Annotated in this window: 49 protein-coding genes, 1 tRNA gene and 1 pseudogene (1 of these 51 cut by a window edge); 24 read left to right on the forward strand and 27 right to left on the reverse strand. The window is 57.2% G+C overall.

From position 1 onward, the window contains the following. Nucleotides 1-505: 505 nt before the first annotated feature. Together HMPREF3039_RS11680 and HMPREF3039_RS11685 are read right to left on the reverse strand one after the other, a co-directional pair. Nucleotides 506-1,819 (reverse strand): sulfatase-like hydrolase/transferase, encoded by a 1,314-nt coding sequence (locus HMPREF3039_RS11680; RefSeq protein ID WP_231863927.1) that lies wholly within the window; start codon nt 1,817-1,819, stop codon nt 506-508. A 297-nt stretch (nt 1,820-2,116) separates the two neighbouring features. Continuing rightward, nucleotides 2,117-2,193, reverse strand: a tRNA-Met gene (locus HMPREF3039_RS11685). Between the two features lie 349 nt (nt 2,194-2,542). On the opposite strand from HMPREF3039_RS11685, the gene raiA reads away from it, so the two are divergent. Both raiA and HMPREF3039_RS14515 read left to right on the forward strand, forming a co-directional pair. Continuing rightward, entirely contained in the window at nt 2,543-3,136 is a 594-nt protein-coding gene (gene raiA / locus HMPREF3039_RS11690) for a ribosome hibernation-promoting factor, HPF/YfiA family (RefSeq protein WP_067572343.1), read from the forward strand. 212 nt (nt 3,137-3,348) lie between these two features. Continuing rightward, nucleotides 3,349-3,477 carry a hypothetical protein gene (locus HMPREF3039_RS14515; RefSeq protein WP_257227018.1) on the forward strand — a complete coding sequence of 43 codons (129 nt, stop codon included), beginning with the start codon at nt 3,349-3,351 and terminating at the stop codon, nt 3,475-3,477. A gap of 213 nt (nt 3,478-3,690) precedes the next feature. Here the strand turns inward: HMPREF3039_RS14515 and HMPREF3039_RS11700 are convergent, their stop codons facing one another. Further along, nucleotides 3,691-4,290, reverse strand: coding sequence for a hypothetical protein (locus HMPREF3039_RS11700; RefSeq protein WP_067572339.1), 600 nt, complete (start codon nt 4,288-4,290; stop codon nt 3,691-3,693). A gap of 239 nt (nt 4,291-4,529) precedes the next feature. Between HMPREF3039_RS11700 and HMPREF3039_RS11705 the strand changes: the two genes are divergently transcribed. The 4 genes from HMPREF3039_RS11705 (at nt 4,530) to HMPREF3039_RS11720 (ending at nt 9,031) form a co-directional block, all read left to right on the forward strand. Further along, the gene (locus HMPREF3039_RS11705; protein WP_067572337.1) at nt 4,530-6,140 is read left to right on the forward strand and encodes an ABC-F family ATP-binding cassette domain-containing protein; all 1,611 of its coding nucleotides are present in this window, start codon (nt 4,530-4,532) and stop codon (nt 6,138-6,140) included. Between the two features lie 58 nt (nt 6,141-6,198). After that, entirely contained in the window at nt 6,199-6,729 is a 531-nt protein-coding gene (locus tag HMPREF3039_RS11710; RefSeq protein WP_067572335.1) for a hypothetical protein, read from the forward strand. A 332-nt stretch (nt 6,730-7,061) separates the two neighbouring features. After that, nucleotides 7,062-7,808, forward strand: coding sequence for a 3-oxoacyl-[acyl-carrier-protein] reductase (gene fabG / locus HMPREF3039_RS11715; RefSeq protein WP_067572333.1), 747 nt, complete (start codon nt 7,062-7,064; stop codon nt 7,806-7,808). A 20-nt stretch (nt 7,809-7,828) separates the two neighbouring features. After that, nucleotides 7,829-9,031, forward strand: a complete 1,203-nt coding sequence (locus HMPREF3039_RS11720; protein ID WP_067572331.1) for a formylglycine-generating enzyme family protein — start codon at nt 7,829-7,831, stop codon at nt 9,029-9,031. A 108-nt stretch (nt 9,032-9,139) separates the two neighbouring features. Here HMPREF3039_RS11720 and HMPREF3039_RS11725 read toward each other — a convergent pair whose 3' ends face one another. Continuing rightward, nucleotides 9,140-9,325, reverse strand: a complete 186-nt coding sequence (locus tag HMPREF3039_RS11725) for a hypothetical protein (RefSeq protein ID WP_067572329.1) — start codon at nt 9,323-9,325, stop codon at nt 9,140-9,142. Between the two features lie 337 nt (nt 9,326-9,662). Between HMPREF3039_RS11725 and HMPREF3039_RS11730 the strand changes: the two genes are divergently transcribed. Together HMPREF3039_RS11730 and HMPREF3039_RS11735 are read left to right on the forward strand one after the other, a co-directional pair. Next, entirely contained in the window at nt 9,663-10,382 is a 720-nt protein-coding gene (locus tag HMPREF3039_RS11730) for a PEP-CTERM sorting domain-containing protein (protein WP_082770125.1), read from the forward strand. 409 nt (nt 10,383-10,791) lie between these two features. Further along, on the forward strand, nt 10,792-11,343 hold the full coding sequence (locus tag HMPREF3039_RS11735) for an N-acetylmuramoyl-L-alanine amidase (protein WP_067572325.1): 552 nt from the start codon (nt 10,792-10,794) through the stop codon (nt 11,341-11,343). A gap of 194 nt (nt 11,344-11,537) precedes the next feature. On the opposite strand, the gene HMPREF3039_RS11740 is transcribed toward HMPREF3039_RS11735, so the two are convergent. Beyond that, nucleotides 11,538-12,356 (reverse strand): TatD family hydrolase, encoded by an 819-nt coding sequence (locus HMPREF3039_RS11740; RefSeq protein ID WP_067572323.1) that lies wholly within the window; start codon nt 12,354-12,356, stop codon nt 11,538-11,540. A 5-nt stretch (nt 12,357-12,361) separates the two neighbouring features. Next, nucleotides 12,362-12,634 carry a hypothetical protein gene (locus HMPREF3039_RS11745; RefSeq protein WP_067572321.1) on the reverse strand — a complete coding sequence of 91 codons (273 nt, stop codon included), beginning with the start codon at nt 12,632-12,634 and terminating at the stop codon, nt 12,362-12,364. 200 nt (nt 12,635-12,834) lie between these two features. On the opposite strand from HMPREF3039_RS11745, the gene HMPREF3039_RS11750 reads away from it, so the two are divergent. From HMPREF3039_RS11750 to HMPREF3039_RS11760, 3 genes are read left to right on the forward strand one after another with little or no spacing between them, the layout of a single operon-like run. Then, nucleotides 12,835-13,536 carry a succinate dehydrogenase cytochrome b subunit gene (locus HMPREF3039_RS11750; RefSeq protein ID WP_067572319.1) on the forward strand — a complete coding sequence of 234 codons (702 nt, stop codon included), beginning with the start codon at nt 12,835-12,837 and terminating at the stop codon, nt 13,534-13,536. A 20-nt stretch (nt 13,537-13,556) separates the two neighbouring features. Next, nucleotides 13,557-15,515 (forward strand): fumarate reductase/succinate dehydrogenase flavoprotein subunit, encoded by a 1,959-nt coding sequence (locus tag HMPREF3039_RS11755; protein WP_067572317.1) that lies wholly within the window; start codon nt 13,557-13,559, stop codon nt 15,513-15,515. A 40-nt stretch (nt 15,516-15,555) separates the two neighbouring features. Next, on the forward strand, nt 15,556-16,323 hold the full coding sequence (locus tag HMPREF3039_RS11760) for a succinate dehydrogenase/fumarate reductase iron-sulfur subunit (protein ID WP_067572315.1): 768 nt from the start codon (nt 15,556-15,558) through the stop codon (nt 16,321-16,323). 347 nt (nt 16,324-16,670) lie between these two features. On the opposite strand, the gene dtd is transcribed toward HMPREF3039_RS11760, so the two are convergent. From dtd to HMPREF3039_RS11790, 6 genes are all read right to left on the reverse strand, one after another. After that, complete coding sequence (dtd, locus tag HMPREF3039_RS11765; protein WP_067572313.1) at nt 16,671-17,123, reverse strand: D-aminoacyl-tRNA deacylase; 453 nt, start codon at nt 17,121-17,123, stop codon at nt 16,671-16,673. After that, nucleotides 17,120-17,896: a LysM peptidoglycan-binding domain-containing protein gene (locus HMPREF3039_RS11770; protein WP_147549730.1), complete on the reverse strand. Its 777-nt coding sequence runs from the start codon at nt 17,894-17,896 to the stop codon at nt 17,120-17,122. The genes dtd and HMPREF3039_RS11770 overlap by 4 nt, the downstream gene beginning before the upstream one ends. Continuing rightward, entirely contained in the window at nt 17,853-18,395 is a 543-nt protein-coding gene (locus HMPREF3039_RS11775; protein WP_067572309.1) for a hypothetical protein, read from the reverse strand. The genes HMPREF3039_RS11770 and HMPREF3039_RS11775 overlap by 44 nt, the downstream gene beginning before the upstream one ends. Nucleotides 18,396-18,494: 99 nt before the next feature. Beyond that, entirely contained in the window at nt 18,495-18,737 is a 243-nt protein-coding gene (locus tag HMPREF3039_RS11780; RefSeq protein ID WP_012420022.1) for an acyl carrier protein, read from the reverse strand. A gap of 135 nt (nt 18,738-18,872) precedes the next feature. Continuing rightward, nucleotides 18,873-19,601, reverse strand: coding sequence for a type III pantothenate kinase (locus HMPREF3039_RS11785; RefSeq protein ID WP_067572307.1), 729 nt, complete (start codon nt 19,599-19,601; stop codon nt 18,873-18,875). 5 nt (nt 19,602-19,606) lie between these two features. Further along, nucleotides 19,607-20,707: an MGDG synthase family glycosyltransferase gene (locus HMPREF3039_RS11790; protein ID WP_167506752.1), complete on the reverse strand. Its 1,101-nt coding sequence runs from the start codon at nt 20,705-20,707 to the stop codon at nt 19,607-19,609. A 212-nt stretch (nt 20,708-20,919) separates the two neighbouring features. On the opposite strand from HMPREF3039_RS11790, the gene fmt reads away from it, so the two are divergent. Together fmt and HMPREF3039_RS11800 are read left to right on the forward strand one after the other, a co-directional pair. Then, nucleotides 20,920-21,864 (forward strand): methionyl-tRNA formyltransferase, encoded by a 945-nt coding sequence (gene fmt, locus HMPREF3039_RS11795; RefSeq protein WP_067572382.1) that lies wholly within the window; start codon nt 20,920-20,922, stop codon nt 21,862-21,864. Then, complete coding sequence (locus HMPREF3039_RS11800; protein ID WP_067572302.1) at nt 21,865-23,871, forward strand: ATP-dependent helicase; 2,007 nt, start codon at nt 21,865-21,867, stop codon at nt 23,869-23,871. It abuts the gene before it with no gap. A 49-nt stretch (nt 23,872-23,920) separates the two neighbouring features. On the opposite strand, the gene HMPREF3039_RS13915 is transcribed toward HMPREF3039_RS11800, so the two are convergent. The 4 genes and pseudogenes from HMPREF3039_RS13915 to HMPREF3039_RS11825 all read right to left on the reverse strand — a co-directional run bounded on the left by HMPREF3039_RS13915 (nt 23,921) and on the right by HMPREF3039_RS11825 (nt 30,148). Beyond that, on the reverse strand, nt 23,921-24,346 hold the full coding sequence (locus HMPREF3039_RS13915; RefSeq protein ID WP_147549727.1) for a hypothetical protein: 426 nt from the start codon (nt 24,344-24,346) through the stop codon (nt 23,921-23,923). A 719-nt stretch (nt 24,347-25,065) separates the two neighbouring features. Further along, nucleotides 25,066-27,121: pseudogene (locus HMPREF3039_RS14520) on the reverse strand (sodium/solute symporter). Between the two features lie 252 nt (nt 27,122-27,373). Next, nucleotides 27,374-28,552, reverse strand: a complete 1,179-nt coding sequence (gene galK, locus HMPREF3039_RS11820; protein ID WP_067572294.1) for a galactokinase — start codon at nt 28,550-28,552, stop codon at nt 27,374-27,376. A 219-nt stretch (nt 28,553-28,771) separates the two neighbouring features. Then, nucleotides 28,772-30,148 carry a sugar transferase gene (locus HMPREF3039_RS11825; RefSeq protein WP_082770122.1) on the reverse strand — a complete coding sequence of 459 codons (1,377 nt, stop codon included), beginning with the start codon at nt 30,146-30,148 and terminating at the stop codon, nt 28,772-28,774. A 398-nt stretch (nt 30,149-30,546) separates the two neighbouring features. On the opposite strand from HMPREF3039_RS11825, the gene HMPREF3039_RS13410 reads away from it, so the two are divergent. Then, nucleotides 30,547-31,197, forward strand: a complete 651-nt coding sequence (locus tag HMPREF3039_RS13410; protein ID WP_067572290.1) for an RNA-binding protein — start codon at nt 30,547-30,549, stop codon at nt 31,195-31,197. 127 nt (nt 31,198-31,324) lie between these two features. Here the strand turns inward: HMPREF3039_RS13410 and HMPREF3039_RS11835 are convergent, their stop codons facing one another. From HMPREF3039_RS11835 to HMPREF3039_RS11850, 4 genes are all read right to left on the reverse strand, one after another. Next, a complete protein-coding gene (locus tag HMPREF3039_RS11835) occupies nt 31,325-32,059 on the reverse strand; it encodes a L,D-transpeptidase family protein (protein WP_067952150.1) in 735 nt (244 codons plus the stop codon). Nucleotides 32,060-32,142: 83 nt separating this feature from the next. Continuing rightward, on the reverse strand, nt 32,143-33,993 hold the full coding sequence (locus HMPREF3039_RS11840) for a tetratricopeptide repeat protein (protein WP_167506750.1): 1,851 nt from the start codon (nt 33,991-33,993) through the stop codon (nt 32,143-32,145). A gap of 72 nt (nt 33,994-34,065) precedes the next feature. Then, a complete protein-coding gene (locus HMPREF3039_RS11845; protein WP_147549724.1) occupies nt 34,066-34,497 on the reverse strand; it encodes a hypothetical protein in 432 nt (143 codons plus the stop codon). 53 nt (nt 34,498-34,550) lie between these two features. Beyond that, entirely contained in the window at nt 34,551-36,374 is a 1,824-nt protein-coding gene (locus HMPREF3039_RS11850) for an ABC transporter ATP-binding protein/permease (RefSeq protein WP_067572283.1), read from the reverse strand. 359 nt (nt 36,375-36,733) lie between these two features. On the opposite strand from HMPREF3039_RS11850, the gene HMPREF3039_RS11855 reads away from it, so the two are divergent. After that, nucleotides 36,734-37,186, forward strand: a complete 453-nt coding sequence (locus tag HMPREF3039_RS11855) for a GNAT family N-acetyltransferase (RefSeq protein ID WP_067572380.1) — start codon at nt 36,734-36,736, stop codon at nt 37,184-37,186. A 30-nt stretch (nt 37,187-37,216) separates the two neighbouring features. Here HMPREF3039_RS11855 and HMPREF3039_RS11860 read toward each other — a convergent pair whose 3' ends face one another. The 3 genes from HMPREF3039_RS11860 to HMPREF3039_RS11870 form a co-directional block, all read right to left on the reverse strand. Continuing rightward, the gene (locus HMPREF3039_RS11860) at nt 37,217-37,471 is read right to left on the reverse strand and encodes a hypothetical protein (protein WP_067572282.1); all 255 of its coding nucleotides are present in this window, start codon (nt 37,469-37,471) and stop codon (nt 37,217-37,219) included. A gap of 180 nt (nt 37,472-37,651) precedes the next feature. Then, nucleotides 37,652-39,385: a 4Fe-4S binding protein gene (locus tag HMPREF3039_RS11865; RefSeq protein ID WP_167506749.1), complete on the reverse strand. Its 1,734-nt coding sequence runs from the start codon at nt 39,383-39,385 to the stop codon at nt 37,652-37,654. 99 nt (nt 39,386-39,484) lie between these two features. Next, nucleotides 39,485-40,399, reverse strand: a complete 915-nt coding sequence (locus HMPREF3039_RS11870; RefSeq protein ID WP_067572280.1) for a DUF362 domain-containing protein — start codon at nt 40,397-40,399, stop codon at nt 39,485-39,487. Nucleotides 40,400-40,564: 165 nt separating this feature from the next. Here HMPREF3039_RS11870 and HMPREF3039_RS11875 point away from each other — a divergent pair, with 165 nt between their 5' ends. Then, entirely contained in the window at nt 40,565-41,140 is a 576-nt protein-coding gene (locus HMPREF3039_RS11875) for a tRNA 5-(aminomethyl)-2-thiouridylate-methyltransferase MnmM (RefSeq protein ID WP_067572279.1), read from the forward strand. A 61-nt stretch (nt 41,141-41,201) separates the two neighbouring features. On the opposite strand, the gene HMPREF3039_RS11880 is transcribed toward HMPREF3039_RS11875, so the two are convergent. Continuing rightward, entirely contained in the window at nt 41,202-41,813 is a 612-nt protein-coding gene (locus tag HMPREF3039_RS11880; RefSeq protein ID WP_082770121.1) for a non-canonical purine NTP pyrophosphatase, read from the reverse strand. A gap of 27 nt (nt 41,814-41,840) precedes the next feature. Then, nucleotides 41,841-42,602 carry an exodeoxyribonuclease III gene (locus HMPREF3039_RS11885; protein ID WP_067572277.1) on the reverse strand — a complete coding sequence of 254 codons (762 nt, stop codon included), beginning with the start codon at nt 42,600-42,602 and terminating at the stop codon, nt 41,841-41,843. Nucleotides 42,603-42,856: 254 nt separating this feature from the next. On the opposite strand from HMPREF3039_RS11885, the gene nusA reads away from it, so the two are divergent. The 3 genes from nusA to rbfA all read left to right on the forward strand — a co-directional run bounded on the left by nusA (nt 42,857) and on the right by rbfA (nt 46,779). After that, on the forward strand, nt 42,857-44,152 hold the full coding sequence (gene nusA, locus HMPREF3039_RS11890) for a transcription termination factor NusA (RefSeq protein WP_067572275.1): 1,296 nt from the start codon (nt 42,857-42,859) through the stop codon (nt 44,150-44,152). 43 nt (nt 44,153-44,195) lie between these two features. Then, the gene (infB, locus tag HMPREF3039_RS11895) at nt 44,196-46,256 is read left to right on the forward strand and encodes a translation initiation factor IF-2 (RefSeq protein WP_067572273.1); all 2,061 of its coding nucleotides are present in this window, start codon (nt 44,196-44,198) and stop codon (nt 46,254-46,256) included. A 145-nt stretch (nt 46,257-46,401) separates the two neighbouring features. After that, nucleotides 46,402-46,779 (forward strand): 30S ribosome-binding factor RbfA, encoded by a 378-nt coding sequence (gene rbfA / locus HMPREF3039_RS11900; RefSeq protein ID WP_067572272.1) that lies wholly within the window; start codon nt 46,402-46,404, stop codon nt 46,777-46,779. A 451-nt stretch (nt 46,780-47,230) separates the two neighbouring features. On the opposite strand, the gene HMPREF3039_RS11905 is transcribed toward rbfA, so the two are convergent. Next, complete coding sequence (locus HMPREF3039_RS11905) at nt 47,231-51,487, reverse strand: sulfatase-like hydrolase/transferase (RefSeq protein WP_067572270.1); 4,257 nt, start codon at nt 51,485-51,487, stop codon at nt 47,231-47,233. 186 nt (nt 51,488-51,673) lie between these two features. Continuing rightward, complete coding sequence (locus tag HMPREF3039_RS11910; protein WP_167506748.1) at nt 51,674-52,441, reverse strand: PEP-CTERM sorting domain-containing protein; 768 nt, start codon at nt 52,439-52,441, stop codon at nt 51,674-51,676. A gap of 394 nt (nt 52,442-52,835) precedes the next feature. Between HMPREF3039_RS11910 and HMPREF3039_RS11915 the strand changes: the two genes are divergently transcribed. The 5 genes from HMPREF3039_RS11915 to nagA form a co-directional block, all read left to right on the forward strand. Further along, nucleotides 52,836-54,305, forward strand: a complete 1,470-nt coding sequence (locus tag HMPREF3039_RS11915) for a carbon starvation CstA family protein (RefSeq protein WP_067572266.1) — start codon at nt 52,836-52,838, stop codon at nt 54,303-54,305. Between the two features lie 278 nt (nt 54,306-54,583). Then, entirely contained in the window at nt 54,584-55,927 is a 1,344-nt protein-coding gene (locus tag HMPREF3039_RS11920; protein WP_067572264.1) for an MFS transporter, read from the forward strand. Between the two features lie 160 nt (nt 55,928-56,087). Then, nucleotides 56,088-56,681, forward strand: coding sequence for a peptidylprolyl isomerase (locus tag HMPREF3039_RS11925; RefSeq protein ID WP_082770127.1), 594 nt, complete (start codon nt 56,088-56,090; stop codon nt 56,679-56,681). 31 nt (nt 56,682-56,712) lie between these two features. Continuing rightward, nucleotides 56,713-57,003 (forward strand): hypothetical protein, encoded by a 291-nt coding sequence (locus tag HMPREF3039_RS11930; RefSeq protein WP_067572262.1) that lies wholly within the window; start codon nt 56,713-56,715, stop codon nt 57,001-57,003. 28 nt (nt 57,004-57,031) lie between these two features. Next, nucleotides 57,032-57,671, forward strand: partial view of an N-acetylglucosamine-6-phosphate deacetylase gene (gene nagA, locus HMPREF3039_RS11935; protein ID WP_067572258.1) — the 5' portion only. It continues 509 nt past the right edge of the window; the window shows 640 of its 1,149 coding nt (coding positions 1-640); the start codon lies at nt 57,032-57,034; its stop codon lies beyond the right edge, outside the window.

A 57,671-nucleotide genomic window follows, 5' to 3' on the forward strand; every position in this document is an offset into this window, starting at 1 on the left:
GACGCTAGCACGCGGACTTTTATCCTGGCAATGGACAAATTTGGATATGATACGACGGAGTTACATGCCACTTCTTTCCTCTGTTTCAATCATATGCAACGCAAGAACCGGGGAAAGGCAGCGTATCATGGAAGGAGCATGAAGAATTTCTTTTACAGGCCATCAGGAGCCTTCCCTGGAAGACTTTCCCTGATATACCGGGTATTTCCTCAATTACCCTGTTCAAGAAAAAAGACCTGCAAGATATCAACTTACAGGTCTTTTTAAAGGATTGCAGCAACAGGAATCCCAAACACGTATGGCGGTCTTTACCTCAAAAAAACCACTGCGTTCCCCGGCTGGAAGAAAGACAGCCATGCTTCAAGCCGGGGGATAGCCTTCCGGCAAAAGACCAGGCATCAAAACACTCGTCAACCCTGAGGATGCCGAAACACGCATCTACTCTGAAACAACCCGGCAGATATGACCTCTCCGGGAACCTCAGCGAATGTACGGAATCGAAAAATTACTTATTTGCACCGGGTTGGACGGCCGGGCGCGCATGGTCGTATTGCCGCATCAAACCGGAAGACCAGGAAATGGTATCCGGAAAGCGGGAAGCGGGTGTCGTCGTCAGATAAGTACCCAGTTTGCGGGCCAGAGGGGCCGCTTTTTCCATGTGCTGGGGATAAAGGTCGTTCATTTCCTGATAATCTTTCACGACATTATATAACTGGGGAGCCCGGTCGGGCACGAGCAGATATTTCTCATCTCCATCCAGTATGGCGGAAGTATAATCCGTGCACCAATAAAGCGTCCGCGGCACTTTGTTTTCCTTCGCGGCGAGCAGCGGCAGCATGTTCATACCATCCAGGTTTTCGGGAATGGATGCCCCGTTTTCCGCAAGCATCGTAGGAAGCACGTCAACGGCGGAAATGACCTGCTCACAAACGGAACCAGGGCTGATCCGGGAATCGGCAGGATAGCGGACAATCATGGGCACGCGAACGCCGCCTTCAAAATGCATGCGTTTTTCTCCTTTGAAAGGAGCATTGCAGGTGGGAATATTAGGTTCACCTCCGTTGTCGGACAAAAAGACAACGACTGTATTGCGTGCCAGCCCTGTCTCATCCAAAGCTGTCAAAATACGCCCCATGGCCCTGTCAAGGGCATGCACCATGGCGCAATAGGTCCGGCGGTTCTGGGACTTGATATGCTTGAAGCGTTCCAAATCCTCCGGCAACGCTTCCAAGGGGGCATGGGGGGCGTTGAACGAAGCATAGAGGAAGAAGGGCTTCCCCGCTTCCTTCTGTTTCCGTATGAAGCGGATACATTCGCGTGCGATATCGTCCGTCAGGTAGCTTACCTGCGTTTCCTCCGTATAATTGGATACAATCTTCGACGGGTTCAGCCCCTTTTTTTCCGGCCGATTGGGAAAATAATAGCGGGAACCTCCAAGGAACCCCCACCAGGCATCGAAACCGCGGTCGGTGGGCTGGTATCCCTCCGTATGTCCCAAGTGCCATTTGCCGATCACGGCGCTGTTGTAACCAAATTCGGCAAGATACTGGGGAAGACATTTTTCCGTCTGGGGCAGCCCGTAATGGGATTCCGGGAGATAGTCGATCTTTGAATTAGGATTCGTCGTGATGCCATATCTTTTGGGAAATCTTCCCGTCAGCAGCGCCATTCTCGATGGGGCGCACATCGGGGCGGCCACATAGGCCCGGGAACAGAATACACCCTGTTTAGCCAGAGTATCAATGTTGGGCGTAGGTATCTGGAGAGAACCCGTACACCCCAAATCACCGTAACCGAGATCATCCGCCAACAGTACCACGAGGTTGGGAGGCTGGGACTCTTTCCCTTTTTCCGCCCGAAGTCCCGGTGCGCAGACTGAAAAAAGAACGACAAGAAAAAGAGAGATTGAACCTTTCATATTCAGTTTATTCATCCGATGTATTTCAAAAGCAGGGGATATTCAACGAACTTTTTCAAATATACCTAATTATACCGGGATTTTCTTTCACGCAACAGCGACAATTTTTATTTCCCTTGAAAATATTCGAAGGGAGAAAACCAAGATTTTGGTCCAAATAAAACCCTGCAAGGTTTTGACTTGCAGGGTTTTTGAAATTGGTTACGGGAGCAGGATTTGAACCTGCGACCTTCAGGTTATGAGCCTGACGAGCTACCTGGCTGCTCCATCCCGCGATTTGGAGGGCATCCGTAGAGGAGTGCGGAATCTTTATAGTCTCTTTTTGCAGGATGTCAAGTATTTTTATATAAGATTTTTTAATATTTCCTGCCGCATGACAAAGGTCCGCAGCGCCTCCACATGCTTCCTTTTTTCGCTCCGTGCTAGGGCTCACCCGCGCCGCAGACTGGAAAACAACCGCTAGGCGCAAAGAACGGGCCTTGCAAACAGAAGGAGGAACAGATGGCTTCCGGCATCACGGGCGGAAAAAAAGAAAGGATTCCTCGACAAACATTGTCAAATCTGTATATCTTGAAAGGTGCGGACAGGGTTCCGCAATCAACATCAATAGAAAGAGGTACGACAATGCAAAAGGTAAACGTAAATACACCTATTACGATCACGGGGCGCCATGTGGAAGTAACCGACGCGATCCGGGAATTCGTAACGAAAAAGATTGAAGGGATCCGTCTGGATTTCCCGCGCATTATGGAGGTTAAAGTCTTACTTGATGTCCAACGCGACCGCATGATTTCCCAGGTTATCCTGTTCTGCTCGGACCACATCACCATTGACGCTTCCACGGAGGGAGCGGACATGTACGCCTGCATCGACGAAACGATCACCAAGATCATGCGCCGCATGCGGAAGCACAAAACACGCCTGATGAAGAAATTCCGCCCTCATCATCAGGAAACCATCCGCAAGCTGGATGAAACCGTGTATGACGATTCCGTACTCGATTACCCGGAAGATTCCAAGGAAGACCCGGAACCGATGCTGATCCACCGCGAAAGCTACAATCTTAAGAAACTCTACAAGGAAGAGGCCATTATGGAACTGGAGCTTTCCGACAAGCCTTTCGTGCTGTACCGCAACGCGCGGCGCGACGTTCTCCAGATCGTGTACAGAAGGCCGGACGGGGATTACTCCATTATTGAGCTCGGCACTACTTTATAGCGTGAAGCCGCCGGCCGGATACGGACGTTTTCCGTACCGTGCGGCACAGGGCGGGATTCCTTATGAGGGAGTCCTGCCCTTTTCTGTAATGCCGTGACATGGAACAAGAAAATCTCTTGATTTCTACTTGCCACCATTTACATTGGTCCCAGCAAACCTCCGTGGATGCGGAGGTTCCAGTAGTTAATAAACACTGTAATTTAATTCGAATTATGAAGAACATCGCTATCCTCGCCATCGCCGGCGCAGCTTGCCTGGTTGCTTCCTGCTCCCAGCAGCAGCAGCAACAGCAGCAGCCTGTGCAGACCACCACTACGGTCGTCCAGCCCATGAAGAAGTAAGTTTGCTGCAGGGCGCGCCCTGCTACTTAGCAAATTATCATTTAATCCGCACTCGGTGTACGCACTGAGTGCGTTTTTATTTTCCCGGAAGACGTTTTCCCCCATCTAAAAAGGGCCACCCTTCCGTCCATGGAATAAATTTGCCGCCGGCTGGAAAAACGGCAGCTTTCCGCGATTTCACCGCAGGTTGTCGGATATGCACGGACAATTCCGTCAATTTCCGGAAGCTGACCCGGCAGCAGCGGATTCAGGAGCCTCCTTCTGGGCCTGCATTCTCTGGAACATGTTGCGCTTGCGAGTCCAGCCGGGCCAGACGAGATGGTACTGCATGTCATAGGAATGGCCCTCCGGATACGCGGAGGAGACGTAAGGCTCCCGCCAGTCTTCCTCCCATTTGTCGCCTTCCCTGTCCTCCTGGGTCAGTACAACCAGGTAGCCGCAGTTTTTCCAGGCATCCAGCACCAGGGAATCCTTCAGCCCTTTTCCGGCCGCATTGATGTACACGCAACTGTGTTCGCGCCCCGTCCCGCGGTCCCGGATAGCCAGCCCTACGCGGAAATACTTGACCGGACGGCGGCGCAAATCCCGGTAAAGGTCCTGCTGAACTTCCCAGCAGAGGCCACGGTCCCTCAAATTGGAATTCACCAGAATATTGTTCAGCCAGCCGAACAGCACTACCTTGTTTTTCCGGGCGATGAAGGCTGACTGCGCTACCGCCGTATCAGCCAGCCATTTGGCTTCCTCCTGCGCTGCCGGACGGGAAGCCTGATTTTCCGGCAGCAAGGCCAGGAAGGATTCCTTAAGACGGGACATCTGATGCTGTGCATAAGGTTGTTGCACATAATCTTCATCAGGTGGAGTGCAGCAGGAACTCCAACCGCCCAAAAGTACGGCAGCAAGAAAAAGCCTGAATGTGTGCATGGCTGGCATAGCGCGGCAAGGCTATCAAACTGCGCGGGAAAATCCAGCAAAGCTTTTAAAATTCCCGGCAACAGCCTGGCCGCTCTTGCCTTCTTCTCGTCTGACCGGTAGAATGCGCCCCTTCTTCCACCATGCTGACCATTAAAAAACTTACGAAAGCCCACGCCGGACGCACCCTTTTCAGAGAAACGGAAATGACCATCAATTGGGGAGAAAGAGTCGCCCTGGTGGGACCCAATGGCGCAGGCAAATCCACCTTGTTCCGCATGATTCTCGGGGAAGATACGCCGGACGAAGGTTCTATCAGCCTGGACGAATATGCCATTGTGGGCTATCTGCCCCAGGAGGCCAGCGAACCGAAGGACGAGACCGTGCTGGAAATAGCAATGGGTATCACGCCTGAAATGGAACGGGCAATCCATGTCATCCGGATGAGCGAGAATGCCAATAAAACGGACACGCCGGAGTACGCGGAAGCAATTGACACGTTCAATGCCGCCAACGGCTACCAGCTGGAGCCCAAGGCCAAGAAGATTCTCAAGGGGCTTGCCTTCCGGGAAAGCGATTTTCACCGTCCCGCGCGGGAAATGTCCGGCGGGTGGATCATGCGCGCCTATCTGGCCAAACTGCTGGTTCTGGAGCCGGACCTCCTGATGCTGGACGAACCCACCAACCACCTGGACCTTCTTTCCCTGCTCTGGCTCCAGCGCTACCTGAAAAATTATCCCGGCGCCATCCTGATGATTTCCCACGACCGGGATTTCATGGACGAGCTGGTGGAAAGCGTGTACGACATCGACAACGAGGAATTGGTGGAGTACCGCGGCAATTACACGGATTTCCTGAAGCAAAGGGATGTCCGCTTTGAACAGCTCCAGGCCGCCTACCGCAACCAGCAGAAGGAAATTGCGCACATTCAGGAGTTCATTGACCGTTTCCGCTCCATCAACTCCAAGGCGGGTCAGGTGCAGAGCCGCATCAAGCAGCTGGAAAAAATGAAGGTCATCCAAAAGCCGGTAGCACGCAGAAAGGTGTTCAAGTTCAACTTCCCCCAGCCGCCGCGCAGTACGCAGAAAGTGATTGAGCTGGAAAAGGTGTGCCAGTCCTACGGCGACCACAAGGTCTATGAAAACCTGGATCTGCTGGTGGAAAGAGGAGAAAGGACCGTGCTGGTGGGCCCCAACGGTGCGGGCAAATCCACCCTGCTGAAAATTCTGGCCGGCATCATCCCCATAGACTCCGGCAAGCGCATTCCCGGCACCACAACGCGCATCGGATACTTTTCCCAGGCCCGCACGGAAAACCTGAATCCGGAGAATACCGTTCTGGAGGAAATCATGAAGTGCAATGCGGAAATCCGGGAGGAGGAAGCGCGTTCCATCCTGGGTTCCTTCCTGTTCCGCCGCCTGGATGTGGAGAAACGCGTCAGCGTGCTGTCCGGGGGAGAAAAATCGCGCCTCAGCTTGGTCAAATTCCTGGTGGACCCTCCCAACCTCCTGTTGATGGACGAACCGACCACCCACCTGGACCTCCTTTCCGTGGAGGCCCTCGTCCAGGCTCTGAAGCATTATGAAGGCACGCTGGTTTTCATCTCCCACGACGTGCACTTTATCCGCTCCCTGGCGGAAAAGACCCTGCACGTCAACCGGGGCACTATCACCACCTACGCAGGCGGGTACGATTATTACCTGGAGAAATCCGGGATTCTGGACGACGAGAAGGGCGGCATTACGGCGGAATAGTCCCCGTACGTCTTCTTTTCTCCTTGCTCCGGGTTCTTCCCTGCCTTACAAAGAGTAAATGAAGACTTTTTCCATTCCCGTCTTAAGTTTCGCCCTTCTGTCCGCCGCACCCCTGCTGGCTGATACCCCTGCCGCTCCCCAGGCTCCGCCGACATCCACCCCGGCTGCGACTGCAACAGGAAAGGAGTCCATTCCTTCGGTCGATTCCCTCGTTAATCAGTCTTTTTCCCTGCTGATCAACATACAGCAGACCCTGGCCGCAGCCCAGGACAAGGAAAGCGCAGACAAAGCCGCCAAAACCCTGGAAGGCATTCAGAAAGACATCAAGCATTTCCAGGATATCATGAACAAACTCAACGATGCGGAACAGGAAAAGGCATTCGAATTGTTGGAAAAGATGGAAGAACGGGGAAAAAGGCTGGAAGAAAGCTGCAAACAGGAAGGCAAGCGCCTGGTGAAAGCTGATTTTTACAACTCCACCGCCCTGAAAGATGTGATGAATAATTCGGACGAATTCAGCGAATTCATTGAGCAGGACGAAGAAGAGGGAGGGCCTGCCGCCGGAGGGGACGAGCAGGACGAGGAATAACACCCCGCATCTTCCGCGTTGCCCGGAAAACGGCCGTCCTCATCAAAAGGCCAGTCGCGGAAATACGGTTCAAGCGGACCCGTCCGCCTGGATAACATTGACCCCGGCAGCGCGGTTGACAGCCAAAAGTCCTGGCCAAGGGGCAGACTATCCGTTACACGATTAGGACGGATGGAAGGACCATCGTGTTTTGAATCTACGGCGGGATTAGGCAAGGGAGGCGAGCAAGGGACAGCATACCCTGAGAGAAACGGAAACACCGGGTTCAGCTTCTTATTCCGCTCCATTTCAAGCTTGCCGGATAGGCGGAAAACGGGTTTACTGAAGGCAGCATGCAACAATTAGCAGGTAAAACAGCAATCGTCACCGGCGCAGGCCGCGGCATCGGCAACGCCATTGCCCGGCGCTTCGCTTCGGAAGGAGCCACGGTCATCCTGATCAGCCGCAGTGCGTCCAGCTGCGGAGGAGCCGCGGAAGAAATCAACAAGGAATTCCCCGGTTCATGCACGGCCTATCCCTGTGACGTGGCGGATTACGACGCGGTTCAGGAAACCGCGGCGGCCATCCTGGCAAACTTTCCGCAGATCGACATTCTGGTGAACAACGCCGGAATTACGCGCGACACCCTGATGCTCCGCATGAAGGAGGAAGACTGGGATTCCGTCATGGCCACCAACCTGAAAAGCGCCTTCAACATGGTGAAGGCCTTCCAGCGCGTCCTGATGAAATCTCCTGCGGGCCGCATTATCAACATGAGTTCCGTCGTAGGCCTCACGGGTAACATGGGACAGGCCAACTACGCCGCCTCCAAGGCAGGCCTCATCGGCTTTACCAAGTCCCTTGCCCAGGAATTCGCCAGCCGTAAAGTGACGAGCAACGCCATTGCGCCCGGCTTCATCGCCACGGACATGACGGACGCCATCCCGGAAAAGATCAAGGAGGAAATGCTCAAGAAGATTCCTCTGGGTTCCCTTGGAGAGCCGAACGACATCGCCTCCCTTACCGCTTTCCTTGCCTCCGACGATGCCCGCTATATCACCGGACAGGTCATCACCTGCGACGGGGGCATGACGATGTAAGGACCGGATATCACTTTTCCATGCGCGGCATTTTTCTTGTTTCCTGCCTCCTCGGAGGAGGCGCCCTGCTGGCAGGGTGCCGGGATGACGGCGGCCCCAGGCCGGCCACGGAAGATGCCGCGCGCATTACCGGCGCGCGCCAGTGGGGAGAAAGCCGCTCCGCTCTGCAAAAACGGGAACTGGAACGCGCCGCGGGACCGGCCCTTCCCATCCCCGAGGACCTGCCTTCTCCGGAACTGGTGGGAACCACGCGCCAAATTCATCAACTGATTGAATCAACGGGAACGGCCGCCCGGTTTGAATCCTATACGGAGGCCGTGCCCGCGGCGGGAGCCTCCCTGCGCATGATTGCCATTCCGGGGGGCTCCTTCCTAATGGGAAGCCCGGAGGACGAACCCCACCGCAAGCCGGACGAGGGCCCGCAGCATGAAGTGAGCATTTCTCCTTTCTGGATCTCGGAAATGGAAATCCCTTGGGAGCTTTATACCGCCTTCATGGAAAACGGACGCCCGCGCGCCAAAGACGGCCAGTTGCTGGAAGAGCAGCCGGACGACGAGCTCTGGGATGCCGTTACGCAGCCCACGGCGCCCTATACCGCCATGAACCTGGGCATGGGCCACGGCTATGAACACGGCATGCCGGCCATTTCCATGTCCCATCACGCCGCCAGCAAATTCTGCGAATGGCTGAGCGCCCAGACGGGGCATTACTACCGTCTTCCCACGGAAGCGGAATGGGAATACGCCGCCCGCGCCGGAAATTCCGGCGCTTATTGCTACGGCAGCGGAGAAGACCGGCTGGACCGGTACGCATGGTATTGGGACAACTCCAACGACCGCTACCAGCGAACGGGAACCAGGGAACCAAATGCCTGGGGCCTGCGCGACATGCATGGAAACGTGGCGGAATGGGTTCTGGATTCCTACGTACCTGACGCTTATGGAAAAAGAGCCGGGAGTTCCGTGAAAGACCCGCTTGTCATCCGTCCCGGAACGCCCCACATCGTCCGGGGCGGTTCATGGGAGGATGATCCGGACCGCCTGCGGAGCGCCGCACGCCGCGCCAGCACACCCGCCTGGAACCGGCAGGACCCGCAGAACCCTAAAAGTATCTGGTACCTGACGGACGGCGGAATGATCGGCTTCCGCGTGGTACGCCCCCTGCACATTCCAGACGTGATCACCATGCACCGCCTCTGGAATTTTTCCAAAGGGGAACCATAGGCAACTCTTCGCCGTGCACCGCCGCTTCAATCGGCGAATGACTGCACATCCGGAGCGCGCCAATACATTCCTCCGACCCGGTTATGGAATAATGGCCCATCCGGTACCTTATCCTTGCCTGGCTTTCGGATCAACAATCCGGGGCTGAAAACAAAGAACGGATAATCCATCAATGGAGCGTTCATGCATGTTGCGGCAAGGCATCAGCAGCGCAACCGGATCTGGAAGATTCAAAGTTGCCGTGGCAGATTCCAAAGCCGTTTCCCACAGATTTCCGTAAAAAGGAATGACCATCTCTTGATTTTATCAAGAGCTCCGCCCCTTTAATATCAGCAGGTTGATCAATATTTTCTTCATACTGTTCCTGCTGTTCCAGATGAAATAACGCATTTGAAATTCACCCATGCGAATTTGGAATCCGGCCTGTTTTTCATGCAGACTGAAGAAATTATGAAATCTATGTAAAACAAGGGATGACAAGCCCTCTGAAAGAAAGAACCAGTTCTACAACAAGCCAATGAATGTTAATTTTTTATGTAAACATAATATTGACAGTTAATATTTTTGGTTGTTGGCGGATTCCAAAACCGTTATGTAGGCAGGAAACAAGCAACCCTTCTTAAAGCCAGCCATGAAGAAAACATTGTCCATTCTAATGCTTACGGCAGGTCTCAGCGTAGCCGCCTCCGCAGCCACTACTCTTCTGGATCAGTCGATCGTGGGATATTCCGATTTTGATTCCCGCATTGCCGATTTCGGCACCCAGCGGGACTCCGTCACAATCACCACAAGCGGCGACAACCTGCTCCTGTCCGGTCCCGACGTCAAATTCAGCACGCCCGTTTCCGGTTCCGGCACGCGCAACAACATGACCGTTTCCATGGTCCTGGATTTGTCAAAACTCAATACCCCTGAAAGCTACACCGCTCTGTTCAACGCCAAAGGGGGAAGTACGAGCTGGGGTGTGGGCCTCAATTCAAACCGCACCTTGCAGGGATTGTGGAACAATGGGGCCTATTCCGGCGGCCCTACGACGACAACCCTGGGTACGGAAGGCACGCTGACTATTTCCGTGGTTACCGGAGAAGACGGAACCCGCATTTATTTGGGGAACGAGTCCACCTATTATACTGCTGGCGCTCTGAAATTTGGCAATGTGGATATCACGCAACTCCTGATTAACGCGGGAATGGCGGACGCCATTGAACAGCTCTACGTGCATGATTCCGCGCTTTCACAAGAGCAGATAGGCCAGCTCATGGCTGAAATAGCAAGCGTTCCGGAACCCGCTACTGCTTCCCTGAGCCTGCTGGGACTGGCCGCTCTGATGATGCGCCGCCGCAGAGCATAGGCTTTCCATCCTTTTTAATCTTTCTTTCGGGACTGTTCCGCCAAATACGGAGCAGTCCTTTTTTCATCTCTAAAAACGTTCACGCAAGGCAGGCTATACTGAAGGGTATTCTTTTCCGGTACTGTTTGCATTCATGCACAGCTGCTCTTCTTCCGTTCCGCACATTTCCAAATGCCGCGGTACATTCCCAGGCGTCTCCTGAACCGGAAAAGCGGAATTTTCTTTTCATACCGTCCGCTTATTCCTGCGGTATCTTCAGCGGAAAAATTTCCTCATGAAGGGCTTCCGCTCCGGCGGCAATATCTTCAAAACGTGTTACGCACATTGATTTTCCGCCGTCTTTATCCTAGTTTGTCATTCATGGGTCCAAGGAGCCCGGTTCAATTAACAATCTTGACAACACATCGCCATGAAAATTGCCTTATCCATCGGCCACTCCCCAAAAGACGGAGGAGCGGAAACATATGATAAAAAATATTCCGAATATTCTTTCTGGAAGCATCATTTGCCCCTGCTGCAGGAGGAACTCCAGCAAATGGGACACCAGGCGCCCATTGTCAACCGTTCCGATGCTGGAGGCACCACTCCGGGACATGCGGCCGCGGCCTGCAACAGCACCGGAGCGGACCTGGCCATTGAATTCCATTTCAACAGCGCGGATTCTCCCGCCGCCACCGGCACGGAGACCCTGTATTGGGAAAGTTCTCCCAAGGGAAAACTGGCAGCCGCGCTGGTAAACGATGCCATGGTGAAAGTTCTGGAACTGAAAAACCGAGGATTGAAACCGGTCAACAGGCACAGCGCACGTGCCGTTTCCTACTTCGCCAAAACCAGAATGCCCGCCGTTCTGGTGGAACCGGCCTTTGCCGCTTCCAACCCGCAGGATAATGAACGGCTCCAAAACCGCGTCCGCGAATTTTGTGTGGAAGTGGCCCGTGCCATCAACGAGTGGAAGCCTTGACCGGCATCCTTCTTTTCCTGCGCTAACGGAAAGTCTTAGAGTTTTCCGGACCCGGCAGGAAGAACCGCCGGGCATTACAGTAATCCTCCTGACGGCCCATTTCCACCGCTTTCCTCCCGTTTTCAGGAACGGGTAAATGCCGCTATTCCCCCTGCTCTGTTCCCAGGCAGGGACAGGGGGAACGGAGATTTTCCCTAACCAAGCCGGGCGGACACCTTCCGGAACTTGGGAGATTGGCCCATGAACGCCTCCGGATTGGACAAAAGAAGGCGATCCACTTCCGGCCGGGAAAAACCGCGCCCGTAAAGTTCGCAGGCCAGGGCAGTCAGCGCCAGAGGATCGGAATTTCCCCAGTCCGCCGCTGAATTGGCCCAGACCCGGTCCGTTCCGTACGTTTCCAGAATATCCGCCGCACGTTTGGGATTGAGCTTGCTGGTCGGGTACAGGGTCAGGCCTGCCCAGTAACCGGCATCCTTTACCAGCGGGAACGTGTGTTCCTCGCAATGATCAATCAATACCCGGCCCGGCTCCAGTTCCGGACGATTTTTCAGGGCATCCAGAATCATGTTGGTCCCCTTGAGCTTGTCTTCCAGATGGGGAGTGTGAATCAGGACAAGCTGGTTGAGGCGGATGGCCAGGTCCAGATGCTCTTCAAAAATGGCCAGTTCCCGTGACGTGTTCCTGTTCAGTCCGATTTCCCCGACGCCCAAAACATTGGGCCGGTCAATGAACTCGGGAATAAGTTTCATCACTTCCCGCGCAAAGACTACGTCCTGCGCTTCCTTCGGGTTGATGCACAGCCAGGTATAATGATCCAGGCCGAATTTGGCGGCCCTGGCCGGTTCGCATTCCGTAAGCTGGACGAAGTAATCCCGGAACCCGTCCACGGAAGAACGGTCATACCCGGCCCAGAAGGCGGGTTCCCCCACGGCCAGGCATCCGGCCTGGGCCATGGCGCGGTATTCGTCCGTGGTGCGGCACACCATGTGAATATGTGGTTCAATGAAAGCCATGACGGTTATTTGTTCGGGTTCGGTGCTCCGCAGGCGGCCTTGGAGGCGGCGGTTTCAGCTATGGCGGCATCCCGGCAGGAAAGCGCTTCCAACACGGCGCGGGCTCGCCCGGGGCCGGGGACGGACAGCAGCGGGAGTACTTCCAGCAATGCCCGGTAGCGGAAATCGGCTTCTCCTTCTCCTCTGTCCACACGGTCTAGAAATGCGGCTACATCCAGCACACCCGCACGCGCCGCGGCAAAGTCCGCGTCCAGAACCTCTTTTTTGCTCCTTTTCATGCAGTGACGATACGCCCGTGCGGAAAGCCCAGTCAAGCCGGAATGGGTAACAAATTTATAACTATTCCAAACTAGTGATTTACAAGGGGTTCCCGCGCCTTTGCGAAAATCCAAAAAGCGCCGGGAATTCAAGAAGAGGCTTGCCATCCGAACCTGAATCCGTCATCCTGTGGAGACGCATTTATTTCATTAGAGCGCCTATGAATGCACTAGTAAAAACCATATGTACATTCGTGACATCCTCCATCGGCCGCAAAATCATTGTGGCTCTGACGGGGTTATGTTTAGTCTTGTTCCTTGCGGGACACCTGGCAGGCAACCTCCTCATCTTCGGAGGGCCTGAGTGGATCAACACATACGCCCACGGCCTGCACTCCATGCCGGAAGCCGCCCTGTGGGGCATCCGCCTGGGCCTTGCGGTGATCTTCATCATCCACATCTGGCTGACCATCCAACTGAAGCTGGAGAACAATGCGGCCCGCGAACCCTATGTGTTCAAGAACACGATCAAGGCGACGCTCTCCTCCCGCTACATGATCTACACCGGCCTGACCATCCTGGTGTTCCTGATTTACCATCTCTACCAGTACACCCTGCGCGTCGGCTATGATCCCGCACAATACGTCGCCTACATCTCCGACGGCAACGTGGAGACATTCGACGTTTACAGGATGATTGTCAACGGGTTCAGCAACGTATGGTGCTCTGCGTTCTACATCCTGGCCATCCTGATGCTCTTCAGCCACCTGCGCCACGGCGTGCAGTCCATCTTCCAGACGGTGGGCCTTGACTCCCGGAAAATCCGCCCCGTGTACAACTTCATCGCCATCGCTTACGGCGTGGTGATCTGCGCCGGCTTCATCTCCGTGCCGGTGTCGGTTCTTTTGGGTATCATCAAATAACCTCAACTCACTGCAAAGACATGATTAATTTTCCCGTAAGCGATTGGATGCCGGACGCCAATATCCCCTCCGGCCCTATTCAGGACAAATGGTCCAAGTACAAGCTTGAAGCCAAGCTGATCAACCCGAACAACAGGCGCAAGTACACCGTCCTGATCGTGGGTTCCGGCCTGGCCGGCGGTTCCGCCGCTGCGACGCTGGCTGAACTCGGCTACAACGTGAAGTGCTTCTGCTACCAGGACAGCCCCCGCCGCGCCCACTCCATCGCGGCCCAGGGCGGCATCAACGCAGCCAAGAACTACCAGAATGACGGCGACTCCGTGTACCGCCTCTTCTACGATACCGTGAAGGGCGGCGACTTTCGCGCCCGCGAAGCCAACGTGTACCGCCTGGCGGAGGTATCCTCCAACATCATTGACCAATGCGTCGCCCAGGGCGTTCCCTTCGGCCGCGAATACGGCGGCCTGCTGGACAACCGCTCCTTCGGCGGCGCCCAGCTCAAGCGCACTTTCTACTCCCGCGGCCAGACCGGCCAGCAGCTCCTGCTGGGCGCGTATCAGGCCATGGAAAAGGAAATCGCCAAGGGCCACATTGAAATGTTCACCCGCCATGAAATGATGGATCTCGTCATCGTGGACGGCGAAGCCAAGGGCATCGTCACCCGCGACCTGGTGACGGGGGAAATCAAGTCCTACGCCGGCGATACCGTGCTGCTCTGCACGGGCGGCTACGGCAACGTGTTCTTCCTGTCCACCAACGCCATGGGCTGCAACGTGACCGCCGCCTACAAGGCGTACAAGCGCGGCGCATTCTTTGCCAACCCCTGCTTCACGCAGATCCACCCCACCTGCATTCCGGTGAAGGGGGACTACCAGTCCAAGCTGACGCTGATGTCGGAATCCCTCCGCAACAGCGGCCGCATCTGGGTGCCCAAATCCCGCGAGACGGCGGAAAAGATCCGCAAGAAGGAAATCAAGCCCTCCGACGTTCCCGAAGAAGAACGCGATTACTATCTGGAACGCAAGTACCCCTCCTTCGGTAACCTTGCTCCGCGCGACATTTCCTCCCGCGCCGCCAAGGAGGCCTGCGACGACGGCCGCGGCGTGGCCATCACCGGCAAGGGCGTATTCCTGGACTTTGCTGACGAAATCAAGCGCATGGGCCGGGAATGGATCGACGGCCAGTACGGCAACCTCTTTGACATGTACGAGGAAATCACGGACGACGATCCCCATGAAACGCCCATGATGATCTACCCCGCCTCCCACTACACCATGGGCGGCCTCTGGGTGGACTACAACCTCATGTCCAACGTGAAGGGGCTGCACGTCCTCGGTGAAGCCAACTTCTCCGACCACGGCGCCAACCGCCTGGGCGCTTCCGCCCTGATGCAGGGCCTGTCCGACGGCTACTTCGTCATCCCTGCCACGCTGCCGACCTACCTGACGTCCACCAAGCCCGGCGCCGTCACTACGGCCGCTCCGGAATTCAAGGCCGCGGAAGACGCTGTGAAGGAACGCATCAACAAGCTGCTCAACGTCAAGGGCACCAAGACGGTGGACTCCTTCCACCGCGAACTGGGGCTGATCATGTGGGACGACTGCGGCATGGCCCGCACGGAAGAAAGCCTCATGCGCGCCATTGAACGCATCCCGCAGCTCCGGAAGGAATTCTGGGAAAACGTGCTCGTTACGGGCACGGCGGAAGGCATCAATGCGGAACTGGAAAAAGCCTGCCGCGTAGCGGACTTCCTGGAATTCGCCCAGCTCCTTTGCTACGACGCCCTGAACCGCCAGGAATCCTGCGGCGCCCATTTCCGCGTGGAATACCAGCTGCCGGACGGCGAAGCCAAGCGCAACGACGAAGAATACGCCTATGTGGCCGCCTGGGAATACGCCGGGGTGGACGAACTGCCGATTCTTCACAAGGAACCGCTGACCTTCGACAACGTGCACCTTGCCATCCGCAGCTACAAGTAAAAATAGCCACTACATTAACACTTAAAAGAAAGATTATCACATGGCTAAAACAATCAATCTCACCCTCAAGGTCTGGCGCCAGGAAAACAAGGATGCCAAGGGCCGCATTGAGACTTACGCCGCCAAGGACATCCCGGTGGACGCCTCCTTCCTGGAAATGCTGGACATCGTCAACGAAGGTCTGGTGAAGGAAGGCAAGGAGCCCATCCACTTTGACCACGACTGCCGGGAAGGCATCTGCGGCATGTGCTCCCTGACGATCAACGGCATCCCCCACGGGCCGGAACGCCAGGTGACCACCTGCCAGCTTCACATGCGCAAGTTCAAGGACGGCGATACCGTCTGGATCGAGCCCTTCCGTGCGAAGGCTTTCCCGATCCTGCGGGACCTGATGGTGGACCGTTCCGCCCTGGACCGCATCATTGCCGCCGGCGGCTACATCGACGTGCGCACTGGAGCGGCCCCGAATGCCAACAACATCGCCGTGGAAAAGGTGAAGGCGGAAGCCGCCTTCGACGCCGCCGCCTGCATCGGCTGCGGCGCCTGCGTGGCTTCCTGCAAGAACGCCTCCGCCATGCTGTTCACCTCCGCCAAGATTGCCCACCTCAACCTTCTGCCTCAGGGCCAGCCGGAACGCACCAAGCGCGTCCTGGCCATGATGAAGCAGATGGAAGCGGAAGGCTTCGGCAACTGCACGAACCAGTATGAATGTGAAGCGGCCTGCCCGAAGGGCGTGAGCGTGGACAACATTGCCCGCCTCAACCGCGACTTCATCCGCGCCAATGCCAAGGAAGGCCTCTGCTACTAACAGGACTTTCAGCAAAATCCCCATCAAGGGGCTGTTCTGCCAAAAGCGGAACAGCCCCTGTTTTTTTAATCCCTTTTGAAACACCGCCGTCTTTCAGCGATGACGGTTACTGAAAATAGTATTCAATCATCCCGCCCCACGGCATGCCGCCTTCACCGGAAAGGCAGGAAGTTCTTTCCCCGTCTTCCGCACGGACGGAGCCATGCAGAGGCAGCCGGGATATCCACCGCGTCTTTTCCCGCTTGTCTGCGGAACGGGAATCAAGCTCTCCCAGTCTTAACGGCTATCCGTCCCAAATGAACCGCGAGACTCCTCTCTGAACAATGCGCTCGCCAGGGAGGAAAAGCTTACTCCCTGTTCCGGGAATCCATGAAGATTGTCACGGGGCCGTCATTGACCAGGGAAATCTGCATGTCCGCACCGAATTCCCCGCTCTCCACCCGGCCTTCCAGTAGTGCGGCCAGTTCCTCCTTGAACCGTTCATAGAGGGGAACGGCATAATCGGGTCTCGCGGCGCGGATGAAGGAGGGCCTGTTCCCCTTTTTGGTGGAAGCGTGCAGCGTGAACTGGCTGACGACCAGGGCTCCTCCCCCGATGTCCTTCACAGAGAGGTTCATCTTTCCTTCTTCATCGGAAAAAATGCGCATGTCAGCCGCCTTTTTGGCCAGCCAGAGCGCGTCCTCTTCCGTATCCGCCTCCTCAATGCCTATCAAAATCATCAGCCCGCGGCCCGTGCGGCCCGCACAGACTCCCCCGATATGGACGGCGGCTTCCGTTACCCGCTGGACGACCAGCCTCATTGCTCCGTTCCCTTCTCCCTGATGATAGTTACCTTGGTGCCCGGCCTCGTCAGCATGGCCAGTTCGTTGCAGTCCTGCCGGTTCAGATAAAATCCGGGGGAACGGGGGGCTCCTTTTCCGGCTTCGATGACATATCCTCCGGCAGCCAGCAGAAGGGTCTTGTCCGCCGCGGGATAGTGCTTGTCGTAAATGGAAAAGGAAGCCTGTTCATCCTTGACGGTCGTCTCAAAATTCTTTCGCCCCGTGTCCTTCATGGCCACCATGGGATAGGCCTTCACAAAGTTTTCCCCGTCGTACAGGCAGACTTCCTTTTCAGGCACGTTGACCACCACATGAAAGTTGAGGGGACGGTATTTGAATACATCCCCGGGCTGAAGGGAAGGAACATCCATCAGGCCATTCAAATGCACCAGCATGGCCTGGGAACATCCCAGCTTTTTGACCATGCGTATCCAGGTATCTCCCCTTTTGACGATGTATTCCTTCACGTCCGGCCCATTGGGGTCCAGAACCTGGCGGATGCGCAGCGCCCCGATGAGATCCTTGGCCTCCCGGCCCACCACGCCGCCCTGATTCACCAGGGGCTGGAGCAGTTCCAGGGCTTGAGCCAGACTGCCGCGGTCCATCAGCCTGCGCGCTTCTTCAAGGGCTGCCGGACGGCGCGGCCAGAGGGAATAATTCTCCCCGTCGGCCAAAGCGGCCTGGGCGCAGAATACCGCCGCCAGAAGGCTACAGCAGGCCCTTGCGCTTGAAGTCGAAAATGTTGATCTCATGGGATTTTTGTATCATTTCCACGGTGAATTTCAAGAGAGAGACCTCCCATGCGTCATCCACCCCTTCCACAAGGGCCATGAACGTGTCCTCCCCGTTGCGCACCTGGTCCAGCAACCGGCCGCGAACGGATTCAAGCGGTTCATGCAGGATTTCCTCACGCACCTCCGACCGCTTGAACCGGAATCCATATTCCAGCAGGGTCAGGAAACCGGGACCATTTTTGGACAGCCAGTCAAAAAAGCGTTTGGCCTCCCCGGAAAAACCCTCCGTACTGACTTCATTGTAAATGGAGGGGCGTATGATCTTGGGCTTCTCCGCCTCCACCCAGCCGCTGCGCACGCGCACCACGTCAATCTCGTCCATCACTTCGGAGATCAGGAGGAAATTGAACCGGGTATCGCCGAACGTATCTATGCGGCGGTCCGGTTCATACACCACGCGGGTCATTTCCGCCGCGTAGCGAATGTCGTCACGGGAATAGGGGGGCAATTCACTCATGGCAGGAAGGCGGGAACCGGGCTTATCCCATGAAAAAGCGGCTCCCTTGCAGAATTACAGGGAAGCCGCTTTTTGTATAAAGGATTTCAGCAGTTCAACTTAGCCCTGAACTTTTTCGATGTAGGCAACGACGTCTGCCACGGACTGAAGTTTTTCCGCTTCTTCGTCAGGCACTTCGATGTCAAAGTTTTCTTCGAAAGCCATCACGAGTTCAACGGTATCCAGCGAATCAGCACCGAGATCCTCGATGAATTTCGCATCAGCAGTCACTTTATCGGATTCAACGCCAAGTTGGTCAACGATGATACTTCTTACTTTTTCTTCGATGCTGTTATCAGACATGATATTTATTGTTAAGGTTCATGGATACTACATGCGGCATGCACGTTTTGCAATACCTATTTATGAGTTTTTACGTGTCATCTATCATGCCACCCGGAGGAAAATCCCTTCTGAAGCAGGCTCTTGCACCACTTTTCAAAGATTAAGCCCGGCAACCATCCGCAGGCCGTTCAGCGTAATATCCGGGTCCACATGGTCGATGCGTGGCACTCCCCGGGCAATCAGGGCCGCATCTCCGCCGGTAGCCACCACCGTGGGACGCCTCCCCATTTCCTCTTCCAGCTTCGCCAGAATTTCCTTCACCATGCCGCGGTAGCCGTACACGGCGCCGGAATGCATGGCTTCCACCGTGCTTGTTCCGATGGCATGTTTCGGCTCATGGGGTTCGATGGCGGGCAGCAGGGCCGTATTGCGCGCCAGGTAATCCCCCATGCTGGCCAGCCCGGGGGCAATCGCTCCGCCCAAATAAGTACGCTCCGGGCCGATCACGTCAAACGTCACGGCCGTTCCGAAGTCAACCACAATGCACGGATAACCGTAATAGGCCACGGCCCCGGCGGCGTTCGCCAGCCTGTCCGCACCGATCTGGCGCGGGGAAGGATAGTCTATGCCCACGCCCAGCCGGGAATCGCAGGAAAGAAAATGGCTCGGCCTGGTGAGCCAGTTCCGCAGAACATCCGCCACGCGGGGCACCACGGAACACACGACGGCGGCATCATAGTGAAGTCCCTTGAGGACGTCGTCCAGCCGTTCCTCGCTCACTTCCCGGGTGGGAATCATGCGCCGCTCCTTCAGCAGGGCCTCCGGGGTGGAGAGGACGAATTTGGTGCGCGTATTGGAGTTGTCGATCAGCAGATAGGTCACGGGAATCAGTTAGTACGTTCCGCCGCCAGATTCAAGGCCAAATCCGCTATCTTTCCGCTTCCTCCGGTCATATCCGCCTTCAGCAGGTTTTCATGCAGGAGCCTCCATGGCGCTCCTCCGTCCGCCATCATGTTCTTCAGGGCTTCCGCCAACGCGGCGGCATCCTGCACATGGCCGCCGCCGCCCAGGGTCTCCAGCAGGCGGGCGTTTCCCTCTTCCTGTCCGGGCAGAAGAAAATTCACCAGCATGGGCCTCGCGGCGGCCAGCACCTCATGCACCGTAGCGCCTCCGGCCTTGCCGACCACCACATGGTTTACAGCCAGGTACGAGGGTATGCGGCGCGTCCAGCCGCGCACGGTCAGCCTTTTGCCGTATTTTGCGCGCAAATCGCGGATATGGGGATAAATCCTCCTGAATTTGCGGCCCAGGATGCAGGTCACATACACGGCGGGGTCGGCCTCCAGCATGGCCTCCAGCTCTTCACGGGCATGCCGGAAAGAACGCTGGGCAAAATAAAGAACGCGGAACGGTTCCCCCGGCTTCCAGCAAATGGAATGCTTCCGGACCGCCTCCAAACAGGGATTTACGGGAAAACCGGTCACGCGAATTTTTTCCGGATCAATTCCCTTTCCCGCCATGACGTCCCGCGTCCATGAATCCGTAACGGCAAAGAGAGGAGAATCCGCACACAGCCACGACTTGTTGATAACAAAGGAGTCCGTCACCACGGTGATATACGGCACGGCGCGTCCCGTACGCGCGGCGATGGAATCCAGCATGTAGGGATACACCATGTATGTGCAGACTACGGCGTCCGGCTTCCATTCCAGCAGCAGCCGTTCCAGCAGCCCTTCCACCGGGCCCAGGCCCTTGACCGGCTTTTCCGCCATGTTGCGCCGGTCGCTCACGTCGTACATCAGCTTCCAGAGGCCGGGCATGCGGGAAATGATCCAGAGATATCCCGCGCGGGTCATCCGGAACGTAGCGGGCATGGCCTCCGCGCACAAGTCAACGAGGCGCGTTTCCGCCCTGCCCCTCATCGCCTCTTCTACGCCGCGGGCGGCGGAATTGTGCCCCTCTCCATACCCTGCGGTGATGATCAACATGCGCGGCAGCCTTCCATGCTCCATGGGGAAACATATACCATATTCCTTCCAATCGGAAAGAACTTCTTTCCCCACGAACCGGGCCGCCGGGAGGCGGACGACGGAGCACCGCCGCGGCATAACGCAAAAAACCGGTTCCCCGCAGCGATATTCCCTCCCTGTCTCCCGATTTAACATTGACCTGCGCAGGCCGGCAAGGCAATCTCCCTGCCATGCGCATCGTCTTCATGGGTACGGGCGACATTGCCATTCCCGCCTTCCGCAGCCTGATCCGGCACACGGATCTGGTAGGGCTGGTCACGCAGCCCGACCGTCCGGTGGGCAGGCACCAGATTCTCACGGCCCCTCCCATCAAGAACATTGCCCGGGAAGCGGGCATCACCGTGTTCCAGCCGGCCTCCCTGAAGGCGCCGGAATCCCTGGTGGGCCTCAGGAGGCTGAATCCGGACCTGATCGTGGTCATGGCGTACGGGCAGATTTTAAGCCAGGAAGTGATCGACATGGCCCCCATGGGCTGCATCAACGCCCACGCCTCCCTGCTGCCGCGCCACCGCGGCGCGGCCTGCATCCAGTCCGCCATCAAATCGGGGGATTCCCATACGGGTGTAACGATCATGCACATCGTCAAAAAACTGGATGCCGGAGACATCATCGCCCAGATCAGCATGCCCCTGGACGGCACGGAGACCGGCGGCAGCCTGCACGACAAACTGGCGCAAATGACCCCGGACGTTCTTCTTCCCGTCATCCATTCCATTGAAAAGGGAACGGCCGCACGCGTACGGCAGCAGGAAATTCTGGCCACATACGCTCCCAAGCTTCTGCGGGCGGACGGCAAGATAGACTGGACCGTTCCCGCCGAGGAAATCGGACGGATGATCCGGGCCTACGATCCCTGGCCGGGCACCTTTACCAACTATTGGAACCGCAAGGGGCGCATCCGCAACATGAAAATCTTCCCCGGCTTCACCATCGTGCCGGAGGCTTCCGGCAAACCGGGCCAGGTGCTTTCCGCCGGGGAGCAGGGACTGCTGATCGCCTGCGGTGAAGGAGGCCTGCTGGTGACGGACGTTCAACTAGAAGGCAGCACGCGCATGAACATTGCACAGCTCATCGCGGGGCACCCGAATTTGAAAGACATCCATTTCGACGTGTAAATGGCCAAGTCATTTTCCATGGAAAGCCTGAACGCGGCCCAACGCCGGGCCGTTCAGACCCTTCAGGGGCCTGTCCTGATCCTGGCCGGAGCGGGAACGGGAAAAACGCGCACCGTCACCTGCCGCATTGCCCACATGGTGGACAAAGGCATCAGCCCGAAAAGCATCCTGGCCGTTACGTTCACGAACAAGGCCGCTCTGGAAATGAGGGAACGCGTAGGCCAGATGGTGGACCGTAAGGCGGCGCGCCAGATCATGGTCAGCACCTTTCACTCCCTGTGCGTGCGCATCCTGAGGGAGGACATAGGCCGTCTGGGCTACAAGACCAACTTCACCATTTACAGCGGGTCCGAACAGAGCGGCCTGATCCGCCGCCTCATCGTCCGCCACGGAGGCATTAAGGAAAAAATCGGGCCCAAGGATGTACTGTCCGCCATGAGCCGGATGAAAAACAACGGCCTCGGCATTGACTCCATTGAAGACAACCTGACAGCCAACATCGCCGCCTCCTACCAGCGGGAGCTTCAAGCCCAGAATTCCGTGGACTTTGACGACCTGCTGATTCTGGCGGACAAACTGCTGAAGGAACACCCGGATGTCCGGGCGGCCTGGCAGCAGCGCTTCCGGTACATCACCGTGGACGAGTTCCAGGACACCAACAGCCTGCAAATGAGCCTTCTCGGCCACCTGGTGGGCCCGGACCACAACGTCTGCGTAGTGGGGGACGACGACCAGTCCATTTACGGATGGCGCGGCGCCCAGATCAGCAATATCCTGGAATTCGAACGCTTTTTCCCAAACCCCTCCATCATCAAGCTGGAGGAAAACTACCGCTGCACCGCCCCCATCCTGGACACGGCCAACGCCCTGATACGGCACAACCTGGGCCGCAGGGACAAGACGCTGCGCGCCCACAAGGGCGGCGGAGACCCCGTACGCCTCATCTCCATGCCCGGCGATGCGGAAGAGGCGGAATTCATCATCACGGACATTGAAAACGTCCGCAGGCAGGAAGAACGCCCCTGGGAGGATTTCGCCATCCTGTTCCGGGCCAATACCCAGAGCCGCGTCATTGAACAAACCCTGCGGGAACACAAAATACCCTACCGCATGGTGGGAGCGCAGAGCTTTTTCGACCGCAAGGAGGTGAAGGACCTTATCTCCTACCTGGCGACGATTGAAAACCCGCAGGCGGACGAATACCTGCTGCGCATTCTCAACACCCCGCCCCGCGGCATCAGCGACCTGACGGCCCAGCTTGCCATCGACTGGAGCCGGGAACACGGCAACAGCGTCTGGGCCGCCCTGCAGGACGAGGAATTCCTGGAAACCCTGGCCACCCGCGCCCGCAACAGCATTCAGGAATTCAATGAGCTGATCACCAAATACATCGACATTTTCCAGGACAGGGAAACCAACTTCGGAGATGCCATGGAACAGCTCATTGAGGAAACGGGATTCAGCGACTACGTTACCCGGCTGTGCAAGACGGAGGCGGAAACACAGAAGCGCCTCGTTTCCATCGGAGACGTGAAGGCCTCCCTCCGCAATTTCTGGCAGCCGGAAAAAAGCCTGAGGGACTACCTGGCCCAGGTTACCCTGGACAAGGAGGACAATGACGACGATGTGGAAAACAAGCCGGGCGTCTGCCTGATTACCATGCACGCCGCCAAAGGACTGGAATTCCCCGTCGTTTACCTCGTAGGACTGGAGGAAGGAATCCTGCCGCACAAACGCTCGCTGGAAGACGGCAACTGCGACGAGGAACGGCGCCTGCTTTATGTGGGCATCACGCGTGCGCAGGAAAGGCTCATGCTGACCTACTGCGCCACGCGCCTGCGCTACGGAGACCGCATGCCCTGCCAGCGTTCCTCCTTCCTGAGCGAAATTCCCCCCCACCTGATGGAATATTCCAAATGGGAAGACCTGATGAATGCGGAAGCTACGGAAGAAGAATCGGAGAACTTCTTCGACTCCCTCCGCAGCATGCTTCTGGAAGATGAATAGGCATCCGGCACAGCCGGGATCCTTCCATGAATACAAAGGTTTCCTTTGATTAACGAACGCGCCGTCGCATCAGCAGGAGGAGCGCTCCCAGCAGGCACAGACCAGCCGTTGCGGGCTCAAGAACGGTTAGAACGGGAACATCGTTCATTACCGTTATGGAAGAGATGCCGCCATTGGCATCCAGTCCAAGCAATCCGTTGGAAAAATCCACATTGATGAAGGACTGGGACGCAGAATCCGTTTCCTGCTGCCAGGTCATCACGAAGGGATCTCCGGACAACACAATCTCCGGGCCGCCGCTGCCAAGATACGGCAGGTCCACAACCTGTCCGCCCCTATCCGGCAAACAGGCGTCTTGAATATGGAATCCTGTTCCCTCCACATTCACGGGATGGTCTGAATGCCATGTGGAGACGGGGGGCACACCGCTCCCGGTGAAGACAGGGGAAATGGTATCGAAACCGTTTTTCTGCAAACCTCCAGGGAAGACATCACCGGCATCAACCGGGCCTCCCAAATTCCATGCCTGATTTTCCTTCCCTCCCCGGACCGTCTTCCCGGAATCAAGAGAATAGCCATGAGCTTGCTTCCACAGGTTCAAACTTCCGGTATCGGTTTCCATTCCGGCAAGAAACAGGGGCATGCCGGAACGTCCGGCCCATCCGGAATCCCCGTCCGTCCATGTCCCCTGGATCGCTAAAGGAAAATTGTCCGTTATTTTCAGCGCTCGGGACATATGGCCGGAAACAAAGGTTGCCCCGGCTGTGCCGTTTGCCATGTTCCAATGGCCGGAATAGATATTCCCATTTTCTCCGGACGAGGTCATCGCTGTTTTGGCCCAGCCAAGGGAACAGCACAGAAGCGCAAGGCATGACATTACATAAAAACGCATTTTCATATTATCAAGGGACAGGGGCTGTTATTTACTGTTGCTTTCTCATTGGCAGGCAATGAAGTCTTTGACCAAAATCTCTCATGAAAATTAAGGAGACTGGCACAAAGTAGGCGGGACAATCTTACAAAACACCATACCCATCTATCTTTCAACAGGTTGAAAAAACAGAACCTTTGTCATCAGTTCCGCCATCATGTGATTTTCACTTCCGTTTATTCCAATGACGGAAGCATTCCGGGCACAAAAAAATCCCCCCGGCGCAACCGCCGGGAGGATGAAAGAAATTCCTGCGCCTTACATCACCAGAAGATGATGTACAGGGCAACCGTTGCGGCAACCACGAACCAGCCAAAAACCTTGGCTCGGGAAGAAGATTGCAGGGCTACCACTCCCCTGTCGGGCAGGACGATGGCCTGGCCCCCGCGGGCGGTATTCACGGCCGTAAAGATGAAGCCGATGATCACCACGGTAATGAAGCAAATGGCCATACGGTTCAGGAACGCCATTTCCGGCTGCCAGATCTTCAGGAAGCCGTACAGGGCGGCATTGATGACGATACCCAGCCAGCCGAAAATACGCGGACACTTGGGCACAAAGAAGCCGAAGAGGAACACGCACAGGGCGCCCGGACTCAGGAAGCCCTGGAATTCCTGAATGAAGTTGAAGATGCCGCCGAAGGCCGGGCTGTCCAGGAACGGGGCAATGCACAATGCAATCAGGGCGCACACCAGCAGGCCTATCTTGCCGACGGTGACAAGCTCCGTAGGTTTCGCATTCCGGCGCAGCTTGTTGTAAATATCCATCGTAAAGATGGTGGATGCGGAGTTCAGCATGGACGCCAGGGAAGACACCACTGCCCCGAAAAGGGCGGCCAGCACGAACCAGGTCCACCCCGTACCGGGCAGCAGCTTTCTGATCAGCGTGCCGAAAGCGGAGTCATAGTCAAACCCTACCAGCGTATCCGTCAGATAGTAGTTGTCCGTATCGTTCGCAGCAGGCTTGATGATCTTGTCATTGAGAGTGGCGATTTTCGCTACAAAGGGAGCGCGCTCCGCCAGCGTGGTCTGTTCATTGGCGGCATCCGCCTTGAGTTCGTCACAGGCCTGCTTCAGCTCGGCCACCACGTCTTCACCGGCCTTCATGACCGTGGCGTTGTGCAGGGCGTGGGCGCAGCCGGCCTCTACGTTTTCTACCAGGAAGCTGTCCGTGATCTTGTAAATGACGGGACGCCCCTTGACGGCGGCTGCATCCTGCGTCTTGCTGATTTCCTTCTCATACTTCACTTCCGCCTGTTCTCTCAAGTCATTGCGGTACAGGTTGTAGGCCAGGATGCCGGGTACCACCACCACGAACGGGATGATCAGTTTGAGGAAAGCGGCGAACACAATGCCCATCTGGCCTTCCGCCAGGGACTTGGAAGCGAGCGTACGCTGCATGATGTACTGGTTGAGGCCCCAGTAGAAGAAGTTGGGAATCCACAGGCCCAGGCAAAGGGCTGTCCACGGAATTTCCGCATCGTCCGCCGGACGGATCATGTGCAGCTTGCCGCCCACGGTATTCACACCACTGGTGGCATCCCCGGAGTTGAGCTCAAAGAAACGCGTCACCCCGTGCCAGAGGCTGTTGGAAGGGTCTCCCAGAGAAGCCACCGTAGCGCCGGAATTGGCGGCGGCGGACTGCACCAGGTGGTTCGGGTCGGCTCCGCTCAGGGCCATCAGGGCAAAATAGGCCACCACGCCGCCGCCTACAATCAGGGCGGCGCCCCAGAACAGGTCCGTCCAGGCGCAGGCCTTCAAACCGCCCACGAACACATACACGGTACTGCAGAACGCAATGATGATACAGCCGACGGTAATGTTGCCGAAGTCGATGCCCATGGCGGTGTATCCGGTAAAGAATACGGAAATCACCTTGGCCCCGGCATAAATGACGCCGGCGGTCGGCACGCCCACCAGAATAAGCAGCGTGGCAATCGCCATCAGGGAACGCGCCGCAGTATCATAGCGTTGTTCCAGGAATTCCGGAATGGTGTACACACCGCCTTTCAGCAATTTGGGAAGGAAGCAGAAAGCCACGATCACCAGCGTAATGGCGGCCAGCCATTCATACGGCAATCGCCATGCCCACCCAGTTGGCGGCCTTGCCGGACATACCCACGAACTGTTCCGTGGAAATGTTGGCGGCAATCAGAGAAAAGCCAACGAGCCACCAGGTCAGGCCGCGGCCGGCCAGGAAATAGTCGGAAGCACCCTTCGTCTTCTTCTCTTCCTCCGTCTCCTGCGGATCACGGCTCTTCCAGATACCCAGGGCAATGACGCCCACGACCACCACGCAGAACAGAATGACTTCCGGCATGGAAAGAGGTGCCGTCACCGGTTCCTTGGGTTCCTCAGCCTTTTGGGCGGCGTTTTCCACAGCCACGGGAGAGGCTGGCTGGATTTCAGCGGCTGGCTGCATTTCCGCAGCAGGCGTCAAAGCCGGAGCGGACAGCGTGGGCTGGGCGTCCGGAGCTGTTGCAGGAACGGCCTCCTCCTGGGCGGCGGCGCCCCACGTCATCAGGGCCACGGCCCCGAGTATGGTTGCTAGTTTTCTCATAATCAGTATGGATTAAGCTTGGTACAATACACGGGCACCTTCACCGGCGCTCGTCACGAGGTAGGTGGTTTCAATCCCTGTTTCCTGGCAATAGGCCTGGAGCAGTTCCTGCGCTACCTTGTCCACGTCTTCCGTCTTGACCAAGGCGACGATGCAACCGCCGAAGCCGCCGCCCGTCATGCGGGCGCCGTAAACGGAAGAAGCGGAAGGAATGCGGTCACAAAGGGAAACCAGAGTATCCACCTCCGCACAGGAAACTTCATAATCATCGCGCAGGGAGGCATGGCTGCCGCGCATGGCTACGCCGGCTTCATCCCAGTCGCCGCGGGCGAGGGCATCCGCAAAAACGGCCACCCGGGCGTTTTCACCGATGACGTGGCGGGCACGGCGGTAACGCACGTCGCCAAGCTGTTCCTTGAAGGATTCCAGCAATTCCAGGGAAGCTTCGCGCAGGGAAGGCACCCCCATGATGGCGGAGGCTTCCTCGCACTGCTTGCGGCGCTGGCCGTAGGCTCCGTCCGCCAGGGAATGCTTCACGGCACTGTCCAGAACCAGCACGGAAACGGAATCGTTATTCATCGGCACCAGCTCATATTCCAGAGTGGCGCAATCCAGCTTGAGGGCCATGCCCTTCTTGCCGTTGGCGGAAATGAACTGGTCCATAATGCCGCAGGGCACATTCACGAACTCGTGTTCCACGGCCTGCCCGATCAAGGCTACCTCCTTGGGATCAATCCTGACGCCGGCAAAGGCGGCCAGCGCGGTGCAGACGGCGACTTCCAGGGCGGCGCTGGAAGAAAGGCCGCCGCCGCGGGGCACGTTGCTGTCAATCAGCATGTCCACCGGGCCGATTTCTATGCCGCGCCGATGCAGATTGGCCAGCACGCCGCGCACGTAATTGGACCAGAACGGCTCGCCGGGAACCAGGGCGTCCTCCACGGCAATTTCATGTATCTGGTCTCCCAGAGAACCGCAGAAGCGATGTTTGCCGACAGGGGAAGGAGCTACTGCGACGACACAATGATTGTCCAGAGCCATGGGCATCACAAAACCATTATTATAATCCGTGTGCTCGCCAATGAGGTTCACACGTCCCGGTGCCGCTGCCACATGAGTTGGAGCCTGACCGAAATACTCGATGAAATACGGAGTCACCGTTTCTTTAGAGATTTCTCGCTGAACTAAATCCATAGTGGGCTGATTCTGCCCCAACGCCTCCCGCACCTCAAGGTTAAAGTCTCCGCCCGGCCTCAAATCACTTCATTTTTCACCAAACTTTTGAGGTTTTCTCGAAAAAGATCGGCCGATGCCATGACGGGCATGGGACAGACTGCGGAAAAATACACTTACAAACGCATGCCGGGCCTGTAAACAGGGCATTCCCGCACCCTCCCGGCGCCGGGGAAATCCTTATTTGGCCCCGCGGGCAAACAACACGGCGGGAACTGTTTTCAGCAGCAGTTTAACGTCCAGCCACAGGGACCAGTGGTCGATGTAATACATATCCAGCTCCACCAGTTTCTCAAATTCCTTGATGTTGCTGCGCCCCGCTATCTGCCAGTATCCGGTGACACCGGGCAGCACGCTCAGCCTGCGGCGGTGCGCATCACTGGTAAAAGCCTCCGTTTCATAAACGGGCAGCGGCCGGGGGCCTACCAGGCTCATTTCCCCTTTCAGCACATTGATGAGCTGGGGCAGTTCATCAATGCTGAATTTGCACAGAATGCGACCGAAAGGAAAGACGCGGGGGTCATTCTCCAGCTTGAAAATGGGACCGTCCATCTCATTGCCATGGCTGGCCTTCACTTCATCCAGCCTTTTCTCCGCATCCTGATACATGGTGCGGAATTTCCACATGCCGAATTCCCTTCCATACAGTCCGGAGCGCTTCTGGCGGTAGAAAACGGAACCGGGAGCGGACAGCTTGATGCCTGCGGCCGCAACCAGCCACAAGGGCGAAGTAATCACCAGCAGGGCAAGAGAACCGAACCAGTCCAGGGCTTTCTTGATCTGCCAGGACGTGGTGTAGGGAATGGGGGTGGACTTGTACACCAGCATCCTGACTTCGCCCATCACTCCAAAGTAAGTTTTGTGCACGGTTGGCATCCGCACCATCATGGAAGCATAAAAATCCACTCCCATCTTGCCGCAAAGATCCGTCAGGCACTCCGCCACGGAAGCATCCACTCCTTCCGGCAAAAACACGACTTTGCTGATGCAATTCCTGATCAGTATATCCCGCGTTGTGACGGAATCCACGGATTTGGGAGAAATCACCGTCAGGGCTCCCTGAATATCCACGCGGTCCCGTTTCATCTGCTTCAGGAATGTATCCACATGTTCCGGAGCGCCTACCAGAAGCATGGGGGCCTCTTCCTCCAGCTTCTTTTCCGACCGGAACCGGAAAATGCACAGCCACAGAACTCCCAGAAAAGTCAGCAGATATGCCAATATCTGAACGACAGGGTCTCCGGAAAAGGGGACGAGATACTTCCAGATGATGGAACTCAGCACCACAAAGCACGCATAGGCCAGCGCCAGCCGCCAAACGGTGCCGCTCAACGTCATGCAGCGGTAATACACGCCAAACTGGTCACAGCAGAAATACAGCAGCAGGGACATGGTCAGGGGAGCGAGCACCAGCGTACGGAGCCGCCAGGGTTCAGGCTGCACGCCCAACGAGCTCCAGGAAATAAACCCGACAACCATAAAAACGACAAACGCCAGAATGGTGACCGCCATTTTATTGATTCCGTAGGTTGTACGGTCTGCGTTTTGAATAAGCATCGAGAGTGAAGGAGCTAGTGAACCACATAGTTAATGATGCCAAAGTTTTTGTCAAGTTCCATCCGATTCCGGCCTGGCTTCCCGTCACCAGTCCGGGCTTCGCCAACGGGTTTCCGCCTCCTGAGAGCTGGAAAGCCCAAAATGACGGGATACCGGCTTGCAAGAAACGGTCTCCATGTGCATTGGTATACGCGTCAATCCGCCGGATTGACACCGCACACAGCCGGATCTCCCGTTATCAGACCATGCACGGACCGTTGATCGGGGCACGGGGCATCCGCACTTCTGGTTTTCCTTACGGAAACGGAACACCCCGGCGATTCGCCGGACGGAACCTATTGCATGGAGCATGAAAATCCGGCATGACACCAACATAATCATCAACTTAGCATATAAGTATGTCGCAACACCACACACAGGGAAGACAGGGCCAAGGCCCCCGTCGCCGCTATCACAAGGGCGGCCATTCCTATGGCAATGACCGCCGGGAATCCGGCGGATACCGTCCCAAATATAAAAAAGAAGCTCCTGCCAAGCTCTCCTTATGGCAGCGCTTCCTGGGCATCTTCGGCATCCGCCCGGCCAAGGGCAAGCCTGCCGTCAAAGACAAGAACCCCGCCAAAACGAACACCAGGGTGGCCCGCCCCAAGCAGGAGCGCGTCGCTACTCCCAAGCAGCCCGTCTCCAACCGCAGGCTGTACGTGGGCAACCTTTCCTACGAAGCTACGGAAAGCGACCTTGAAGACGTGTTCAAGGGCATTGGCGAAGTAACCTCCGTGGAAATCATCTACAATCCCCGCACCCACAAATCCAAGGGTTACGCCTTCGTGGAAATGAAGAGGCTGGAAGACGCCGTCCGTTCCGTGGACATTCTTCACAACCAGCCTTTCATGGGCAGAAACCTGCTGGTCAGCGGCGCTAACGAACGCCAGGAACAGTCCAGGCCGGCCCGCGAGCCCCGCGCTCCGCAGGAGGAACAGAACTCTGTGGAAGAGATGAAGGAAACTTCCACCCCCCTGATTCAGCCGGAAACCCAGCCTCAGGCATAAGACAAGTTTTTACAAACCAAGAGCCGGCTCTCCTCAGAGGGGGCCGGCTCTTTGCTTTCCTGCCGCTCACGCCGCTTCCAAAACTGTAAAGCTGCGGAGAGAACCCGCCGCACGAACGGAACCAGCTTCACGGCAGACCCCATGCCTTGCGCAGCCGCAGGTACTCCCTGGAAGGGAGCAGGACATACAGGGGATGCTTGGAAGGGTCCAGCCATGCGATCATGGCACGTAAATTCTCCTCGCTCATGGCGGTGCATCCGGCCGTGGGAGCCTGGCCGTCCCTCCTCCAGATATGGAAGAAAATGGAAGACCCTCCCCCTGCTACGGGGCGTCCCTGATCTCCGGCGGCGTTATGCCTGATGAACAGCTTCAGGCTGTGGGCGTAATCGTTCAGCTTCATCTGCTGCTTGAACTCCCAGGGCGTCACGGGATCATGCTTCAGCACGAAATGCTGGTTGTAAAGGGGGGAGGACGGGTCATCGACCCACATGTCGCGGGGCGTGATGCGGCGGTACGGCATGGAACGCTTCTTTTTGGGAACGGGCACGGTGCCGTACACCCCGCCCAATTCAAAAATTCCGGCGGGAGAACGCAAATCCCCCTCCTTCTTCACGGGACCTTCCGCGGGAGGGCTGCTAACTCCCCTGCCCCATACCAGTCCGGACTTCCCCAAGCGGGCCGGAAACGGCCCCTTCACCATCATCCACCCCTGGGGACCTTTCTCCAGAAGGCTCAATTTCACATGCGAACTGTTCCAGCCGTCGGACGTCCCCACAATTACCTGGCGGCAGTCTTCAGGCAGAGCCATGGCCACAGCGCAAAACGCCGCCAGCATGCACACGCACACATAGATACCCTTCATGCGCCGTAGCATACCGGGGAAACCCCGGAAGGGAAGCAAATACTCCGTCCTTCCCCGGCATCCGGCAGACGTGCACAAGCGGCCTACTTCAACGGAAGCACCTCGTCCAGCAGGGATTCTATTCCCTCCTTGGCAAACCGGGAATGCAGATAGAGCTTCTTGGCTTCCATGTACTTGCCGAGGGCGGAACCGACTTCCTTGGCATTCCGCGCATTTTCCGCATCGTCCAGCAGCTTGACCAGCCTGCTTGCCTTGGTCGTCAGGTCCAGATACTGGGAATTCAGCTCCTGGTCATTGACAAATAATTCCTGGTCGCGCAGGCGCAACTGCTGCAATTCCTCCCAGGCACCGTACACGTCCTGCATGGCCTCACGCTGGCGCGCCGCACCCAGGGCCCGCTCAATGACCGCCATTTTAGCCAGGTCATCCACAAACTGGGCCTGCAGTTCCGGGTCATCCTTCACCAGCACGGCAAACTCGTGCTGATTGTCGAAAATACGCCGATAGTTCTTGTTCTTGTGGAAACGCTTGAAATCCTCCAGGGCATGGGACTGCTGGCCTGCGGCCATCATGGCATTGCGCAGGGGGAGCAGGCGCGGATTCTTGGGCCAGATCTCAATGGCCTTCTTCAGGCATTCTTCCAGCTTGACGCGGTCCCCCTTGGCAAGGGCTTCCTGACCCTGGGCGATATAGGCGTCGCTGGCGAACACGGCGGCGCTGATGGCGGATTCCGCCCGGCCCGTGCTGAAATCCCGGGAAGTCTTCTTGAGTTCCTCCACCAGCGTGAGGGCTTCCTCGTAATCCTTGCCGTTCATCAGCTCAAACAGTTTCTCCACATCCCGCTTGAACGCATAGAGCTTCTGCTTTTTCTCGTACGGGAACGTACTGACGGGCGCCATGAATTCACCGATCAGGAGAGCTTCATTCAACCGCTCCAGGGCATCCACATAATGGTGGGAATCCACCAGATTGTTCACGGCCTTCATGTGGCGGTCCGAATCCCGCGCCAATTCCCGGGAAAGATTGTCCAGGACAGACACGGTAGGGGGTACGCCCAGCGTACCTCCGAACATCTTGGCGGCATCGGACCCCTTCTCCAGGCGCAATTTCGTATCGCCGTCATTGAACAGGCGGCTGTACACGCCGCAACCGATGGACACATGGTCAAAACGACGCTGGGCAAACAACTGAACGAGTGTGGACTGGAACACGATTTTGGCTTCCGTTACGGTAAGCACCTGCTCGGTTTCCAGTTTCAGCTTGCGGGCCTGCATCTCCACCACGCGCTTTTCCAAATACTTGTAGCGCGGATTGTCCCGCGCCGGATTGGAATCGGAATTCCCCTTCTTGCCCCCCTTCTGGTTGGAGGCGGAACCGGAGGACGTCGTCACACCGCTTTCCATCAGGCTCATTTTCTGGGTATTGGTACGGATTTCGCGTTCCATCGCGTCCATCATCTTTCCCTTGTTCTTCCCGTTGGTCTTGGCCTGCCATGCGGTATAGATGGCCTGGCACAGAGCGTCGGAAACACCGCCGTCCAGCGGATTGCTGGAAGCGGCGGTCAGCAGGTCCACCACCTGCCGCAGAACATTGTCCGCCGCCAGCCTTTCCTTGCGCATGGAAAGCACATCGTGAATCTTGTTGAAAATCTTCTGGTATTCACGGGCATCCTCCGTATTCTCCTCCGGCTGGCTCAGGTACTTGTTGAAGCGGGCCTCAATTTCCCGGAAGCTGCCCATGTTCAGGGTCTGCCCGTTGATAGTTACCGTGCCGTCCTGAGGATTCAGAAACGGCAGTTCGTTGCCGTACAGGGATTTGGCATCCCCCTGGCTGCCCGGCTGGTAGGCGTTGGGCTGAATGGAGCCGGATGGATTGGCCGGCTGTGGAGACGCAGGAGCGGGGGTTCCTCCCATTGCCGGAGGATTGTACATCATCTGCCCCATTACAGGAAACGTACAGGCCAAGGTCAAAAGAAAGCAGTATTTCATGGATCGAAAAAGCTCGGGTTATTTAGGCAGGATGGAGGTAGCCATACACACGCCGCGCACGTTCGGGCTGATATCCTCCACCCGGAATTCTATTCTGTATTGCTGGTCTCTGTTGATGTTCAGTCCATTTCTGGCTTCTGCGGAAACGCAGATGGGAATAATGTATTCCCGTCCGGACGCATCCTTGTACAAAAAGGAAATCAATTCCGACTCGCCGCGGGGAAAACGGTCAATCACGGTGCCGTCCAGCACGTAATTGTTGTTGGAAAGCTGGGAGGCGTTCATCGCCAGAATATCCAGCGGGATGTCGGATCCCGCCTGGGGCTTGTTGCTGGAGCGCGTCACGGCATAGCCGATGACAAGCGCCAGCACAAGAACCACCGCCCCGATGACCAGCATCGGAGCAGATGATGATGAACTCTTCTTTTTCGCTGCACGTCGTCTCGCCATAATCTCTTGTCGAGAAAATGTATAACGAACACGCAGCGATTGCACGCATTAAATTACAGTTCCCAGCGGGAACGGCGGATGCCGATGTAAGAGGCGGTGATGCCGCATGCAACGTGCACGCCGAGAACGATATAGCAGATCAGGGCCGGAGTCAGTCCCGTATCCAGCACATTCTTGACCGCGTTGTACACGTCCGGCTTCAGCGCGGAAATGCTTCCGGACCAGGACCAGTACGCGGAAATAAACGGCCGGATGAAGCTTTCCACCTGCTCCGGGAGAGCCAACACCGCCCCTGACAGGGGAAGCTGGAAGCCCACCAGGTAAATGCTCAGCAGGGAGGCCTGGTCCGCGCTCTTGGCCAGGGAGGAAATGCCCAGGCAGACAAACGTCATGGCGGCATTGGCCAGTATCAGGAAAAACAAATGCGTCAGGCTGCCGCCCCGGTCCCAGAAGAAATCCACAAAGGCGAACATCCACACGGACTGCACCAGCACCAGCACGCTCAAATACGCCAGCTTGCTCGCCAGATAGGAGGATGGCCGCATGCCCGCGTATTTCTCCTTCTCCATGATGGCCCGTTCCCCGGCTACCTCTCTTGCGGCGTTGTTGGACCCCATCAGCCCCAGCAGGATCACCTCAAACATGATGATGCCGGAAACGGCGGAACCGGTCTTCATGTTCAACTGCTGCGCCTCAATATCCTTCTGCAGCGTCTGCACGTCCTGCGTGGCGGAAAGCCCCACGATCTGCCCGGTTCCCTTGTCCGTGAACATGGCTACCAGTATGGGGAACAACAGCACCATCACCAGTTGAAGGACAAGCTGGGAGCGGTCGCGGAAGAAAATGCGCCACCGGCGCCCCAGCAGGCAGAAAAACTGAGTAAAGAACCCGGGCACTTCCGGAATGGCTTCCTCCCCGGCCTCAGATGCGGCGGCAGTTTCCTTTCCTGCGGAAGCGCGTTCAGAAGAAATCCCTTCCCCATCCGCCTCTCCGGCAGGAGTCGAGGTCCCTTCCTTCTGTTCGTCTGCGGGCCCGGCATTCGGGTCCGGCAACTCTCCGGAAAGCATCTTCTGCTCCCGTTCCTTTTCCAGCCGGGCGTAATAGGACTCCCGGTGCTTGGCCCAGGAACGGCACCAGGAAACCCCGTTCCGGTCCTGAAGCTTGGGGTAAATCTCCTCCAGTGCGGAAACGCCGAAGTAATGAAGGATCGTCTTGGGGGAACCGTGGTAGGCAACGCATCCCTGATGCATGACCAGGATGGAATCATACCTGTCCAGATGAGCCAGGCTGTGCGTGACGGAAATGACGATGCGCCCGTCGGAACGGGAAACCTCATGCAGAAGGTTCACGATATCGTGCTCGGACCGCGGGTCCAGGCCGGAGGTCACCTCGTCGCAAATCAGGAGCCGGGGATTGGACACCAGTTCCATGGCCAGCGCCAGGCGCCGCTTCTGTCCCCCGGAAAGAATCTTGACGTCTCTGTCTGCAATCCCCTCCATGCCCGTTACCTCCAGGGCGTTGTCAATGCTGTCGTCCAGATCGTCAAGGGACTCGAACTTGCAGCGGAGCTTCGCGGCGCTCTCCACATTTTCATCCACGCTCAACTGGTCATAGGCAATGCTGAACTGGGGGACGAACCCGATTTCCGTCGGTTCAAAATCCTCTTCCGCCAAATCATGCCCATTCCAGAAAAAACGGCCGTCCGTCTCCGCAATCATGCCCGCGATGGCCTTCAACAACGTGGTCTTTCCGCAGCCGGACGGCCCCACGACCGCCATGAAATGCCCCTTGGGCACATTAAAGCTCACATTGTCCAGCAATTTCAAAGGACCGTCCTGGGTCTCTATCTCGTACGTAATGCCGTCCGCCTGCAACATAATGCATCTACCTTATCCCATCAGTCTCCACATCATCAAGGAAAATCGGGGCTCTTCCCCCTCATCTTGAATCCATACGCAAACTTGTTATTTTGAAAAGGTTCCGCCCCGGACGACGAAACTCCTAACTATCCTCATGTTGTGGATTGGCGGCTTCTGCGCCGGAAGGCATCCTCCCTGCACTCCTTCCCTGCCCTGCAGGGCTGCTTGTGATTCCTGCAATGTCCTCTTTTTCACGGTTCCCCAGGGCACCGGGACTCCGGAAAAAGAGTTTCATGACCACCTCCAGATTGAATTGGAAGAAAAAGACCGGACCTTTTTTCCTCGCTTCCCCGCCCTGGCGGAGGCATCATGGCCTTATGATCAGCCGGGCGGTAAAAGACGATCTTCCGGAAATCCTGGACCTCCAGCTCCGGGCCTTTGGAGAAGTTGCGCAGCGCCTGAACGCCGCCAGTCTGCCTCCCCTGGAACAGACCATCGAACAACTGCTGGAAGAAGAGCAGAATTCCGTATTTTTCAAATATACGGAAAACGGGCATATCATCGGTTCGGTCAGAGGAAGCCTGGATGCCTCCGGCACCTGCCATGTGGGCAGGCTGATTGTGGACCCGTACTGCCGGAACCGGGGCATCGGACGACAGCTCATGCAGGCGCTGGAAGAATACTTCCGGGGAAAAGCTTCCCGGTACCTCCTGTTCACGTCGGAGGAAACTCCGGAAACCCTGCACTTGTACGGCAAACTGGGTTACGAAAAGCTGTACACGCGGAATACCGGAAGCACCGTCATGGCGTTTCTGGAAAAGAAGGTTTGAAAAAACGGCCCCCGCAGGAAGAGGAATACTTCATTCCAACATTTTCCCTACGGCCAGCCGGATCAAGTACCCGGCCAGAAAAATCCCCGCCGCCACCCAAAAGGAAAACCATTCCAGCAATACCCCGCATGCCAGGAATATCAGCGCACACCACAGCAAAAACGTGTTGATCACACGCATCAGGCTCCATTCCTCCGGGTAGAAGGGAGAAATAAGGAAAACCTTCATCAGGATGTCCTCCAAAAACCCCATCATGTGCCGCAAGATGAATTCCAAAACACTCATGGACTTTAATATTAATAATTAATCACACGGTCCATTTTACACCCCTCTCCGCAAAAGCACAAGCAGGGACACGGCACGGGGACATCATGCCTTTCATCCTCTCCTGCCGGATAGGAGAACAAACCACGAAAAACAACGGATAAATGAACAAGGCCCAAGTGCCGCCCTGCGGCAACCGCATCAGAACGGGAAATCCGTATCGCCCACCGGGTCCACGGCTTTTTCCTCAAATTTCTTTACGGCCTTCTGCTGGGGATTCACGGCCCGCACCACGATGGCTCTCGGCGGCACCGCTTCACGCTTCTTGAATTCGCACTTTTCCTCGCACAAATTGCAGGGGCCTACCCGTACGCGTTCCTCCGGCTTTTCTGTCGTAACGGGGCAGGCGTGTTCACACGCCCCGCACCCGATGCACAGGGAGGGGTCCAGCTTCGGCAGGCGGTGTTCCTGGCCGTCGCGCCCGATGTAGGGCACCGTGTAAAGCGCCTTGGTAGGACAATGTTCCGTACAGGCGCCGCAGTCCATGTCCTCCCTCCTGACCAGGCAGCGGCACACGTAAAACTGGGCCACGGCAATGCGCGTGGTGTCCTTCGTGATTTCCGTCGCACCCTTTTCCGCGGTAATGGGGAGCTTGCGGATAGCTCCGGTGGGGCACACTTCCGCGCAGCGGTGGCAGTCGTAAAGGCAGTACTTGGTGCTGAAATCCATCCGGGGCTTCATGAATCCCTTGATGCCCAACTGGAAATAGGAGGGCTGGAGCACGTGGGTGGGACAGCTGGCAATGCACATCTGGCAGCCGGTGCATACGTCTAGAAACCGTTCCAGGGAACCGGCTCCGGGCGGAAGAACGCACTGGGTGGGGTCCAGCCTCTGGGCGGCGTCCCCGCGGCATCCCGACAGGGCGGCACCGGCAAGCCCGACAGCGGTAGCCCCCAGGAATTCACGGCGGGAACTTTTCGCGACAACGGGAGAAGACGCTACCGCCGAAGGGCGGGAAGAAGCCTCTTTCCTTTCCTTTTTGGCAGGAATCAATCTCCGGGCCCTGGTGAACCAGCGGTAGCGGATTCCTCCCTCATCACAGGCGCGCACGCAATCGTAGCACGCCACGCAACGGGAGGCGTCTATCCAGTATTCCTTGAGATTCAGGCACTGCGCCTTGCAGGATTTGATGCACTTGCCGCATTTTTTGCAGGATGCGGGATCAAAACCCAGCCGGAAAAGGGAAACGCGGGAAAGGAGCCCCAGCAGAGCGCCCACGGGACACACCGTGTTGCAGTACAAGCGTCCCCTCCAGGCGCTCATGACAACCACCAGCCCGAGCATCCCGGCGGAAGCCAGCAAGGCGGGAAACGCGACGGGATAATAGTCCATGCGGACCAGGTCCGCGGAAGCGCTGTCCGCCGCGAGCAGGTTGTTGCCCCAGACGGCGGCAGGCCACGCAAGCACGTACATGATGCGCCCGAAAATGCTGTACGGGTCCAGCCAATTGAGCGTCAACCCGGCAAAACCGGTCACGCAACAGGCAACCAACACCGCCAGAATGATATACCGCACCCACGGCACGGGCCGGGAGAATTTCAAAAAAACTTTCGGTCTGATCCATCTGCGTATCCTGAACACAATGTCCTGCAAAATGCCCAAGGGACAGAGGAACGAGCAATAAACGCGGCCGAAAAGCAAGGTCAGGGCCAGCAGAATGGCCAGAGCCGCCACGGAAACACCCACCCAGTTCAACGTCCCCAGCACGGAAGGGACAAACTGCCACTGCGCCAGTACAAAGGAATCTTCCATCCCCTCCCCGCCTCCCGTCATATTCGGCACGTTCCACGCGGGAATGCCGCGCAGGAAAGCATAGGCAATCCCCACGAAGAAAATGACGGCCACAGTTACGCGGAGCCATTTCAACGGACTCACAAAAAAAGCTTTGATAATTGACATACCAATCTATGAAACACCGCCCGCAACGAAAAGTTGGCGTCCGCCCGCAATATTTGCGGACGGACGGAAAAAACATCAGGCCATGTTGATGCGGCGGATGTTGAGCTTGGTGAGGTCCGCCGTTCCCAGCCCCATTTCCTCTCCCAGCAATACATGGCGGATCTTGCCGGCCTTGTTCAGCAGGGCCGCGCCCGCAGAGTCAATCGCCACGATATCGCGGGAGGCAAGCAGAGTCTTGCGCTCCACCAGATCGTTCGTGTCCTTGCCTACGGGGCCGTTGCGCACCATGGGCATGTAGGCGTCCAGCACGCACAGGTCCGGCTTGCGGAAATACACGGCATCCGCAATGCACTGGTGCAAGTCGTTCTTATGCATGGCGCCGCGGTCCCATACGGTGCCCATTACGTTCTTCATGCAGGCGGTCATTTCAGATCCGCTGTGGTGCTTGAGCGGAGGGCAGGTGATATAAACATCCGCTTCCAGAACGGCCTTGTGCACCTTGGCTGAAGTGAATTTTTTAGCCTTCGGGTTTTCCGTCTGAACGTATTGCCCTTCATTGCCGCCGTCCACCATCACGCCTCCGGCTTTTTCCACGGCCTCTTTCACGCCGCTGCCTTCATACGCGCCATTATGGCAGCAGTGGTCAAAAACCTTCACTTCCTTCGCTCCGGCCTGCTTGCACAGTTCCACCAGCGTGGCGACGGTTTCCGGGTGGGTGTTGGACCCGAACTCCGGCGCCTTGTTCCAGCCGATGTTCGGCTTGATCACCACGGTCTGGCCCGGCTTCACGAATGCCTGCATGCCGCCGAGAGTTTCCACGGCCTTTTTAACCATTTCCGCGCGAGTCCCGTTGCGGACGGCAACAAGGTCGGGAATGCCGGAAGCCGTCTGGGGGGACGCCTCCTGGGCGAAGAGGGTTTCCATGTCCGTAATGGCCGCTAAAGCGCCCACGGCGGCGGTTCCCTTCAAAAATGTACGTCTGTCAGTCATATTGGTGCAAAGTCAAATGTTCATCTTTCCGGCAACGAAGCATTTCCGATGCCTTAGTGCCTACCTTATCATACGGAAAATGGAAAAACAACCTGTCAATCATTTTCCCTGCGGGAAATTCACAAACTAATTGTCATACACGCCGGGCTCCTATAAAACCCGGTCATGAAGTGTTCCCTGCTCAGCCGGCCCATGACCTGCGCGCACGACTGGATCAGCCGTCTCGTCCTGCCCGGAGACACGGTGGTGGACGCCACAGCGGGAAACGGGCACGATACTGCGTTTCTGGCACGCCTGGTCGGTCCGGGAGGGAAAGTGCACGCCTTCGACATTCAGGAAGAGGCGCTCCGCTCCGCCAGGGAACGCCTGAGAGAAGAAGGGCTGCTTACGGATGCTGTCTGTTTCCATCTGACCAGCCACTCGCGCCTCGCGGAACTGGTCCGCGGTCCGGTCAAAGCAATCATGTTCAACCTGGGCTACCTGCCCGGCGGCGACAGGAACCTCATCACCCGTACGGATTCCACTCTGGCGGCCCTGGAACAGGCCGTGAACCTGACAGCCCCCAACGGAATCCTCAGCGTCATGTGCTATCCGGGCCACGAGGGAGGAAACACGGAGGCCGCCGCCGTGGAACAACTCCTTTCCCGGCTTCCCCATCACTTGTGGAGAACAGGCAAATACCAGCTTCTGAACACTTCCACGCCCGCACCGTTCCAAATCTGCGCATTCAGGCTGGATTGACATCCCTCAGCCCTCCCGAAAGGCGAACGGAGACCGGGACATGTTCAAGAAACTGCTTTTCTCACGCCCGGCGCATCCACTCCACCACCTGCGCCAGCGCACGGCCCCGGTGGGACATGGAATTCTTCACCTCCATGGGGAGCTGGGCGAAACTCTGCCCATACCCTTCCGGCACAAACAGGGGATCATAACCGAATCCCCCTTCCCCGGTCAATTCCGTCAGCATGTGCCCTTCTACAGAGCCGGAAAATTCCGCCAGTACCGCGCCTTCGCGGGCCAAAACCATCACACAGCGGAAGCGCGCGGCAGGCTTGTCTCCCGGGCGCACTCCGGCCTTCCGCAATTCTTCCAGCATACGGCGGTTGTTCCGTTCGTGATTGCCCTCCTCTCCCCCGAAGGAAGAGGACCAGACGCCCGGACGGCCACCCAGAATATCCACCTCCAGCCCGGAATCGTCCGCCAGAACAATGCCGGGAATGCATTTGGAGGCGGAGACGGCCTTGAGCGTGGCGTTTTCCGTAAACGTAACGCCGGTTTCTTCCACGGGAGGAGCCTGGGGATAGTCGGAAAGGTCCCTTACCTCCCATTTCCCGGCCAGCATGGCACGGATTTCCCCGGTTTTATGGGCGTTGCGCGTGGCAACCACCAGCAATGGCAATTCCTGTTGCATCATGTTGAAATTCTCGTGTCGTGTTTTTTCTCAGCAGTCAATTTCCAGGCTTACGGGGCAATGGTCGGAACCCGTCACGTCCATATGGATGGCCGCGCTCTTCACCCTGGGAGCCAGAGAATCGGAAACGCAGAAATAATCAATGCGCCAGCCGATGTTCCGGGCACGCGCACCACCGCGGTACGACCACCAGCTGTACCAGGACGGTTCCTCCGGATGCAGCAGGCGGAACGTATCGGTAAATCCGGCTTTCAGCAACTGCGTGAACCCGGAGCGTTCTTCGTCAGTGAACCCGGCGGAGAAACGATTGTCCTTGGGCCGTGCGATGTCGATTTCTTGATGGGCCACGTTCAAATCGCCGCAGAAAACGACCGGCTTGACGGCCGCCAGGCCGGCCACGTAATTGCGGAACGCCTGATCCCACTGTTGCCGGTAGGGCAGCCTCGCCAGCTCGCTCTGGGAATTGGGCGTATAGCAGTTGACCAGGTAAAATTGCTCGAACTCCATGGTGCACACGCGCCCTTCCCGGTCGTGTTCCGGCCAGCCGATGCCTGTGGACGTGGACAGGGGCTTCACGCGGCTGAGAACCAGCACTCCGGAATAACCCGCCTTTTCCGCCGGATTCCAGAGCTGGTACGGCCAGGAAGACAGCCACAAATCATCCACCTGTTCCGGACGCGCCTTGATCTCCTGAAGGCAGAGAATGTCCGCCCCAAGCGCATCCGCGGCTTCTCCCAGCCCCTTGCCCAGAATCGCGCGCAATCCGTTCACGTTCCAAGAAACGAGTTTCATGCGGGCATACTTCCCGTTTTTCCCCTTCCCGTCAAGCCCTCAAACTCCCCTTCGGCGGCCCTGCTGCGTCCCTCCGTGCAAACCCTTCTTCCGGAATCATCCCCAGTATCTTGCATGCCGCACGGAACAAGTGTTTTTTCTTGCCAACCGGCAGGGGCCATGCTTACTTAGATAGGCAAACACCCCGAGAGGCACTCGAGAGTGGGTCTGTCGACCCGCTCTTTTTTGTCTATCCATCACACATCTCTACGCTCATGACAAACGACATTAAAGCTTTGATCGACTACTACGAGAGGGAAAAAGGGCTCTCCCGTGAAAAAATTCTCCTCGCTCTGGAATCTGCCTTCCTGTCCGCCTACCGCAAAATGGTCCCCGGCTCCGGCTCCATCAACTACCTCCGGGCTGAAATCAACGTGGACAAGGGCAAGGTGCGCATCTTTGCTGATCTGGAAGTAGTTCCGGATGAAGAATACAAGGACAAATTCAACCAGATCCCCCTCTCTCTGGCCGTCAAGCTGGACCAGAATGCCGTCCTGCACGACCTGCTGGCCACCAACATCACCCCCAAGGGCTTCGGCCGCATCGCCGTGCAGACCGCACGCCAGACGATGCTCCAGAAACTGCTGGATGCCGAAAAGGAAATGCTGTACGACGAGTTCAAGGACCGTGCCGGCGATCTGGTCACGGGCACCATCCGCCGCTTTGAGAAAGGGGACATCTTTGTGGACCTCGGAAAATTCGAGGGCGTCATGACCTCCCGCGAGCGCGTGCCGAACGAAGACTACAGCGTAGGCGACCGCATGCGCTTCTACGTGGTGGAAGTGCGCACGGAAGGCCGCGGACCGGAAGTCATCCTTTCCCGTAGCCACCCGAACCTGGTGCGCCGCCTCTTTGAATCGGAAGTGGTGGAAATCGGGGACCAGACGGTGGAAATCCACGGCATCGCCCGCGAAGCCGGCTACCGCACCAAGGTGGCTGTCATCAGCCACGACGACAAGGTGGACCCCGTGGGAGCATGCGTGGGCATGCGCGGAGCCCGCGTTAAAAACATTGTCCGGGAGCTCAACAATGAAAAGGTGGACATCCTGGAATGGACGGAGGACCCCGTCGAATTCGTCCGGGAGGCCCTCAGCCCCGTGGAGCCCCGGGAAATAACCGTGGACGAAGACGCCAAGAGGGTCTTCGTCATCGTCCAGGACGACAAGGACCTCTCCAAGGCCATCGGCCGCAGGGGCCAGAACGCCCGCCTCACCTCCCGCCTGATGGGCTGGGATGTCCAGGTGCGCGTCTTTGACGTTCAGGAAGCTGAAAAACTCCAGAGCCAGGCAGCCGCTGAAGAAGTGATGCGCCAGTGCCAGGCCGCGGCGAAAACCCTCAGCGAACAACTGGAAATCCCGGAAGAAACCGCCATGGGCCTCGTGACCATGGGGGGAACGGACCTGGTGGCCCTCACCGGATTTGAAGCCTCCGACATCGCGGAAAGCATGGGCATTCCCGCAGAGGAAGCCGCCCAGATTCTGGACAAGGCCCGGGACCTCATTTCCCAATAAACCATTGAGCATGGCGCTCAATATCTAACCAATTTAAAATCAAATGCCTAATAAACAAGAAGAGAACGAACCCAAAAAAGAAGTGCTGGATCTGATCGGCGGATCTCCCAAAAAGAAACGTGCACCGCAGCCCGAACCCGTTCCGGCTCCGGCGCCCACCCCCCGTCCGGCTCCGGCCAAGAAAGAAGCTCTCGACTTGCTTTCCGGCCCCAAGAAAAAAGCGCCTGCTCCCGTTCCCGCCGAACCGGCTCCCGAATCCGTCCAGCTAGCCCCTGCCGCCGCACCCGCGCCGCAGGAAGAGGAACCGTCTTCCGGAGACAAGGTCATCAACCTCAAGCCGCCCGTTTCCGTCTCCGAGCTGGCCGCTCTGCTTCAAGCCAAGCCTTTCCAGATCATCAAGGACCTGATGGGCATGGGCATCTTCGCCAACCCGAACACGCCGCTGGACGCTGACGCCGTCAGTGCCATCTGTGACCTGCACGGCTACACCTTCGCCCGTGAAAAACGGGAAAAAGGAGGCGGAGTCAAGGCCCAGCAGGAACCGCTGAAGGAACCGGAACCCGTCCCGGTCGTGGAAGAACCCAAAGCCACCCTCATCACCCGCACGCCCATCATCACGGTCATGGGCCATGTGGACCACGGGAAAACCTCCCTGCTGGACTACATCCGCAAGGCCCACGTGGCCAAGGGTGAAGCCGGCGGCATCACACAGCACATCGGCGCTTATACGGTTGACTACAACGGCAACACCCTCACCTTCCTGGACACGCCCGGCCACGCCATCTTTACGGAAATGCGCGCCCGAGGAGCGGACGTGACGGACATCGTCGTGCTCGTCGTAGCCGCCAATGACGGCATCATGCCCCAGACGCGGGAAGCCATCGCCCATTCCAAGGCGGCCGGCAAGACCATCATCGTGGCCATCAACAAATGCGACCTTGCTGCGGCAGACCCCATGAAGACCAAGAGCGGCCTGATGGAAGAAGGGCTGGTTCCCACGGACTTCGGCGGCGATGTGGAATGCGTGGAAGTCTCCGCCCTGACCGGGGACGGCATCGACGACCTGCTCGGCCTCCTTTCCCTCCAGTCGGAAGTGCTCGAACTCCAGGCCAATCCCAAGGCCAACTGCCGCGCATCCATCATTGAAGCCCGCGTAGAGCCCGGCACCGGAAGTTCCGCCACGGCCATCGTGGAAAGCGGCACCATCCGCATCGGCATGCCCTTCATCTGCGGTCCTTACGCCGGCAAGGTGCGCGCCCTGGTCAACGACCACGGCGAACGCGTCAAAAAAGTCGGCCCCGGGATGCCCGTGGAAATCATCGGCTTTTCCGAAACCCCGAACGTGGGCGACGAACTCGTGGAAATGGAATCCGAACGCGCGGCGAAGAAACTGGGCGAAGAACGCCAGGAGGAACTGCGCAAGCAGCGCCTGGCCCAGCCCCGCAAGGCCCGCATGGAGGAACTGCTTGCCATGATGGGCGACGGAACCCAGAAGGCCCAGCTCAAGATTCTCTTGAAGGGGGACGTGCAGGGCTCCGTGGAAGCTATTAAAAAGGCAATCATGGACATCCAGTCGGACAAGGTGGAATGTGTCTTCCTGAACGCCGCCGCCGGTCCCATCTCGGAATCGGATGTGCTGCTGGCCTCCTCTTCTAACGCCGTCATCCTGGGCTTCAACGTCAAGGTGGAATCCAACGCCGTGAAACTGCTCAAGCGTGAAGGCGTGCAGGTGAAACTGTACTCCATCGTGTACGAACTCATCGACCAGGTGAGGGACGCCATGCTGGGCCTGCTGGAACCGGAAACGCGTGAAACCATCATCGGCCATGCCAAGGTTCTCCAGGTCTTCAAGCTCAACAAGGGCCGCGCCGCAGGGTGCATGGTTGAGGACGGCAAAATCCTCCGCAGCTGTGAAGCGCGCGTCATCCGTGACAAAACTCCCGTTTTCGACGGCAAGATGTCCACTCTCCGGCGCTTCCAGGACGAAGTGGAAGAAGTCAGGGCCGGTCTGGAATGCGGCATCCGCCTGGGTGACTTCAACGAATACGAAGCTGGCGACATCATCGAATGCTACACGCTGGAAAAAATCCAGCAGACGCTTTAAGCCAGTACATACCTCTCCCGAAGCGGAGATGGAACCGCCCCGCAGACCTCCTGAAGGACCGATATGGGGCTTCCATCTCTGCCATTCGCGTATCATCCTCCCTTCCGATTGAACGATCGGACAGCCCCTTACTCTATTTCTTCATATGAGCAGACGCACAGACAAGGTTAATGAACTCCTCCGCCGGGAAATAGGCACCACCATCCAGCGGGACTTTGAATTCCCCGGCACGATTGTCACCGTGATTGAAGTGGAAGTGACGGATGACCTGAAAGAAGCCCGGGTCTGGGTGGGCGTCGTGGGACGCATGGCTCCTTCCCAGGTGCTGGAAAAACTGAACTCCCGCCACGGTCTCATTCAGTCGGCCGTGGCCAAAAGAGTCGTTCTGCGCAACACTCCGCGCCTCTCCTTCCGGCTGGACGACTCCGCGCAGCGCGGAGTTGATCTGGTCAACCTGCTGGACGACATTGACAAAAACCTGCCTAAAGCCCCTCCCGCAGATCCGGAGGAAGAGCAGGCCTGAATCTTGTGGCCCCCCTGGAATAACACTCCGGATACCGGAAATCAGGGATACTCCCCACCTGTTGAAGGCAGAAAAATCTGTCCGTCAAAAACAGGATACTCTCGCCCCGGACACCGGAACCGTCACTCCCGGCAAACAGGGATTTCCGGAGGTATCTTTCCATAAGCGCCTTTGGGAGTACACGTTTGGTCACTGCTTCCCACGGTCGCTTTACCATTCGTGAATCTCGCGCTGCGCAATCCGTGCAGCCGGGCTTGCGGCCCGTGCCCGGTTCTTTGCTTTTCGGCCGGAAATAGACCTCGTCAAAGAGAAGAAATTCCGGAGAAATCTTCCGAAGAGCTCCGGAACGATGATCCACTATTAATAAAAGGTAACCGGACCACAAAAAATCCCGGTATGGAGTACCGCCTGTATCGGCATTCAATTTTCGATGCCAATACAGGCCCGGATTCTACTCTCTCGTTACCTTCAAACGCAGAAAGCGGCGTTGCGGCGCATTTTCATCAATGGCCACTGTATCCCGAAATTCTCCCTTGTCACCTGCCGGAACTACCGTTTCCTCCTCATTCCAGGTCTTCAGGTCCGCGGAGCTTTCCACGCTGAAAACCACATCCACGGCTTCCGTATTGACCGGCCAATCCAGCACCAGGTACTCCCGGCCTCCCTCTTCTTTCCGTACCCCCAGCGTTGTCACGCTGCCGCACGGTTTCAAGGGATCGAGTCCGGTAGCATACTTCATCAGGTTGCTGATTCCGTCCCCTGCGGGGCTGGCTTCCGGAGCCATGTCGTCTTCCGTCGTTCCAGGCGGAAACTTGTCCTTCTTCCATTTATCGTATCCGGTCAATGGCGGTGCGGCACTCTGCGTCAGCGTGAAAGTCCTTTGTTCGCCGTCACAGGTAACGGTTACAACCGCCGTACGCTGCGTTTCCTGGTTATTGGCATCCACACTGACAGCCAGCGTCGCGGTACTGTTCCCGGAGGCGGGCGTGACCGTTACCCAGGACTGGTCGCAGGAAGCGGTCCAGGGCAGCTGGGTCTGCACGGTCAGCGTCGTTTCCGCGGCGGCAAAGCCTACGGCTTCCTCCGTTTTATCGACATTGAAAGGATTCACGTATTCATAGGAAAACGCGCTGGCGGGGATGTCCTGCTTGGAAATGCCCGCATCGGCACTTTCCCACTGCATGGAAAGGGAAGACGACGAACCCTGGCCCACGTAGCCGATGCGGATCGGGTGGACGCCTGCCGTGAGCTTGACCGTCTGTACGGCATTGGGCTGCACATCGCTGGAAACGCCTTCCCGCGCATTGGAGGCAATTTCCGTTCCCGGCGTATAGGCATAGTCCGCATCAAGGAGCTGCATGTCGTGTAAATGGACAAAGGCTTTGGAACCTTTATCGGAATCCGTTTTCAGGTAAAATTTATATTCCCCCGTAACAGGCACGGTAAGATAGCCGGTAAGTTCCACGCCCTTCGGACCGGAAATTCCCGGGTTGACGTCAAGAACGCCGGAAGCGTCCGTAGCCCCTGTCACGACCGGGGCTTCATTCATCTGGCGGAAATCCGGCACCCAGTCAAAGCTGCGGTTCCACACACGCTGGCGCAACCTCCCCTGCCGGAGACCGGAAGGAGCCGTAACGGGTGTAACGTACGCGGAGTCGAAGTTCGTGGTTGCCGTGGGAGAAGGACGGCGCATGCGCAATGCCTGCGCCTTCATTTTTTCCTGAAGATCCGAACGGGAGGAAGCCAGATTGGTGGACTCCTGCGGGTCCTTTTCCGTATCGTAAATTTCAAAATCCGTTCCGGGGGCGGCATTTCCCATGCGCACTCCCTTGAAACCGTCCACAAAGACAATTTGCTGCTGGGTACGTCCCCTTCCCCTGTGCGCGGCCAGGAAATCGTCATTGGAAGGAGTACTGCCGCCGGGATTGGAATATTCCGAATAAATCACTCCATTTCTCTGGCATTCCGGCACGCCCACCAGTGTTGGAAGCAGGGAAACGCCATCGCAGCGGGACGGAACGGGAACACCCGCCGCATCCGCAAAAGTGGCCATCCAATCGTGGAACTGGCTGGCGTGCAGGCTGATGCCGTTGGACGGAATTACTCCGGGCCAGCGTACTACCGTTGGGACGCGCATGCCTCCTTCCCAGCAGTCGCGCTTGATGCCGTCCATCATCCCATAGCTCATGAAATACCGCGGGTTTTGGGCTCCGTTTCTGTAATTGCCCGAACCCTCCTCATTGTGAGGGCCGTTGTCGGACGTGAAAACGATCATCGTATTGTCGTCAATGCCCAGATCCTTGAGCAGTTGGATCATGTCCTTCATTACGTCGTCCACCCGCCGGATCATGGTGGCGTGCCGGGATTCCGTTTGCCCAAAAGCCTCATGTCCGGGATAAATGTAGGTATCCGGGCCAAAAGTGCCATTCACGCCCGACCAGCCGGTCGCAGCCGTATTGGAAGCTTCATATCCGTCTTTTTTCTCCCATTGCAGGCCGCCGGTTTTTCCCAGTCCGGCAGGATAGGCGCAGGCAGGAGCGGACAGGCACCCGTGGGGGGCGGGGAAGGCCAGATACAGGAAGAAAGGCTGTGAAGAAGCCTTGGCCTGGTGGTCCATGATCCACTGCTTGGCACGGGCCCCGAACAAGTCCGTATCATAGGCCGTACCGGGAACCCTGGAATTGACGGATGTCCATGCGGGAGCGGAAGCCTGGTCGTCATATTCGTAAATATCCTGATTGCCCGCCGTCAAATAATGGTAGTGGCCTGCCAAATGCTTGATGATTCCGTAAAAATAATCGAAGCCGCGCATATGGGGTGCGCCCGTCAGCGCCTTGCCGCTCTGCCCTGCTCCGCCCACGCCCCATTTGCCGATGGCCGCCGTATGGTAGCCCGCGCTCTTCAGCAGGGTTCCCAGCGTATGGGAATTTTCAATGGGAAAATCAAAAGTGTTGTTGCGCACCACCCGGGCGTGCCCCTGGTGCACCCCGAGCAATAAGGACGCCCGCGCCGGCGCACATACCGGCGCAGCGCTGTAATGGCGTCTCAACTGCATCCCTTCCGCCGCCATCGTATCCAGCGTGGGGGTTTCAAAGCTGTTGCGGCGGGTGACCTGGCGGCCGTTTTTATCTTGCTGCGTCCAGTTGACGCTTAAATCCCCCCACCCCATGTCGTCCACCAGAACGAAGATAATATTGGGTTTGGAGCCGGATACACCGGAAGGCATGGAAGATTTTTCCGCCACATTCGTCACCAGGTCCAGCCTTCTGGAAGTGCGGTCATAGCTCCAGGAAACCGCACCCTTCGGAAGATCCTTTACAGTAATTGCCGCTTCCATCCCTTCCGCAAACTGCACCGTCAGCGTATGGTTCCCCGGCCATTCGGCAATCAGGTCTTCAAAAGACGAATCAAACTGAATGACGTACTCCTGCGCCTGCAGGGAGGGATTTTCCGGCTGCACGGCTCCGGTCTGCGGCACACCATCCAGGGCGGTTACATGGGCACGGCTCAAGGTCAGGGAAGAACTGGGAAGGGTAATCTCCCCTTTCACGGCGAGAGTGGCGCCCGGAGTGTATGTAATCGTGCCGCTGAAATTTCCGCTTCCCGCCAGGGTGCAATTGCCCTGGACGACCAGATTCACTTCCGGAACTTCTCCATTAAAATCAACGGAGGAATTGTTCAAGGTAATGGTGACGTTCTTCCCTACGGACTGAATTTCGCCCGGCTTGCCCTCCCTGTCCGTGTAGGTAATTTGGGCATCATCCAGAATCGTCTGCTTCAGCGTGCCCTGGGAACCGGAAATTCCGGATGTCCCGGAAAGAGTCGCTTGCGCCTCCACTCCCGCCTCAGACATGTCCAGGGTGGAACTTTCCAGCGCGATGGCCGTGTTTTTCCCGATATTCCATAAGCTGGAAACCCTTGCCGTAGTCCCGGAGAAAGTCACGGAAGAATTCTCCCGGGTAATCAGGGAACCCTGATACAGAGCCATGCCTTCCAGGCACCCTGTATCCTGAACCGTGATGGTGTTGGCCATTCCCCGGTCCGCCAAATCCAGTGTGGGCGTTCCCTGTCCGGCACTCATCAAGAAACCGATCACGCCGGAAACATTATTCAGCATCATTCCCTCCCCGATGCGCACGGCGCCGGCGCCCGTCAGCGTTACCAGCCGGGCGGCATCATTTTCGGAAGTCAGGGAGTAGAGACCTCCTGCGGGGGCCGTTTCATCGCTCCCCACATAAAAACTGCGTCCCTCGTCCACATGCCAGGTCTGGTCCGACGCTAAACGCAACTGGGCAATTCCAAAATCCGCATTGTATCCCCCCGTGCTTGTATTTGATACGGTGATGCCTCCATCCTGAACACGGAGGTAAACGCCACTGCTCGTATTCTTGATGAAAAACTGAATTTTCCCTCCAGGCTGGTTATTGATACCCTCCACCCGGACACCCTTCAGATACCTTCCTCCGCTACCCAGGCTTCCCACATCCGTTCTCCCCACCGAATCCGCTCCATTGGTGACCATCCAATGCGTGTAGGCGGAAGACTGGGCCCCCGGGACAACCGTCGGGTTATTTCCCCCTACGCTCCAATTGGACAAGGTTCCCCAGGTATTTCCTGCCGTTCCTCTCCAGACATATTCTACATCCTCTCCTTTTACAGGGGATAAAATCAGCAGGGAGGGAACCAGGACGGATAAGAAGCGAAGCATAAACATGGCAGTCAATGGAAAAAGTCCCCGAATGAAAATGGACGGGACAGGAAATTCTAACGGAGAAAAGGGATTAGATGGTTACGACAGGATCAGGTGAAAAAATATGTATCAATTTGCTGGATAAGAAAAAGCCGCCTGCTTCAGAAAATCCACAGGACGGCTTGATTAAATTTTACTGAATGGTCAGGCCCTGCGGCGGCGCATCATCAATGCGGCCAGCCCCAGAAGTCCGAGGGACGCCGTGGCTGGTTCGGGAACCAGCTCCCCATTGATCTGAATGCCGGACAACCCTGCAAAACAGCCCTTGTCATAGGCCTCATGCTTGGAAGCGTCAATCGTGATGGTCAGCGACTCTCCCTCCTTCAGAATAAAACCGTTGAGAAAATCATATCCTCCCGTTCTGGTCATGTTCCAGTTTCCTGAATCGGTTCCATCCGTGGCAGCATTGAAAACAAGAGTTTGCGAACCGCCGTCTTCTATGGAAAGGGTCAGGTTGACAGGCTTGTTGCCTGTGGCCGTACCCCCGATCCATCCTTCCTGGCCTGCTACGCCATTACCAGTATTCTGGGCTTTTCCACCGCCGGTCACCCCTATCATTGTCAGGTCAATGGAAGAAATCTGCATGTCCTGGGAAGCGGTGTTGGTGAACGTAAAGGACATGCTCCAGGAGCCGCCGCTTGCTACATTGGAATTGGGAGTCACCACCGAGGCCGGGATGGAACTCTGTCCGAGCAGATCTCCGTTTTGGCCGCTGGCCGGGCTTCCGCCTTTGTTGAAATCGGAAGCGGAAATGGAAGTGGAGCTGGTCAGCCCGTATTCGGACTGGGTATTAACTGTTACCGTACCAAGACTGTTACCCGTACGGTTGAATGTCGTCGTGCACAAGACTGCAGCCTGAGCTGATGCCGCAGCCAGTGCGAGCGATGAGAGCAGGAACAAGGTTTTCTTCATAATGCTGCGAGGTAAGTTAAAGTGCCAATGGGTCGGCCTGTCCTTCTTAGCGGATTGCAAATTCGAAGTCAACATGTTTTTTTCAGGCCAAATGATTTATAGCGATTGATTCTGAGAAAAACAGTCAGGCTACCGAAGAGCGCCTTTTTATTTCATCATCATTTCATTATTTATCATCAATAAATTATATCATTTCTCAAACAAATATTCATCTTGGGCGAATTTGCAATCCGCACAGATTATCTGGAAGTTGATATTGTGTTTATTTTCATTTTCCGGGTAAAAAATCCGGAATCTGCAGATCAATAACGTCTTGCCAGAATGCAGTGGAAAAGCTACGTTTCACACGCGGACGGCCTCTTGTTATTTCTGCCCGGGAAGCCGCCTTTTCAACATGAACGGTTACTGCTACTTCATTCTGGGAATGCTGGTCCTGGCGGCCGGATATTTCACGTACGGACGCGTGCTGGAGCGGATTTTCCAGCCGGACGCGGAACGCCGGACACCGGCCGTGGCATACACGGACGGCGTGGATTACGTGGTCATGCCGCGCTGGCGCATCTTCCTGATTCAATTGCTGAACATCGCAGGGCTGGGCCCCATTTTCGGAGCCGTGATGGGGGTGCTGTACGGCCCCGCCGCCCTGCTCTGGATCGTGTTCGGCTGCATCTTCGGCGGCATGGTGCACGACTATTTCTCCGGCATGATCTCCCTGCGGCACAAAGGGGAGAACCTTCCGGAAATCCTGGGCCGCTATCTGGGAAGCCAGGCCCAGTGGATCAGCCGCGCGGCCTGCATTGTGTTCAGCGTGCTGGTGGGGGTGGTGTTCGCGGTAGGGCCTGCCGCCATTCTGGCCCCGATGACGGGGTGGAGCGTCTCCACATGGGTCTGGATCATCTTCGGCTACTATTTTCTGGCTACCATTCTGCCCATCCAGGCCATCATGGGGCGGGTGTACCCCCTCTTTTCCGTAGCGCTGATCATCATGGTGGCCGGCATCCTGGGCGTGATGCTGCTGATGCCCTTTGCGGAATCCCTGCCGTACTGGATGCACATCCCCCGCATGGAGGTGCTGCCGGACATGGACTTTTTCCACAACCGCCATCCGGCGGAATTCCCGCTGTTCCCGGTCATGTTCATCACGATTGCCTGCGGAGCCGTGAGCGGCTTCCACGCCACCCAGTCCCCCCTGATGGCCCGCTGCCTGAAAACGGAAAAGGAAGGCCTGCCCGTCTTCGGCGGGGCCATGATTACGGAAGGCATCATCGCCTTCATCTGGGCCGCAGCCGCCCTGACCTTCTACGGTTCTCCGGAAGCGCTGGGCATAGCCACCGCCAACGGGAAAGCCCCTGCCCTGGCCATCCAGATGATTTCGGAATCCTGGATGGGACATGTGGGGTCCATTCTGGTAATGATCGGCGTCGTGATCCTGCCCATCAGCACGGGAGACGGAGCCCTGCGGGTAACGCGCCTGATGATTGCCGACTGCTTCAAGCTGAACCAGGAGCAGTTGAGCCGCCGCCTGATGATCGCCATCCCCCTGTTTGCCGTGGCCATCGCCGTGAGCAGCATGGATTACAACATTATCTGGCAGTACTTCGGCTGGGCCAACCAGCTCCTGGCGGCGTCCACGCTGTGGGCCGTTTCCATTTATCTGCGCAGCAAAACCCGCTGTTGCTGGATAGCCGCCGTTCCCGCCGCGTTCCTGAGCCTGGTTGTCCTCCAATACCTGTTTTCCAGCCCGGAAATGTGCGGGTTCGGTTATGAGGCGTCGCTTATCGCCAGCGTCGTGGCGGTGGCCGTCATTGGCGTTCTCTGCCTGTTCCGCAGCTCCGGGCTGAGGGAATCGGAAGAAATTGCATAAAATACCGGAAGCCAAAACGGGAGGTCCCATGAGCTGAAGGTACGGAGCCTCCCTTCTGCGTTCCTCCACGGCATCTCCCCCGGGAGCGGCATCCCTTCCACCTATAGCCCCCGGATACTGATGCCCCCCCGGGATGCGGCCCCCAAGGCTCTTCCGGCTTGCCAGCGACACGGGGAAAAGTTAAGCTCCGCGGACAGGCGCCCTTTGCCGGGCCGCCCTGCCTGGTCCGGAATCCCGTACTGAATCCAGAAAAACGGAGGAACCAAGCATATGATTTCATGAAACATGACTCCCACACCCCCGGACCGGTTGACAAAGTGCCCTGGGGCGCCTTCTGGCGGCTCGTGCTGATCCAGGCGCAGAACTCCTTCAACGAAAAGGGGGCCCAGTTCCTGCTGATTCCCTTGGGCGTATGGCTGTACGGTACGCAGGGGGACCTGGAATATCCGCTGGGGGCCATCATCGTTCTTCCCTTCATCCTGTTTTCCCCCTTTGTCGGGTGGCTGTCCGACCGCTTCTGCAAGGCGCGCATCATTCAATTCATGGCCCTTCTCCAAATATGCGTACTGGGGGGAATGTACTGGAGCCTGCGCTCCCACAACCTGAACGGAGCCATTCTGTGGTTCTGCGTCTTTGCCTTGCAGGCCACCATTTTCAGTCCGTCAAAAAAGGGAATCGTGAAGGACATTGTGGGAACGTCCCGCATGGGATTTGCCAGCGGCATTGTGGAAATGGCCTCCATCCTCAGCCTGCTGATCGGGCAGATAGGCGTCTTCGTCTGGTTCCGCTACCTGCTGGAGCCTTCCACGGACACCGTCTGGCATCATTTGCTGGGGGACGGCTTCTTCCAGTGGTTTGACGCATGGCTGAAACCCTCCGGCCTCAGCGACGGCTGGTACGCAGCCTCCTTCCCATGTCTGGTATTCCTTCTGCTGGCCATTCCCGTGGCGATTTCCAGCTTCTATCTTCCGCGGTACGCTCCGGAAGGGTTCAGGCCTTTTTCCTGGTCTCTGTTTTACGAGCACTTCCACCAGCTTTCCAAAATGTGGAAAAACAGGAACTTGCGCGTCAGCGAAATGGGCATAGGCTACTTCTGGTTTTTTGGCGGTACCGTGATGCTGATGACCATCCAGATGGCCAAGGAAATCTCCGGCGGCGGCGACGATTTCAGCTCCGTGGGGGCCGTGCTGATGGCCTGGATGAGCGGCGGTACCGTACTGGGGGGCATCCTCGCCTCCCTGATGTGCAGGCACCACATCCGCATGAAAGTCTCCGTGGCGGGGGGTGCGCTGATGGCGTTGAGCTGCCTGGCCCTTTCCACGGTCTCCATGACTTCATCCGTCTTCTACGCCCTGCTGATGGCGGCCGGCATCTCCGCCGCCCTGTTCCTGGTGCCGCTGAACGCCTTCTTTCAGGACCGGGCGGACAACGACAAGCGCGGCGACATGATCGCCGCCGGGAACCTCGTGGACTGCGTGCTGGGCCTTGCAGCCGTGGGATTCCAATATGCCATGATGCTGGTCATCCCCCCCTCCTGGCAATTCGTCGTGATGGGCATCCTGAGCCTGTGCATGACCTGTCTGATCTTCCGTTTTTCCCGCGCAGCCGGAGGAGTGGTATGAAAAATCATTTAAAAACAGCATATTGAGATCAAAAATGCCTTTGACGCCTCTGATCCCCCGCTTCCAATTCCTGTTGGCGTGCGGCACTCTCCCGTCAGGGCACGCGATTTACTTGCAAACCGGCTTCTCTTAGGGCAACATGGGGGAACAACAAGAAGCCATGAAAAAGTATTTTACCCTTCTGCTGTGTTCCTTGTGCGCCCTGGCGGGCTTTACGGCCTGCGCCGACTCCACCGCCGGACTCAAGGACGTGAAAGTGGTCATGTCCACCACCAAGGGGGACATTGAACTGGCCCTCTATCCCTCCAAGGCGCCCGTCACTGTCGCCAACTTCCTGAACCTCATCAACAGGGGCTATTACAAGGGAGTAACCTTCCACCGGGTGATTCCGGACTTCATGATCCAGGGAGGCGACCCCCAGGGCACGGGCATGGGCGGCCCCGGCTACGAGTTTGAAGACGAATTCTCCCCGGACCTCAAACACGACGGCCCCGGCATCCTTTCCATGGCAAACCGCGGTCCCCGGACCAACGGCTCCCAGTTCTTCATCACCCACGTCGCCACGCCCCATCTTGACGGACGCCATACCGTCTTCGGGAAAGTGCTGAAGGGACAGGCCGTCGTCAACTCCATTGCCCGCGGGGACAAAATCAAGGACATCCGCATTCTGGACAAAGCTAATGCGGACGCCGTTCTGAAAGCGGAAGCCTCCCGGGTGGCCGAGTGGAACAAGACGCTGGACGCACAGAAGTAGTTCATGCTCACCTGCCCGTATTGCTCCCCCTATGGCTCCTAACGTTTTCACCCGGCTGATCGACTACATTTCCACTCCCAGGGAAGTGGAGGCAACGCCGGAAAACCTGGCCAAATGGGAGGAAAGGGCGCCCGGCTGGGTAATGCACTGCAGCAAGTGCGGTCTGGAAGAACCCTTCGGGAAATACGGCATTCTTTACAAATCATCCGGCAGGAAGAGGAACTTCGGCCGTTGTCCCCGGTGCCGCAAATGGTCCTGGCTCGTCATTGACAGAAGAAAGGAACTATCACCTCTCTTCCCCACCATTCATCAAACACATTGATCCATTCTACAACCAATCATTTATTTTTATGAAAACACTCATTAAAAACGCACGCATCATCTCTCCCGGCATCGACCTGCCCGGAGCAGCCGTGGAAATCGAAGGAACGGTCATTACCGCCGTTTATCCCGCCGGAGGTGAACTTCCCGCGGCGGACAAGGTAGTGGACGCGGAAGGCAAGATGCTCCTTCCCGGATTCATCGACATCCACAGCCACGGCGCCGGCGGCTGCGATACCTGCGACGCCAAGCTGGAAAGCCTGCGCACCATCGCGGAATGCAAAATGAAGGAAGGCGTCACCTCCTGGCTGCCGACCACCCTCACCCTGTCTCCCAAGGTACTGGAAAACGTATGCGCCACCGTGGCGGAATACATGAAAAACCAGGAATTCGCGAAGACCCCCGGCGTTCATCTGGAAGGGCCGTTCATCAATCCCAAGTGCTGCGGTGCGCAAAACCCCGCCTTTGTCCGCCAGCCGGACTATGATGAAGTAGCCAATCTCAATTCCATCGCCAAGGTGCTGCTGGTCTCCCTGGCTCCGGAAATGCCCGGCGCCGTGGACTTCATTTCGAAAGCATCCGCCGCAGGCATCCGCTGCTCCGCCGGCCACAGCGCGGCTACCCACGAGGATTTCAACAAGGCGAAAGCCGCCGGCCTGGTTCACCTGA

Source organism: Akkermansia sp. KLE1798 (genome assembly GCF_001580195.1).
Classification (GTDB): domain Bacteria; phylum Verrucomicrobiota; class Verrucomicrobiia; order Verrucomicrobiales; family Akkermansiaceae; genus Akkermansia; species Akkermansia biwaensis.

Excerpts from the sequence above, each read along its gene's own strand:
- HMPREF3039_RS11845 (WP_147549724.1), bottom strand. The coding sequence starts at position 34,497 with ATGGCGAGACGACGTGCAGCGAAAAAGAAGAGTTCATCATCATCTGCT.
- HMPREF3039_RS11875 (WP_067572279.1), top strand. The coding sequence starts at position 40,565 with ATGAAGTGTTCCCTGCTCAGCCGGCCCATGACCTGCGCGCACGACTGG.
- HMPREF3039_RS11710 (WP_067572335.1), top strand. The coding sequence starts at position 6,199 with ATGAAGACTTTTTCCATTCCCGTCTTAAGTTTCGCCCTTCTGTCCGCC.
- HMPREF3039_RS11705 (WP_067572337.1), top strand. The coding sequence starts at position 4,530 with ATGCTGACCATTAAAAAACTTACGAAAGCCCACGCCGGACGCACCCTT.
- HMPREF3039_RS11760 (WP_067572315.1), top strand. The coding sequence starts at position 15,556 with ATGGCTAAAACAATCAATCTCACCCTCAAGGTCTGGCGCCAGGAAAAC.
- HMPREF3039_RS11700 (WP_067572339.1), bottom strand. The coding sequence starts at position 4,290 with ATGTCCCGTCTTAAGGAATCCTTCCTGGCCTTGCTGCCGGAAAATCAG.
- HMPREF3039_RS11790 (WP_167506752.1), bottom strand. The coding sequence starts at position 20,707 with ATGTTGATCATCACCGCAGGGTATGGAGAGGGGCACAATTCCGCCGCC.
- HMPREF3039_RS11880 (WP_082770121.1), bottom strand. The coding sequence starts at position 41,813 with ATGATGCAACAGGAATTGCCATTGCTGGTGGTTGCCACGCGCAACGCC.
- HMPREF3039_RS11860 (WP_067572282.1), bottom strand. The coding sequence starts at position 37,471 with ATGAGTGTTTTGGAATTCATCTTGCGGCACATGATGGGGTTTTTGGAG.
- HMPREF3039_RS11800 (WP_067572302.1), top strand. The coding sequence starts at position 21,865 with ATGGCCAAGTCATTTTCCATGGAAAGCCTGAACGCGGCCCAACGCCGG.
- fmt (WP_067572382.1), top strand. The coding sequence starts at position 20,920 with ATGCGCATCGTCTTCATGGGTACGGGCGACATTGCCATTCCCGCCTTC.
- nusA (WP_067572275.1), top strand. The coding sequence starts at position 42,857 with ATGACAAACGACATTAAAGCTTTGATCGACTACTACGAGAGGGAAAAA.
- HMPREF3039_RS11720 (WP_067572331.1), top strand. The coding sequence starts at position 7,829 with ATGCGCGGCATTTTTCTTGTTTCCTGCCTCCTCGGAGGAGGCGCCCTG.
- HMPREF3039_RS11750 (WP_067572319.1), top strand. The coding sequence starts at position 12,835 with ATGAATGCACTAGTAAAAACCATATGTACATTCGTGACATCCTCCATC.
- HMPREF3039_RS11885 (WP_067572277.1), bottom strand. The coding sequence starts at position 42,602 with ATGAAACTCGTTTCTTGGAACGTGAACGGATTGCGCGCGATTCTGGGC.
- galK (WP_067572294.1), bottom strand. The coding sequence starts at position 28,552 with ATGGATTTAGTTCAGCGAGAAATCTCTAAAGAAACGGTGACTCCGTAT.
- dtd (WP_067572313.1), bottom strand. The coding sequence starts at position 17,123 with ATGAGGCTGGTCGTCCAGCGGGTAACGGAAGCCGCCGTCCATATCGGG.
- HMPREF3039_RS11725 (WP_067572329.1), bottom strand. The coding sequence starts at position 9,325 with ATGGTCATTCCTTTTTACGGAAATCTGTGGGAAACGGCTTTGGAATCT.
- HMPREF3039_RS11910 (WP_167506748.1), bottom strand. The coding sequence starts at position 52,441 with ATGAAGAAAACCTTGTTCCTGCTCTCATCGCTCGCACTGGCTGCGGCA.
- HMPREF3039_RS11930 (WP_067572262.1), top strand. The coding sequence starts at position 56,713 with ATGGCTCCTAACGTTTTCACCCGGCTGATCGACTACATTTCCACTCCC.
- HMPREF3039_RS11840 (WP_167506750.1), bottom strand. The coding sequence starts at position 33,993 with ATGATGTACAATCCTCCGGCAATGGGAGGAACCCCCGCTCCTGCGTCT.
- HMPREF3039_RS11855 (WP_067572380.1), top strand. The coding sequence starts at position 36,734 with ATGATCAGCCGGGCGGTAAAAGACGATCTTCCGGAAATCCTGGACCTC.
- HMPREF3039_RS11920 (WP_067572264.1), top strand. The coding sequence starts at position 54,584 with ATGAAACATGACTCCCACACCCCCGGACCGGTTGACAAAGTGCCCTGG.
- HMPREF3039_RS14515 (WP_257227018.1), top strand. The coding sequence starts at position 3,349 with ATGAAGAACATCGCTATCCTCGCCATCGCCGGCGCAGCTTGCCTGGTT.
- rbfA (WP_067572272.1), top strand. The coding sequence starts at position 46,402 with ATGAGCAGACGCACAGACAAGGTTAATGAACTCCTCCGCCGGGAAATA.
- HMPREF3039_RS11780 (WP_012420022.1), bottom strand. The coding sequence starts at position 18,737 with ATGTCTGATAACAGCATCGAAGAAAAAGTAAGAAGTATCATCGTTGAC.
- HMPREF3039_RS11735 (WP_067572325.1), top strand. The coding sequence starts at position 10,792 with ATGAAAATTGCCTTATCCATCGGCCACTCCCCAAAAGACGGAGGAGCG.
- raiA (WP_067572343.1), top strand. The coding sequence starts at position 2,543 with ATGCAAAAGGTAAACGTAAATACACCTATTACGATCACGGGGCGCCAT.
- HMPREF3039_RS11835 (WP_067952150.1), bottom strand. The coding sequence starts at position 32,059 with ATGAAGGGTATCTATGTGTGCGTGTGCATGCTGGCGGCGTTTTGCGCT.
- HMPREF3039_RS11730 (WP_082770125.1), top strand. The coding sequence starts at position 9,663 with ATGAAGAAAACATTGTCCATTCTAATGCTTACGGCAGGTCTCAGCGTA.
- infB (WP_067572273.1), top strand. The coding sequence starts at position 44,196 with ATGCCTAATAAACAAGAAGAGAACGAACCCAAAAAAGAAGTGCTGGAT.
- HMPREF3039_RS11755 (WP_067572317.1), top strand. The coding sequence starts at position 13,557 with ATGATTAATTTTCCCGTAAGCGATTGGATGCCGGACGCCAATATCCCC.
- HMPREF3039_RS11925 (WP_082770127.1), top strand. The coding sequence starts at position 56,088 with ATGAAAAAGTATTTTACCCTTCTGCTGTGTTCCTTGTGCGCCCTGGCG.
- HMPREF3039_RS11740 (WP_067572323.1), bottom strand. The coding sequence starts at position 12,356 with ATGGCTTTCATTGAACCACATATTCACATGGTGTGCCGCACCACGGAC.
- fabG (WP_067572333.1), top strand. The coding sequence starts at position 7,062 with ATGCAACAATTAGCAGGTAAAACAGCAATCGTCACCGGCGCAGGCCGC.
- HMPREF3039_RS11870 (WP_067572280.1), bottom strand. The coding sequence starts at position 40,399 with ATGACTGACAGACGTACATTTTTGAAGGGAACCGCCGCCGTGGGCGCT.
- HMPREF3039_RS11915 (WP_067572266.1), top strand. The coding sequence starts at position 52,836 with ATGAACGGTTACTGCTACTTCATTCTGGGAATGCTGGTCCTGGCGGCC.
- HMPREF3039_RS11850 (WP_067572283.1), bottom strand. The coding sequence starts at position 36,374 with ATGTTGCAGGCGGACGGCATTACGTACGAGATAGAGACCCAGGACGGT.
- HMPREF3039_RS13410 (WP_067572290.1), top strand. The coding sequence starts at position 30,547 with ATGTCGCAACACCACACACAGGGAAGACAGGGCCAAGGCCCCCGTCGC.
- HMPREF3039_RS11825 (WP_082770122.1), bottom strand. The coding sequence starts at position 30,148 with ATGCTTATTCAAAACGCAGACCGTACAACCTACGGAATCAATAAAATG.
- HMPREF3039_RS11770 (WP_147549730.1), bottom strand. The coding sequence starts at position 17,896 with ATGAGATCAACATTTTCGACTTCAAGCGCAAGGGCCTGCTGTAGCCTT.
- HMPREF3039_RS11775 (WP_067572309.1), bottom strand. The coding sequence starts at position 18,395 with ATGAGTGAATTGCCCCCCTATTCCCGTGACGACATTCGCTACGCGGCG.
- HMPREF3039_RS11745 (WP_067572321.1), bottom strand. The coding sequence starts at position 12,634 with ATGAAAAGGAGCAAAAAAGAGGTTCTGGACGCGGACTTTGCCGCGGCG.
- HMPREF3039_RS11905 (WP_067572270.1), bottom strand. The coding sequence starts at position 51,487 with ATGCTTCGCTTCTTATCCGTCCTGGTTCCCTCCCTGCTGATTTTATCC.